Genomic DNA, 41,056 nt, shown 5'->3' with positions numbered 1-41,056 from the left:
CAGGCTCTATTATTAATAGCTTTAATTGCTCAGTACACATTGTATCTTATTGGAAAGGCAGCAGAAATATTAAAATATCATTACCACTTCCAAGCAAACACAATAAAGAAAAGACGAGTATTATCTTATTGTTATTTGGGAAAAAGAATTCTGGTACATAAAAATTATCATATACCAGAATGTATCATTAAAAAGGCTCAAAGAAGCCTCATAAATGAGATTAAATAAAATGGAAAAGATATGGGGAGCCCTAAGGCTAAAGCCCAATCTACAAAAATCTAAGCCAAATTAGCTTAAATTAACTCCGACCCCTTTTTAAAGGAGTGACTTTTGTCTTTGTGAAATGAGTTTATCTTGTATGTTATTCCATTTTACAATGTCTGTATTTTGACCCGTACTTTTCATAAGCTGTATTAAATATGAAAACTTAGCATCTTCGAGTTGTTTATTATTAAGTGCATTCTGGTAGCCGTTGATCATTTTTGCTATTGCAGCTTCATGTTTATCAGGATTAACTAATCGTTTCGCAAGTATTTTTATCTCATCAATACTTGTCGCATAAATACTTTTGGCATAAAAATGCTTGTTAAGCTCACTAGAATGTATGATTTCTTTATATTTTTGCTCTGCAAACAATACCTCCATTAACAAATATATTGATTTAGCTGAATTTTTAGAAATATCATTGACTAATTGATACTGTTTTTTAGCATTAACTAACTTGGCTTTTTTTATATTTATTCTTGCCAACCCCATTAGCGCATCAATATTGTCGGGTTCTATTTTTATAACCGCATCATAATTTTGTTTTGCTTGAGTATGTAAATTTAAACTCAAATACATATCGCCGGAGAGTAACAATGAATTTGTTGAACCAGGGTCTAAAACCTTTAATTTATTTATATTTTTTAAAGCTTTTTTGAATTGATGTGCTTTTATTTGCAGCCTTAAAAGCCCAGTAAGTGCATAAATATTTTCATTCGATAATGACAAGGCTTTATTAAAAAACTCAAATGCCATTGCATCGTTTTGTTGTAACACATAGCTGTTGGCTAAAGCCACATAACCTTTAAATGCATCAGGATAAAGCGAAATTGCCTTATTGGAAAGAGACATAGCAAGCGCGATAGCATCATCATTTTGACTACCTAGACGCATTGCCCGATTCAAAATGGCGGCATAACCTGAAATAATATCCAAACAGCTAGGCGACAACGCATAGGCATTTTTAATTAAAATCACTGCACTTTTATTATCCTTTAAAGAGTTTCGTCTATGGTAATCCATGGCTTTAAGGTAAAAATCGTAAGCTTTAGGGTTTACTAAACTAGGCTCTGCTCTATATTGAATCTGTTGTGTATTATCTGGCAATAAAAACTGCTTAACATCTCGTACAATATCCGATTTTAAAAAATATAATCCTTTTTTAGAAACTTGATAATGATGCGTCCACAATACAATGTTAGAGTGCGTTGAAATTAATTTAATATCAACATTATAACCATTGTTTGCTCGTGTAATATTGCCTTTAATAAGGTTATCAATATGAAGTTTTTCACCAATTTGATTCGTATTTAATTCAGTCAGTTGTGCCCTTGTAAATTTATCATAAGCAATAACTTTAAACGCCCTAACTTGAGCCAAAGAGTTTAAGACTTCAAGGCTAAAACTGTGGGTTAAATAGGTATCGTCTGTACTGATTAAATCACTTGAGCAGAAAGGTAAAACCGTAATTGATTGCCTTAATTCTTTTAACGAAATTACCGGCTCCTGAGCTACTCGTTTTTCGCTGAATTGAAATGCCAAATTCATTAAACCAAAAAGAATTATAAAAACCGCAATATATTTCCAGTTAAACAGCCTACTTTTACGCTCAGTTGTTTTTGTTATTTGAGGTATCTCTTCTGTGATAGTAATAACTTCTTCAGAAAATCGATAACCAATGCCTCTCACCAAAGCAATATATGCAAAATCACATTCATGCGCGTTAAGAGATTGACGTAATAACTTCACTCTTTGATTGAGAGTTGAGTTTTGTACTTGAACTTTTCCCCAAACCAATTCAATTAACTCGTCTTGGCTTTTAGTGTGTGGCCAAGCTTTCATTAAGCTAATAAGTAATCGATAAGACAAAATAGGCAATTTAATTGGCTTTTTTTTGAAGTAAGCTTGCTGTTTTATTAAATTGACACATAAGTCGCCCGACTGCAGAATATATTTCCCGCTGATAGTACTGACTTCTAATTCATTGTTTTTATTCAATCTTCACAAACCTTCATAAATCTTTTTTACAGCTTCAAGAACTATAATACGCAAAACATGACAATGAGAAATCATACATGAATCACACAACTTAATGCAGTAGCTCACGCATATAAATTGTGTAATGAAAAGTTATATAGAGATAAAAAAGGAAGGTTTAAATGATAAAAAAAATACATCCATTCATGATCATGTTATGTTTTTTATTGCAACTAAATTCAATGTCGGTTTTAAGTAATGACGCAGTGCTCAAATCAAAAGGAGGAAATACAGATAGTGAAAAACTGATTAAACTAACCGATAAATACTTAGAAGAAACACTACCAAGATCCCCCTTAAATGCCATGTTTTATGGTGATAATAGATTTAATCATTTATGGCCTAATGATTTAGCACCCGATTTTATTTCTCAAAGCAAAGCAATAGAGAAAAAATATTTAACCGCATTAAATACATTAGGTGAATTAAAACTCACAGAGCAAGATGAGTATACTTATCTTATTTTTAAAGAAAAGTTACAAAATAATATTGCAAGTTATCAATATCATTCTGAATATTTGCCATTAAACCAATTTATTTTCAGCCCGCATAATATGTTTATTCAATTGGGAGCGGGTTTAAGTGGGCAACCTTTTAATACGGTACAAGATTTTGATAATTTTATTCAACGTATGCAAGGTTTTTCAATATGGATGGAGCAAGCTACCGTTAATATGCGCAAAGGCATTAAGGCTGGCATAGTACTCCCCACATCAGTGGTAGAGTCGATGATCCCACAAATGCAGGCTCAAACATTTAAGAATCCGATGCACAGCAGTTTGTTTGCTCCACTCAACAATATTGACAATAAAATACCAAAAAGAGAAAAAACACGATTAATAGCCGAATATAAAAAAATGATTCATAACCAAATAACACCCGCATTTAAACGCATGAATTCATTTTTACAGCAAGAATATTTACCTCATACTCGTAAGACCTATGGCTATGGCGCCTTACCTAAGGGTAAAAAATGGTACCAACATGCCATAATGACCAATACCAGCTTACCTTTATCGGCTCAAGCCATTCACAATACAGGTTTAACAGAAGTAAAACGCATTCACCAAGAAATGAAAAAAGTAGCGCGAGAAGTAGGCTTTAAAGGAAGTTTAAAAGCTTTTTTTAATCATTTGAAAACAGATGAACAATTTTATTATAAGTCACCCAATCAGGTGCTAGAAGCCTATGAAGAAGTTAAACGACGCATTACACCTAAAGTAAATGACTTTTTTAGCGTCGTGCCAAAGTCAGACTACATATTACGCTCTTATCCTGAAGCCCAAGCAAAATCAGCACCTGGTGCATCTTATATTCCCGCTTCATCAGATGGCACTCGCCCCGGGGTATTTTTTGCAAATACATATAATTTAAAAGGACAGCCTAAATATGGGATTGAAAGTTTATCAATTCATGAAGCGGTTCCTGGCCATCACTTTCAGTTAAGTTTACAAAATGAGGTGAAAGGTTTACCAAAAATTAGAACACAAAATTTTTATACTGTGTATGCTGAAGGCTGGGCATTATATGCCGAAAGCTTAGGAAAAGAGCTTGGCATGTTCAGCGATCCTTATCAGTACTATGGCAAGTTAGACGCCGAATTATTTCGCGCAATGCGCTTGGTTGTAGATACAGGTATTCACGATAAAGGCTGGACACAACAACAGGCAATTGACTATATGTTTAATAATTCAACTTTAGCTAAAACAGATATAATTGCAGAGGTTGAGCGTTATATGGTTTGGCCTGGGCAAGCTTTAGCTTATAAAGTAGGACAATTAAAAATTCAATCTTTAAGGTTATTTGCAGAGCAAAGCCTTGGTAGTAAATTTAATATTAAGCAGTTTCATAATCTAATTTTACTCGACGGTCCTCTACCAATGCCTTTACTTGAAAAGAAAATTAAAGACTGGGTAAAACACATATCAGATTTAAAAGTTGAGGTTTAAAATGAGAATAAAAATATTTTTACTCGTTATGTTTTTATGGGCTCAAACGGCCTCATCAACACTGGTATCACAATTATCCTCAGAGCAAAACGATTATAGTTTTAATATCAGTAGTAGATATAACCTTGCTGTTTTTGCACGCTCAGATAAAAACTTTAAAAATGCCACAATATGGCAAACAAAAATAACAAAAAACGCTCATTTTGAGCCCCCTGAAATGGTTGTTTTGGGGCCCCGAGAGTATAGCTATTCAGATCCTATGCTAACAGCCGATGGAGAAACCTTATTATTTGTTTCGGATTTACCTTTAAATTCTCAAGATAAAAGTAACGATTACAATATTTGGCAAGCAAGTTGGCACAAAAGTAAATGGCAAAATATTCAACCCTTACCTGCAAATATTAACTCAGATTCTGATGAATTTGGCCCTGAACTACATAATGGCGTTTTATATTTTTCATCATTTAGAAATGGAAAACTGTCACTTTATCAATCAAACACAATAACAAAAGCAGCACGAGTAACCCCTTATCAATACATTCAGCATAAAAGGTTATCTCAAAGTGATATAACCTTTTCACCAGATTCAAACATCGCACTTTTTTGGCAGCGATCTAAAGATAAAAAAGACACCATATTGATGATGCAGCGCAGAACAAATAAAGTATGGGGAAAACCGATTCAAATGCCTGCGAGTATACAGTCAAAAGGTGAGGAGTTTTCTCCGCAATTTTCACCTGATGGACAATGGTTATATATCAGTAGTAACAGGCAAACAAATCAAGATAAACAATTCAATATACATAAATTTGCGACAAAAAATGTTTTCCCGAGTGCTTGGTATCAAGCGCATTTAGCACAAGTCGATATTTCCATTTTAGCAAACAAAAAGCACATGATGTCGGTTCGCTCTTTTGAATACGACTTAGAAATTGAACAACAAGAAACAAAAGTGAAAGAGCACATTAAAATATCATTTAATCCATTTCAAATATCGAAAATAAAAGAAGGGCATTCATATTGGACCGATGGTAACAGTGGTTATAAACAAAAAACATCAGGGAAAAAAACAACTCTCACTCAAGCTGAAATTATAAGGCTTCAACAAACAGCCCGTTATAACTTTATTTATATGTTTAAGCACAACAAAACAAAGCTTTTTAAACAGTACGCAATAAAAGATGAAACTAACCAACTTTATCGCGTACACGCAGAGGGGTTAAATCCATTCAGCATATTAATTACCCAAAAAAAATCTAACCAAACCAATACAATTAAACAACTTAGATATGACGATTTAGCGATGGGATTAGAGCAAGACTATCAAAAAATAAAAGGGATATATTGGCCTATGAAGTTTGAGTTTTTAGTAAATAATAAAACAATAGCAAAAGGACAATTCTCAAATATAAAAATTGAGTAACTTGTAGTAATTTAACTTTATTAACTCCGATCCCTTTATGCTTATTCAAGCTATAAGGGGCAACTAAAAAACGCGCTCAGGATATATAAATTTTAGTATTAATTGTAAACCCCCTTTACACTAAACCTTAACTATAATTTAGTAATTAACTCAAAAATATATATTCATGAAACCATGAAACGTTTGTTTTTTGCTTTAGAGGTATCTGATTTAAATAAGAATGCTATTGCTCAGTGGGTAGAAATCGCAATACCATGTTTAAAAGCTCCAGTTAAAACAGATAACTTTCATTTAACATTATCTTTTTTAGGCAGTATTACCCCTGAAGTAGAACAAATTTTAATTTCTGAGTTAATCAATTTAAAAACAGAAGTTATTAATTTAGTTTTTAACAATATAGGTTATTTTAAAAAGCCCAAAGTACTGTATTTAAAACCTGAAAAAACACCTCAGGCTTTATATTTATTAGTACAACAGTTTAATAAAATGGTATTGGATGCAGGTTTGTCGATAAACTACTTTAACTACCAGCCTCATATAACAATTGCTCGTAAAGTTACTGAACTACCCACTGTCAAATTCCCACTTGATTTGAAAATTGTATTTACTCATATTGTGCTGTATCAATCGATAAGTTCTAGTTCAGGGGTTAAATATATAAAGTTAAAAAGTTGGCCTTTGTAAATCGTGAATTTTATATATTAAATGAAATATAAGCTTATAAACTAGCCTAGCTGCTTTCTCTATTATCTAGATCACTATTTTACTTACTAAACTTATATCCCACCTTTTAGATCAGTATTTTACTTACTTAGTGTATTTTTTAGCTGAAATAGTCCATTAAATCGCGATTAAACTGTAAAGGGGGTTTACAAAATAACAAATATGACTGATTTGGGTTAGTAAAAAAATGTTTTGCTAATGAGTCTGAGTGATTCAGATCGCTATTTTACTAACTAAATTTAAAATATTGATAACCTTTGTCACATAAAGCTATCTTTTTTTAGATTAACAATTAATAAATCACAAATAAAAACACCCTACATATCAACACGTTAAGATCGAACACTATATTTAACTTTAAATTGAGGCATATTTATTAAGAGAGTTTACATACCTTTAATGGCGCTTTTTATGGAAAAATTAAAAAGCCCTCATTCTTAGTAAAAAAGTGATCCATACTATATTTTAAGGCCCCAAAGGGTGTTTGTCTCTTCTCTTAATTGATTTCTAAAGTCTGGATGAGCAATATCAATTAAAGCATTTGCACGTTTTCGGATGCTTTTACCTCTAAGATTCGCGACACCGTATTCTGTTACTATATACTGAACATGAGCACGGGTTGTTACAACTCCAGCACCAGGAGTTAGCGCTGAAACAATTCGTGAAATATTGCCCTTTCCAGCTGTTGAAGGCAAAGCTATAATCGCCCTCCCCCCTTTAGATAAACTGGCTCCACGCATAAAGTCCATTTGTCCACCAACGCCTGAATAAATACTCGTGCCAATAGAGTCAGCACAAACCTGCCCTGTTATATCAATTTGAAGTGCGCTGTTGATAGCGACAACATAATCATTTCTACGAATAATTGAGGTATCATTTACATATTCAATATCTAAAAAAACAACTTCAGGATTATCGTCAACAAAATCATATAAACGTTTAGAACCGAGCGCAAAGCCCGTGACTATTTTTCCTGGATGTACTTTTTTATGTTTATTGGTAATCGCACCAGATTCAACTAAATCAAGCACACCATCAGAAAACATTTCAGTATGTATGCCCAAGTCTTTTCTATGGCTTAAACATGCAAGTACGGCATCAGGAATCGCTCCAATTCCCATTTGTAGGCAATCACCATCCTTTATGAGTTTGGCAACATTACGCCCAATAATTTGCGTTATGTCGTCTTGTGCAGCCATAGCATGAATTGGTAGCTCATCATCTTGCCAATAAACACTATGGAATCTGTCATAAGCAATAAATGAGTCTCCATGAGTACGTGGCATATTAGGGTTAATATGCGCTATGATTTTTTTTGCTACCTGACAAGCGGCATTAGTTGCTTCAACTGAAACCCCCATAGTACACATGCCATGTTTGTCTGGCGGTGAAACTTGAATAATCGCGGTATCAATTTCTTGCTCGCCACTTCTAAATAACTTTGGCACTTCAGATAAAAATATTGGCACGTAGTCAGCTTGGCCTTTTGCTAATAAGGGCCGAGTTTCAGCACTACTAAAATAACAACGATGACGTAAATGACCGACAAGTTCAAAAGAACTGAGTGCTTCAGCACGCTCAGTATGGAGTTGTAATAAAGTTAAATTCGTTTTGGTTTTAGCATGAACAGCAAGCGCCTTAAAAAGAACTCTAGGCGTAGCGGCCATTGAATGAGTCCAAATATATTCATTGTTTTCGATTACAGATACAGCTTCCAGAGCTGATTGGCAAATACGCACAGTCATAATAGCCTTCATGATAAATGGGTAAACTCATCATTATTTTATAACTTACTATATGCTAGACAATGATTTAGATCATAAAAAAGAACTACTAGATGGGTGTGCTATCGTTGAACTTATCAAAAGGAGTGATAACTAATACACGTGACCTGCTCTCGCATTCCACTCATGTTTAACTACATTTAACTTGCACCACAAAAAAACCTTGTTCACAATTATTTTTGCTTATGAAAACAATTGCTTTTTGAAGTTGATAAATCTACAGGACAAAATTTTACCAAGTGTGTATATTTAGAAAATACAAATACAATAAATTTAAATAAATGACTTTAGGCTTGGAATATGATTATTTTAATTTTGATAAGTTTGGTCAGTATTATAATGTGTAATTACATAGCTAAAGTTCGGGGATTACGACGAGTTTACTGGAGTTTAATAGGAGCTATATTAGGACCTTTTGCGCTTATATTCATCTTTTTTGATCAAAATAAAGTTCAATACAAGAATAATCAGTAAACTTTAAAATAAGTATGTAAGTTAGTAAAAAACAGATTTATACTAACTTACAACACTAACTAAAATAATAAAATAAAGTGATACCAACGCCAATAAATACAGCTGCTATCAAGAAGTTATTAAAGCGGCTACCTTCATTCAACTGCTTTTTCACAGCGGCAGTCTCGGTACAAGCAGCGACCTTATTGACGTAACTATATCCTGAGTTAAGATATTCTTTACATTTTTTTTCTTCTGCTGGTATAGCAGTTAATTTATTGTTTTTTTTAAGGATATAAAAATCCATCAGCACACCACATCACTTTTAGTTTTTATGAATCTAAAATCACACATTCATATTATTTTAAGTACATGTCCCTGTAAAAAGTGTGGCATTTTAATGATAAATTAGGGGTAATATCAACAATAATATGTCAATTTAAGTAAAATAAATTAAAATGACTTGATCTAATGCAAATTGGTGACCTTTCAGCGTTATTTTTTTGTAAACCCCCTTTACAAATTAACGAATAAAAAAAAACTTAAAACAAAAATAACAAAGCTAGATTTTACGATTAAATTTCGTATTTTATATTTAGGTTTATTAATTAGTTTTATCGCTGCAGTTTGATTAATAACAGCAACTTTATCAATGTACTATATCCACGCTTTTCATAAGCTTTAAATAATTGTTCATTTGCAGGGATTGCTGTATATACATTATTTTTTTGTAAAATATAAAAATACATAAAAAACACCTCAAATGAAAACTCAAAATAAGGTTATACCTCATTGACTGAATTAAACCTGAACAAGGTTTGAATGACAGACTATACTGCTGAAAGTGATTTAAATAACAAGCAATGCACAGTGTAAAACTCTTTATTACCGACTCCAGTGAGCTGTAACAAGCAAATAAAATAGTCCTAAATACGAGAGAAGTACCAGGAAGAAACGCACACTCAGTTTTCACCGTAATTTTTTGAGATTTATCGAATATTAATTGCTTTTTATCGCTGACACTGGAAAATGGAGCGGTTAACTAGAAATATAAATTGAATTCAGGATTGTTATGCTTAAAAAACTTTCAATAATTGCAGCTATCATGCTGCCATTAACTTTAAATGTTAATGCATCTGCAATATCACAAACCAAAGGCGACTTTGAAGATAAGTTCCGCCAACTAGGGCAAGCACTCCCTACTCCCAATGTTTATCGTAATGCAGCTGGCGAACCAGGTGCCCAGTACTGGCAACAGCAAGTTGATTATAAAATAAAAGCAAAACTTGATGAAAAAAAACGTCGCATAACGGCAAGTCAGTCCGTCAATTATAAAAATAATTCTCCTGATACTTTAAAATATCTTTGGTTACAACTTGATCAAAATATTTATAAAAGTGATTCTATATCTGAGTTAACATCTACAATCAGTAGCAAGTTACATCCAGGCCCTGATTCAAAGCCAGCTAAAATTAGCTTAGACAAATTACGCCGTCAGCAATTTATGTCTGATAATGAACTAGGTTATACCTTAGCAAAAATCAAAGACAGTTCAGGTAAAGCTTTACAAACAACGGTTGTTGGTACTTTAATGCGCATTGATTTAAATAAGCCATTAAAGCCAGGTAACAGTGTAAAGTTTTCTATGGACTATGCATTTAATATTGTAGAAGAAGATGCTGTAGGCTCACGTTCTGGTTACGAACATTTTGAAAAAGATGGCAATGATATCTTTTTATTAGCGCAGTGGTTTCCACGTTTAGCAGCCTATACAGATTATGAAGCTTGGACTAATAAAGCATTTTTAGGCAGTGGGGAGTTCACTCTAGAATTTGGTAATTATGATGTAGAACTCACAGTTCCAGCCGATCACATCGTTTCAGCTACTGGTGAATTAAGAAATGAAACCAGTGTACTGACAAAAGCGCAACGAGCACGTTTAGTAAGAGCTAAAACGGCAAAACGTCCTGTATTTATAGTGACCGAAGAAGAAGCACTTAGAAATGAAAAAGAAGGGACTAGCGATACAAAAACATGGAAATTTAAAGCTCAGAAAGTGAGAGATTTTGCATGGGCCTCCTCTCGAAAATTCATATGGGATGCGAAAGGTTACCAACAAGGTGGCGATGAACAACCTCTTGTAATGGCGATGTCATTTTTCCCTAAAGAAGGTGGCAAGTTATGGGAAAAATACTCTACCGAATCAATTGTGCATACCATGGAAGTCTATTCTCGATTTTCATTTGATTACCCTTACCCTGTTGCACAATCAGTGAATGGACCTGTTGGTGGCATGGAATATCCAATGATCACTTTTAATGGCCCACGCACAGAGTTGCAAGACGATGGTAGCCGTACGTACTCTCAAGCTGAAAAACGCTTTTTAATTGGCGTTGTGATCCACGAAATTGGTCATATTTACTTCCCCATGATAGTAAACTCTGATGAAAGGCAGTGGACTTGGATGGATGAAGGTTTAAATAGCTTTTTAGATGGCATTGCAGGCAGAGAGTGGGACCCAAGCATTCCTTGGGGCGTTGAAGCACGTGATATTGTAAGTTACATGAAATCAGAAAACCAAGTTCCTGTGATGACACAATCAGACAGTATTTTACAATTTGGTCCCAATGCTTATGCAAAGCCAGCTGTTGCATTAAATATACTTAGAGAAGTTATTTTAGGCCGTGAACTATTTGATTTTGCATTTAAAGAATATGCACAACGATGGAAATATAAGCGCCCTACTCCATCAGATTTTTTCAGAACAATTGAAGAAGCTTCAGGAGTTGATTTAGATTGGTTCTGGCGTGGCTGGTTTTATAGTACAGATCATGTCGATATATCAATTGATAAAGTTTATAAGTTACGTTTAAGTACTAAAAACCCAGACATTGATTATGGCCGTCTTCGTCAGGAAGAATTAGCTAAGCCAAGTTCTCAGTTTGTAGTAAAAAACAAAGCTGAAGGTCGCGAACTATGGGTTGATAAAAACCAAGATATAAGCGATTTTTATGATGATAATGATCGTTTTACTGTTACTAATAAAGAACGTAATGCTTATCAGAAGTTTATAAAAGGTTTAAAACCATGGGAAAAAAGAACCTTAGAGCGTGCAATAAAAGAAGATAAAAATTATTATGTATTAGAGTTTTCAAATTTAGGTGGACTCGTTATGCCAATTTTATTGCAACTAACTTACACCGATGGCACAATCCAAAATCAGTATATTCCAGCCGAAATATGGCGTCGTTCACCAAAAAAAGTACAAAAACTTATCATTACAGATAAAAACAAAGAGCTAAAAGACGTCAGTGTTGATGCCTCATGGTTAACGGCTGATATAGATGTTGAAAATAACTATTATCCTCGTCGTATTATTCCATCACGTATCGAATTATTTAAAGAGAAAAAAGAAAAAGGTAAAGTTCATCGCGATATCATGCAAGATATCAAAACTGAATTTAAAAAAGATGAGAAAGACAATAAGGATGAAAAATGAGTCGATTGATTTTAGGCTTATTTTTAACGATATTGGCGAGCGCTTCAAGCGCTCATCAACTTAAATCGGCTATCACAACAGTATTATTTAATGATAGAACAAATAATATTGAAGTGATGCATAGGTTTTATTTACACGACGCTGAGCACGCTGTAAGCCATTTATTTAAAGATAAAATAGGTAAACAAGTTGATCTCATTGCTGATAAAAATACACAAGAAACATTTAGTTTATATGTTGAAAATCAGTTTAAACTTGCAACATTAAAAAATGAAAAGTTACTATTAAAGTCTGTGGGTCATCAACTTGACGGTCAATTTTTTTGGGTTTATCAAGAAACCAAAATTCAAAAGAATGTAAAAGGATTTCGTATGTCACATGGTGCTTTACGAGATTTATGGCCAGCACAAGTTAATATGGTCAATGTTGAAGGCAAAGGTAAAGTAAAAACACTTACATTTAGTGGTGAAGATACCTGGCTTGAAACCACTTTCGAGAACAAATAAACTTTCAGAAAGCATAAAATATATAAAGCCCCAGTTTATTTGGGGCTTCTTCTAAATGAAAACAATTTCATACAATTTTAATCTTCCATTAAAACAAGTTTCTATTAGAATACGCGACATATTCGGTACTACGGAACCTTGCAGTGAAATCAGTTTTTATTTTTGCCTCTTTTATCATTTCTCCTTTATTCATAAGCCCCTATGCAATCGCTAACTTTCAAACCGAAATAAGCATAGCGATGGCTTTACAAGAATTTGATGAATTTGATGATGTTAAATTTTATGGACTCAATTTTACGCGATTTGATAAAGCATTATTAATCAAAGGTCCGTTAGCTGAAACGGTATATCTAAATAAAAAATCATCTTGGTTTGTGACCTCATACGATACAGATCAAAATACAAAGTTGGAAACAATTATAGGTAGAACCCAATTCATTAATGCCAATACGTATATCGCGATTGATACTAATTTCATTAGTGGAAATAACTTCTCTGATCTAACCTTAAGTTCAGGTCATTATTTGGATGATAAATTATTGATGTCAGCTTCAACTAGTTTTACTCGAGGAAGAGGCTGGGATGAGTATGTTTTGTTCAGCGCCAGAAAACTTTTTTCATTAGACAATAATCACCAAGTTGCTATTGAATATTCATCGGCAATAGAAGATGAAAAATTTCTAGAGTATCAAGCGATGGATTTATCTTATTATCCAGTCAATTTTTTTTCATTATCTATGAATATTAGTCATGATAAAAAAGCGAAGGAAGGTACTTATATTAGTTTTGAGGCCCAATATTTCTTTAATATGCAAACTGAGCTAAGTTTTGGTTATGGTAAGTCAAATCAAAAAGGCGTTGGTAATACTTGGCTAATTTCAGGCAGCTACCGATTTTAATTATAGCTAAAAGTCCAATTTTATATTATGTTAAATTGAGCTTTATAATAATTATTTGTATATCTTACACTTACTTTTTAATTTTTAAATTACACCTAAGACACTTCAGATATGAGTTTGGGTATAGCTCTACACAAAAGTAATTGTTAGAATCTAACTATATAAAAATAGAATTATAGTGAATGGAATGGGTAGAGCATTTGTAGTACGCCAAGTATCAATGGAAAAAACGGCAGCGGCTAAAAGTAAAGTTAATTCTAAATATGGTAAAGCCATTTATGCATGCGCTAAAAGTGGCGGTGCAGATCCCATTGCTAACCTCAGTTTACAACAGTTAATAGATAAAGCTAAAAGAGATCAAGTGCCAGCACATGTTATACAAAAGGCACTTGATAAATCAGTTGGTGCCGCAGGAGAGGATTTTTCACCAGCTCGCTATGAAGGTTTTGGGCCGGGTGGTTTTATGGTTATTGTAGACTGCCTTACAGATAATCCAAAACGTACTATTCAAGATGTGAGAAATGCTTTTACAAAGTCAAAGTCAAAAATTGGTGGCCCTGGTACTGTTGCACATATGTTTGATCACCAGGCCGTATTTGGATTTTCAGGCAACGATGACGAAGTTATTCTCGAAGCACTAATGATGGCTGATGTTGATGTGACAGATGTAGAAGTTGAAGAGGGGAAAGTATCCGTATTTGTGCCTCCTACTGAATATTTCAAAGCAAAAACAGCATTAACGGATGCTTTTTCTAATATTAAATTTGAAGTTGATGAAATCACTTTTATTCCACAAACCGATACTGAAATATCAGGGGATGATGTTATTTTATTTGAAAAATTCATGAATTTATTAGATAACGCAGAAGATGTACAAAATATTTATCATAATGCTGTTATTAAAAGATAAGTGACATATATAAATTGGGTGAGAGTTAAACTGTAAACCCCCTTTACATTAAGCTCTCATTGCGTACAGTTTTACACTTTTGTGAAGCTTCTTCCGCGCAATTAAATAAGTCATCAAGCAAATTATTCATTTTATGTTTATTTTTAGGAAACTCTTCTTTTTCTAATGCACTTTCAAGCTTAGCTGCAAGTTTTGTAATTTTATTTAATTTAAAAACTGCAGATGAGCCATTTAAACGATGAGCATGAAACTGAAGTTCCTGCCAATTTTGTTCAGATAATGCCTTTTTAATTTTGTTAATGTATTGTGGTAACTCATCTAAAAATTCATTTTTTAATGCTATAATTTCATTTCTTGGCATTTCAAACTGCTTGTTATTTGAATTTATATTTAAATACTTATTTATAATATGGGCAAATCTCTCCCTTTGAATGGGTTTTGATAAATGTCCATTGAAACCCGCTTTCATATAATGTTCTACTTCGTGTTTCATAGCGTTAGCAGTTAATGCTATAAAAGGGGAGTTACATCCAGCAGCTTTAATTAAAGTCATAGCCTCAATGCCTCCCATATTTGGCATATGAATATCACTAAAGATAAGGTCGAAATCTTCGATTAATGCAATTTCAACCAACTTTTTACCATCTTCAACTGATGTTACGGCTAAACCAAAATTCTCTAATATGATAGAGAATAGCTTTCTAAGTACCTCATCATCTTCAGCAAGGAGCACTTTGCCATTAAATTGAGTTTTATGTTTAAATGGGTCGCAACTACTTTTTATCGTATTAGTTATATCATCTTCATTTTTTACCCAAACAGAGTTTTTGACTTCATTTAATGCAATACTCACAGTAAAGCAACTTCCAACGCCTTTTTCACTCACAACTTTTATGTTTCCGCCTAATTTTTCAGATAAATATTTAGAAATATTAAGACCTAGGCCAGTCCCCCCTCTATTGCCAGTAATAGAGCGACCAACCTGTGAAAATGCGACAAATAACTTATTAAGATCAGAGTCACAAATGCCAATGCCAGAATCTTTAATTGCAAAAACCAGTAAACCTTCTTTATGACGTACGACTAGTTTTACATAACCTTCTTCGGTAAATTTAACGGCATTATTCACTAAATTTATTAATATTTGTTTTAACCGAGTTGGATCCGTTATGAGTTGAGTAGGTAAGGGCAGTTGATACTCTATACTAAACTTTACATTTTTTTGAGATGCTTTTTCTACTACAAGTACTCTAATTTCTTCAATTAATTGAAATAATTGAATTGGTAAAAATTCAACATCTAATTTATCAGCTTCGATTTTCGAAATATCTAAGATATCGTTAACGAGTGATAATAGATGTTGACCGCTATTATAAATAATAGAAATTGCATTGCTTTTTTCTTGCTCTGCAATTTCTCCAGCTAAAATAGATTCCGCATAACCTATCACGGCAGTAAGCGGGGTTCTTATTTCATGGCTCATATTCGCTAAAAAACGACTCTTAATTTTACTCGCATGTGTAAGTTCAGTAGATAAAGTCTGTAATTCTTTTCTTTGACGCACAATTTCAAGTTGAGTTGCAACTCTTGCCTTAACCACAGCTGAGTTAAAAGGTTTTACAATATAATCTACGGCACCTAAAGTAAGGCCCAATTCTTCTTTATCAGCTGAATTAAGCCCTGTAATGAATATCACCGGAATGTCAGCAATAGACTTTATGGCTTTTAATTTTTTAATCGTTTCAAAGCCATCCATTATTGGCATAATTACATCTAGCAAAATAAGATCTGGGTTTAAGGATATACATTTATCAATTGCTTGCTGGCCACTAATTGCAAGGCATATATTCACATCAGCCTTTAAAAGTTCGCTAAGTACTTTTAAATTAGACTTTTCATCATCAACTAATAATACGGTTGGTTGATCCACTTTCATAATGATGCACTTTTTAGCATAGATTAGTCATCCTTAACGCAATTTTGCCATACAATTTGATTTTTACCATTTACTTTTGCCTGCAATAACATATCATCAGCAAGCTTTAATAATGTATCCTGACAACTTTCAATTATAGGTAAATAGCTCACACCACCAAGGCTCACAGTTAAGTATTCATGATCCATTGATGCTTCATGAGGCAGTTCTAAATCTTCTACAGCTTTTAAGCACATTTGCATAATGTTAAAAGCACAATCAGAGCGCGTATCAGGTAATAAAGCGACAAATTCTTCCCCCCCATATCTAGCAATAAAATCCCTAGGTCGTGTTAAGTTATTTGCAATAGCATTAGCTACTTTTTCAAGAGCTAGATCTCCAGCAGCATGACCATAAAAATCGTTATATTTTTTAAAATCGTCCAAATCAATCACAATCAATGAAAAAATGGTTTGCTCTTTTATCGATCGCGTCCATTCAATATCAAATACTTGATCATATAAACGCCTATTAGCAATTGTCGTTAAAGGATCAATGTTGGCCAGTTTTTCTAATAACTCTCTTTGTTTTGCCATTTTTAAGTGTAGCTTTACACGTGCTTTTAAAATCTCAACATGAAAGGGTTTTTGAATATAATCACAAGCCCCAAGCTCTAGCCCTTTTTCCTCTTGGCGAACGCCCAATTCTCCAGTAACAAAAATAACAGGTATAGCACAAGTTCTCACATCGTTTTTAAGCTTTATTATTACCTCAAAGCCGTCGACTTCAGGCATTATTACATCTAATAAAATAAGATCCGGCTTTAATTCAACTGCTTTACAAAAACCAAGTTCACCATTTTTAGCAAGCATCACTTCAACATCATTTTTTAAAACACCACTCAAAATTTTAAGATTGGCTTTTTCATCATCAATGATCAAAACTCTTTGCTTTCTATTCATACTGCACCACATCAAGATCGTTTAATAACTCAGTTGTTGCTTTTGCTGCATTTTCAAACTCAATATCATCAACACACTGAATAATATATTCAATTACTTTAAAGTATTCAGTATTAGCACACATATCTTTTAACAAACTAAGCTGTTCTTCTACGCTGAAGTCTGATGCTTGTAATAGAAGCATTATTTGCTCTAAATCCTGCTTTAATTTAGCTTCTGAAAATATAGCGTTTGTTTCGCTTGTGGTTTCTTGAGTAAAAATATCCGATAAATCTAATAGCAGTTGTTTTAGCTGTTCTTCAACAGATTTGAGTTCTCCATGTTCCCACAAACCTCTCCCTAATGAACTCTCGAATTTTTCACATAATTGAGATAATTCATAAGCACCTAAGTAAGCGGAATTTGACTTCAATGAATGAATAACTAGGTATATTTCATTTGATTTTTTACCTAAAAACAAAGGCTCAAGTTGTGTAATACATTCTTGTTGTTGTTTAATAAAATCTTTTATCAAACTGAAATATAGCTCTGTTCTACCATTCATATTTCCTAATGCATGGTAAGCGTCTATGCTTTTTATTTTGTCTAGTTTTTGCATCACCAAAGTATTATTTGATGATGCAGTGTTTAATTTTATTTCTTGTACAAAAGTAGGGAAGGGTATTGTAGTAACAATTTCTAAATATTTAGCCAAGGTATTAAACAATAAATCAGGGTCAATGGGTTTGCTAATATGGTCTAACATACCCGCTTTTTTACTGCGTACGATATCTGCAGGCATCGCATGTGCTGTCATTGCAATAACAGGAGGTTTATTTAGCTTTAAACTATTATTTATTTCTTTCATCGCCGTAAGGCCATCCATTACCGGCATTTGAATATCCATCAAAACAAGATCATATTCACATAGTTGAAGTTTCTCTAAGGCTATTTTTCCATTTTCAGCAATATCAATTTTAACATTGGTATCTTGTAAAAACCCCATTGCAACCTGACGATTTATAGCATTATCTTCTACTAATAAGATATGTGATGAAGAGAAATCGGGGATATTTTCTAATTCATTATCAATTTCATTTAGTGAGTCTATTTCATCGACTAATACATTCGTAATTGCGTCAACAAGTGAAGATTGGTTTATTGGTTTTTCTATAAACTCTTTTATAATATCGACATCAAACTCTGCACTTATTTCCTCTCGATCATAAGCCGATACCATTAAAATATGGGGTAGTTGTGCCTGGCAGTTATTATGAATATGTCGTGACGCTTCAATTCCATCCATCCCTGGCATTCTCCAATCCATGAAAACAAGGTCATATGGATTATTTTCATTAACTTTTTGTTTCACCATTTCAATCGAGTCTAAACCGTTATCAACTTGATCTGCCCGGATCCCAAGCTCAGCCAAAAGCTCTACAATAACACTCCTAGCCAGTCCCATATCATCTACCACTAATACTTTTAATTTTGCAATTTTGTCTCTATCTATAGAAAGTATAGCTGCCTTTTGTTCTGATTTTTGAACTTCTACCGTAAAATAAAAAGTAGACCCTTTTTTTAACTCACTTTGTACACCTATATCGCCACCCATCAATTCACATAGCTGCTTACAAATTGATAAACCAAGCCCCGTACCCCCATACTTTCTAGTCACAGACTCATCTGCCTGTGAAAATGTTTGAAACATACGGTTTTGCTGTGTTTCATCCATTCCAATGCCAGTGTCAATCACCGAACAAAATAATGTAATTTTGGAATCTAGAAACGCTTTTAACTCTATTTTAATGCAGATACTGCCTTTTTCTGTAAATTTAACCGCATTGTTAACTAAATTAACGATAATTTGTTGTAGCCTAAGAGGGTCCCCAATTAATACAGGTGGAATATTCGGTGCGATATCTGTAATTAGTTCAAGTCCTTTTCCATGCGCACTAATTGCACTTAAATTGACTGCGCGTCTTAATAGTTTATGTAGCTCAAAAGGCCTATTTTCTATCGCCAATTTACCGGCCTCTATTTTAGAAAAATCTAAAATATCATTTATCAAACCTAATAAAGACTCACCAGAGTCAAGTATTTTTTCAACATAGTCTTTTTGCTGTATTGTTAGAGGTGTTTTTAAAGCCAAACGACTCAATCCTATAACCGCATTCATGGGAGTTCTTATCTCATGACTCATTTTTGCTAAAAAGTCTGATTTTGCATTTGTCGCTTTTTCAGCTTTTAGAGTCGCTTTTTTCAGCTCATTTGTACGTAGTGAAACTTTTTTTTCTAGGTTTTGTGTTAAATCCAAATTCTCAGCATTCGTCACGCGTACTTTTTCAGCCAAAGCAAAAGCGAGTAATAAACTATCAATCGTATTACCTAACAAACCCAGTAAATAAATATTGACGTTAATTCCTGGTAATAACCCAAGATTAATCAAGTTGCCTACCATATTAGGTAAAACTAAGGTTAAAAACGCAAGTGCAAAATATTTAGCAGGCACATAGCCATTTTTCCAAGAAATAATCCCTGCAATCAATCCCATAGTTAGAATGAGTCCAGTGCCAATAGAGGCAAGAATAAGCCCTATCGCAGGAGAGTAAAATGCAAAAGGAACTGAAATAAGAGAGAAAATGGCAATACCATGAAGTGTTTTATTTAATTTCGGGTAATGGTTTTTTAAATTTAAAAAGTCAATTGCAAAGTATGCGGTGAACATGGCCCCAAGTAAAAAAGGTGGCATTAACCAATATGGATATAACTTACCTGAAATGAGCTCTAATACACCAAATACATGCATCCACCCCCACATATAACAGAAGGTCGCAAGCGCATAAAATAAATACATGCGCTCGCCACTACCTATAAAAATAAATAAGTTATAAATACTCAGCGCTAAAGCAACGCCTAAACACAGTAATAAAATAACATTTTCTAATTCTTTATCTGATTTAGCCTGCTGCTCAGGAGATAAGATTAATTTTATAGGGGCGAAAAAAAACTGACTTTCAAACAATACAATAATTGTACTTGTCGTATTTGGTTCAAGTACCACGCTATTGCCATAGTGAAAATTGAGATTATCATTATGGTTATAACCTGTCGTTTCTTTATGATGCATATCACCTTGATAAGAATGAATTTCAATATTTTCGACCACAGAGCCATAAGGGTAAATAAACCAGTTATTTTCTTTTGTATTATTATGAACTGAAAATACAGCGATATATTTGTCACCAAATACATTAGTAGTCCCATGTTTATTTAGTGTTTTTAACCATGGAGAGATATGCGACTTATTAATAGGAAGGCTTTCATTATCAAGTTGGTAATATGCAATTTTTTCACTGATATTAAGGTTTGAAATATCACTCATATAAAATAAGGGTAAATGATCTTCACTAGCCGCATAAAAACTATTAAAGATATTTATTAAACAAAAAATCACAACTTTCAGATTAGATAACTTTTTTAGCAATATTTATCCTATTAAAATTAATTGAAAAATGAAAAGTATTTAAAAAGCATAGCTCACATCTAAACCAAATTGACGCGCGTCACCTTTAAAATCTTGCAACATGCCAAGCAACGCAGTTAAATCAAACTTTAAATTGCTATGCTCTTCATCTGTAATATTTTTACCCCAAAGCGCAATCGTCCAGTCTTCTTGTTCATAAGCGATGCGTGCATTAAATAAAGCATAATCTTGTTGTTTTGCATATGCATTTTGGTTTTGATCAAAGTAAAACTCGGATTGATAATCAAAATTAAGCTGAAATAACAGTTCAGCATTACTTAATGGCTGAACATACTCTATAAATCCATTTACATTCCATTTTGAAGTGAAGGGTAAGCGATTATCAGTAATGGTTTTTCCTTGGGCATCTACAAACGCTTCTAAATTTGCTTCTGGTAAATATCCGATCCCTAATTGCATATTAAAATTAGGCGTTAACTGCCACTTTAGCTCAGCTTCTGCGCCATATAAGTTTGACTCACCTACATTATCTAAAAGTTGAATAGGTGGGGCTGTAGGGGAAACTGCCGCCTGGTTCATAAATACCTGCTGATCTTGATAATCATAATTAAATAAAGCTAAATATAAATAAGCGTTATTATCGTCCCAGTGTATTCGACTTCCTAATTCAAAAGCATCAAGGGTTTCAGATCCATAATCATTTCGCTGTGCTTCTTCTAATGACGTTATAATTGCACCATTATAACCGCCACTTTTATAGCCCCGGGAATAACTGATAAATGCGGTTAAGTTTTGAGATAAAACATGATTTATTGCTAATTTACCAGATACATTGTCATCATTAATTTTACCATTTACATCCCAAGCAGGCCCTGTACCCCCTATTTGATCATTAACTTGAGAAGAAGTATTAACACTTCCTATAGCTCGATACGCTATATTTTCTTTGCTAAAACGCACCCCTGTAGAAAGACTCGTTTTATCATTAAAATCATAATCTAAATTAGCAAACGCGGCCCAAACGTCAGTTTGTATTTTATTATCATAAAAAAACTTAACCGCATTGCCAAATAATGAATCTACAGATCTAAAATCTCTAAATAAATCAATAAAGTTATCTTGTGTTAATGATTCATCTAAATAATATGCACCAAAAATAACATAAGTATCATCAAGGTCTAGGTGGTAACGCAATTCCTGAGAGTAAACATCCGTATATACATCTTGTCCACCTTCAACTAAACCAGCAGGACTGCCATCACTATTAAAAAAGTGTACTCTATCTAAAGTGTTAAAACTGCTGATACTCACAAGGTAGCTATTATTTGACAATTGATAATTGATATTTAAATCAGTTCCCCAACTGTCTGTTTTATGTGGGCTATCATTATTAATATTATTATTAACTGCAACATCATAAAAATCATTGGAACCATCATTAAAGCCAAAAGAGTCTGCACATATGCCTGAAGCAGCTTCACTCGGTGTACATAACACCTTATTACCATTCACGTGTTTATACACACCTATATTACCTACTGGCTGTACTATGCCGTCCCAAGACTCTATATGCACTTTGGCAAAAATTTCTAAATTATCATAATCAGCTAAAACAGAGAGACGCCCATGTGTTTGTTCCATTTTAGCTTTTGGCGCCAAATCAAATAAATTTTTAACTGAGTAATCATACTCTTGGTGATTAATAGCTAAACGCGTATAGATATTTTCATTTACAGGTAAGTTAATAGCACCTTCAAGTTTAAATTGGCTGCGCTGAGCTATACCCGCGGTGACGTAACCTGAAAACTCTTTTGTTGGACGCTTCGTATTAATAAGCACAGCGCCACCTGTCGTATTACGACCAAACAAAGTACCTTGTGGGCCTCTTAATATTTCAATAGAGTCAATATCATATAAATTAACCAACTGAGAATTAGCGGAACCTCCCGCAACATTATCGACATATACACCAACAGGGGAGGTGGTTGAAGTATTATAATCCATGCTCCCAACACCTCGAATATTAATCGCCGGTGGTGTGCCTTCAGCTGCATTTTGAGTAATTTTAAAGTTTACGGCTTGCCCTGATAATGCCGTTGTATCTTTAATATTTTGATCTGAGAGTGACTTACCATCAAGTGCTGTAATGGAAATAGCAACATCATTTATATTTTGTAATCTTTTTTGTGCCTTTACTTCTATGACTTCAATTTCTTTAATATCATCTTTACTCTGAGCTGAAAAAAGAAAATTTGGGAAAATAAAACACGATAGCATTATGAGTGATGTTGTTTTCACGGGATCCCTCGCAATATAAAATGACCGAGGCTAGACCATTTTATTATTTAAATACATTAAGATAAGTTATATGCGATGCATTATTCAAATATCGCATATAACAAATATAGACTTAAAAGTCCTTTTCGCCAGAAATATATTTTGGGTATCCGCAAATAGATTGAGATGTTTGCATACCAGCCATAGTTGCAGCTTCAACACAGCCAATATTCAGGCCTGTTTGTATCCAATCTCCTGTAATATAAAAATTATCGAACCCTGTATTATCTGTTGCAAGTCGGTATTGGCTACTATTTGTAACTGACATGACATATTGCTCAGATGGGTCTATATTTGCTCGCCAAAATTGACTATCAAACCGCTCGATTCCCTGTTGGTTATCTGGATCAATTAAAATTGACCAATCGAACTCACTTGGTTCAGCAACCTTAGTCCATAAATTATAGATAGAGTTTGTTAGATTACCTATCGCATTATTTTTTACGGCTAATTTACATTCTACAGGAAATTGATGGTCCTCCTTAGGTGGAAAAACACTGATAGGCATAGCACTACAAAAATATGCAATGTTTTTAGGTTCAAGTGCAACAGGCCAAGTTTCTTTATCAATTAGTTGATCCATAGAAGCCCAGGTATCAAAGGGTTCAACAAAACCGCTTAAAACAGGTTCTTCACCAGTATCTGGTGTATATTCCCAACCTAACTCATCTAAAGTTTTATCACCCCAAATTTGATATGCCTGAGTGACAACGGTTTTAATTTTATCGCTCATTGTTTTTAAACCTGGGCTGTGTGCTAAAAGATCTGAACAAAGATGTGGTAAAGAACCAACAGAAATGCCAAAAATAACTTTGTCAAAATCAATGCCTTTTTGTAATATTTTTTGCGGTAATGCCTGACCAAAATGATTTTGATATACTTGAGGCCAATTACTCCAAAAAGACTCAAGATTGATATTATTTTGCTGTAACAACTCTGCTTGTTCGGTATTTATTTGTGAATAATTAGGCCGATCAGGCCAACATGCCAATGGTAAGTCATAGCCTTTCACTGGAACGTTTACTAATGGGTCATAATTTGTAATATCCGTTTTAAGCGCCACTTGCTCTGTAATTAATATTTGCTCTACGCTACCTTGTTCAGCTGTAATATTTTCTACTTTATTGAAATATTCAAATTTCACACCTCTGGCTTCAAGCGCTTGATAATATGGTGTGAATATAGTATCTCCCATGCCCGCTTGCATTTTCCACATAATGGCACCTTTATAATTGAGTGCAATGCGCATCATGCTACGGATGATTGTTCCCGCCTCAATATTTGGTTTTTCAAAATCCCCCTGTTCATAGGCAAAAACCAAGTCATAAAAACCCCTTACAGGTGCAGAATTAACGGTATATTTTTCATTTGCACCATTCTTACGTAGCCATTGTTTGTAATCATAATTATTAATGACATTAAAACCATGCTCAAATACATCGTCCTCTAACATGCCTATTAAAATAGTTAAGCCCAAATCGGCCGAAATAAATAACCGCCTTATCTCATCATTTTCATCTAATAACTCATTAAATTCACTAATAATCCAACGTCTTAATCTTTTTAGTAAAAATTTAACGGCATTATGATCTTCTAGATTTCTATCTTGGAGTTTACTCGGAAGCTGTTTAAGAAATGTCTCTAAATGCTCAATAGAATCTTTAACATCATCCACAAGTTCTAAACTTTCAACTTTTATAAAACTGGCAACCTTTTCTAACCAAGAATCATCATCATCGTCGTCATCTTTTTCTAATAACCTATGCTCTGTCGCTTCTTTGCGTAATTCAGATAAAAAATGTTTTATCCACATATAAGCCGTTCGAAATAAGTCCCAAATATCGAGCTCATCACCCATTTGACCTGGAACCAGATCATTTGTTGGAAATTCAATAGGCCAAGTTTGCCATTTATTTTCAATAAATTCTTCCAATGCAATATAGCTATGTGGTTTAAATGCATCTTGCCATGTTTGCAAAGGAGCACCATCTGGTCGTTCTAATAACTGATATGCTTTTTGAATCGTACTAAAGCCATTATCATAAAACCCAAACCAAATATGTAAGCCATGCTCTTCAATGCGTTGTGCATAATCAGGGTTGCGACCACTGGCCCCTTTACCACCAATGCGCCATCCCATTTGATAAACGGTTATATCATATTTATCTTGCCAATCATCTTGATCTGTTAAGTAAAAAGCCGCAGTCATTGCTGAGACACCACCACCTAAAATTGCTATTTTTTCTCGAGTCATTCTATTCGCCTTAACTTTATTAAAGGTTTAATGCCGCTTCTTGATTAAAATCAAATAGCATATTAAAGGGAAGTAGAGGCCTTTGACTGCCAACTTTAATGCCAAACATGTCTGATAAAGGAAACATATCAACTTGATTTAACGTAAATTCAAATTCATGAAAATAAAGACATCCAGAGTGAAATTTTTGGATCACAGATGGCGAATGTAAAACATTTTGATAAACCGCATTTGTAGCATCACCGTTTGGTAACTGTTTAAATAAAAGTTGATCAATTTTAGGATTAATAAAACCACTGAGTAATTGTTTATAAACAGAAAAATCCATATCAAAAAAGTTAACTTCGCTTTCTAACAACTTCATTCCTTCTTTGACTAAATCCACAAAGTTTTCAATTGCACTTTCAGTGTCTTTTGCAACCATTTTGACATTAAATAGCTCACATGACGCCATTTTAGTATCTGGAGAATAGGTTTTAAACGCATCTACCGTCATAGAAAAGTAATCTGGGCTTTGCCCTTTGGCTGGCATAACATAATCACACAAATATTTATTAAATCCCCAGGTTTCTCTACCATTAATTAATGCATAAATATTATTTACACAAATAAAAGCGGGGTACCAATAAATATGTTTAATTTTATCATCTTGCATTTTTGCCACTGGCAACCAAATGATCACATCAGTTTCTTGAAAATAACCTTGACTAGCCCAAGGCTCTGTTGTGGGTTTTATATTTTCAATATCCGTAAAAGTCAGCATGCAATATTGAGATATCGCCTTAAAGTGATACTCTTTTACTAAACCTAAAGTTTCATCTAAATAGTTTTGAATTTTATTAATATCGCCTTTGACAAAAAAGCCGTACATATTGGCATTTAACATTCGACAAGGAGGTTGTGCAATTACGCCGCCCGGAAACTGAGCGTAGGGTGTAAACTCTGATGACATGATACTTATCCTTAGTACTAAAAGTTTTTGCTATTAATTTTAAAGTTATATGCATGTTTTTCTTAAATTAATTATAGTGAAGTTGAATGTTCCCAAGAAGTCAATTTTATATGTTCAGAATGACAAATTTAGATAAATAAAAAGGGGGGAGGGTGAGCTAATTTATTGCACTATAAGTTTAGCCAATGCAAAGCCTCATTAAGAATGAATTTTAAATTTATTGCGAATACTGAGTATATTAAATTTATTTTTTATCTGAATTTAAAACTGTAAATGGGCTTTACAGTTTTAATGCTTTAAATTCATCTTATTGGATTATATTTATTTAGAAAAAATAAATAACTTCAAAGTGTTGGCAAAAACAACTTTAGTCATCTGCTTAAATAGAAAAAAGCGTTCGTAATTTTTACAATTTCAGTTCAAGTTAATAGCCATCTTGAGCACTATATTCAACACTCCCATTTATTACGTTAAAATTTTCATGCTGAGTTACTAAGATCAATTAATACTGAGTAAATTTAAGGTTTATTCATAATAGAGAGTAATAATAAATGAATTTTTAAATGATTAGTCCGAGTTTTTAAGCCTTTAAATAGATAAATTAAGCATAAGCAAAGGGGAGTTAAATATATTGTTAATATTAATCAGTTAAATAAGCCAGCTTCTGCTAAGCGGACGTGAGACAGGGATGTCCCGATTTATACTTACTGCAGTTTCAGGCAGTTACGACCATTTTAGATTAGCTTTAAGTATGACGACTTACAAAATGACTTTGTGTCCTAAAATCACCTTAACCTGTCTTAAAATTATCTATAAGTACTAAAAATTTACTATATTATATTTTTTGCTTTAAACATTAATTTTAATAAGGTAGTAGTATGAAACTTAAGCTAAATAAAAAGAAAATCAAAAATCTTTCACAAGATAAACAGTCTTTGCCTGCAGCGATGACGCCTCAAATTGCCGGTGGCGTAGATACAAATAAGTCTTGGTTTGGCCATTCAGAATGTCGTTGTAAAGATACTTTTCAATAACAATAAAGAGAATGTTTATGTTAAATCATTGGTACGTATAATCAGTATTATATGCTCGAGTTGATTTATAAACTTTTCGACATAAAGCAGGTTTGCCCCTTCACCTGCTTTTAAATGAATCACCATTTCTTAAATCAATCAAATAACTTATTTAGCATTTTGTTAATCACATTCATTTAGTCTATATTTTATAAAGTTAAAAGCTTCTCTTTTCTTTGTTATAGCACTTTAATTTCAACAACAAAATGATGATGTTAAAAACTATTAAATATATCTTCTCAAAATGGAAAGCCCCTTTACACTTGCTTAATATAAAAAAGCCATTGCTAAATTTAGCAATGGCAAACATCGAAGGAATGATATTAAAGTTATCGGCTATAAAGCCATAGACTTTAATTTTAAACGCATTCTATGTAAAACAGGTTCCGTATAACCATTTGGTTGATTCACTCCTTGTAATACAAGCTCCAAAGCAGCTTGAAATGCAATTGAGTTAGTAAAACTTTGTTCCGAATCAGCCATATTAATATAACTTTTATCATTTGAATTTTGCAAGTCAACAACTTTAGCCATGCGTTTCATCGTACTAATAATTTGCACCTCATCACATAAACCATGATGTAACCAATTGGCCATATGCTGTGATGAAATCCTAAGTGTTGCTCTATCTTCCATTAAACCAATATGATTAATATCTGGCACTTTAGAACAACCGACACCTTGATCAATCCAACGTACAACATAACCTAAAATACCTTGTGCATTATTATCTAACTCAGCCTGAATTTGCTTAGAAGTTAAATTAGCATCATCTTGCATTAAAGGCGGTGTTAAAATATCGGATAATGATGCTTTTTGACGTTCAAGTATTAGTTTTTGTACATCAAAGACATTCACTTGATGATAATGTAATGCATGTAAAGTAGCAGCCGTAGGCGAGGGTACCCATGCAGTATTTGCACCTGACTCAAGGTGAGCAATTTTTTGTGTCATCATCGCAGCCATTTCATCTGGCATTGCCCACATACCTTTACCTATTTGCGCTTTTTGACTCAAACCTGTTACTAAACCAATTTCAACATTACTATTTTCATAAGCAGTGATCCAAGGTTGAGACTTAATATCGGCTTTAGGCATAATTAAACCTGCCATCATAGACGTATGTATTTCATCACCAGTTCTATCTAAAAAACCTGTATTGATAAAAACAATGCGTTCTTTAGCCTGGCGAATACATTCTTTAAGATTAACCGTAGTGCGGCGTTCTTCATCCATAATGCCCATTTTTAAAGTATTCTTGGTTAAGTTAAGTGCCATTTCAACTTCACTAAATAACTCACAGGTGAAGGCGACTTCTTCAGGACCATGCATTTTCGGTTTAACGATGTTAATACTTTGAGCTGTTGAGTTTTTAAAAGGAGGACTGCCTTTTATATCGTGTAATGCACACAAAGAAGTTAACATTGCATCCATTATACCTTCATAAACTTCGGCTCCATTTTCGTCTAAAATGGCAGGGTTTGTCATTAAATGACCAACATTACGCACAAACATCAAACTTCGACCTTTTAACAACATGGGTTGATCATTCAAGTTAGTATAATGACGATCTGAATTTAAAGTTCGTTGCATCACTTTGCCCGACTTCTCAAAGCTTTCACTTAAAGTACCTTGCATTAAACCTAGCCAGTTTTGGTAAACTAAAGTTTTATCTTCAGCATCAACGGCAGCAACCGAATCTTCACAATCCATAATGGTTGTTAAAGCCGACTCTAATACCACATCTTTGATACCTGCTTTATCAGAGCTGCCAATGAGGCTTTGCGCATCAATTTGAATATCTATATGTAAACCATTATTTTTCAATAAAATACTGCTTGGGTTTTGTTTTGTTCCCGTGTAGCCAATCAATTGTGCTTTATTTTCTAAGTTCACTTGCACATTGTCTGTAAGTTTAGCCACTAATTCTCCATCTAAGATGGCATAGTTTTCACAATTATGATGAGAGCCACGACTAAGCGGCAATGCAGTATCTAAAAAGTCTTTTGCATATTGAATTACCTTTAAGCCACGTACTTGATTATATTGCGACGTTTTTTCTGCACCATTTTTTTGGGCAATCACATCCGTACCGTATAGGGCGTCATATAAAGAACCCCAACGTGCATTGGCAGCATTAAGTGCAAACCTTGCATTATTAACCGGCACCACCAATTGCGGTCCGGCAAGTTTAGCAATTTCATTATCAACACTCAGCGTCTTAATGATAAAATCACCTTCATCAGGCACCAAATAACCGATACCAGATAAAAACTGCTGATATTTTTCACTATTCCATGCTTTATTATTTTGATGAAACGCATCTATTTGCTTTTGTAACTGCGCTCTTTTATTTAATAGTGCTGTATTTTTAGGTGTTAGTTTTTTTATGATATTTGAAAAAGCCTGCCAAAAATCGTCAGAACTAATGCCTGTATCAGTTAAGGCTTGATGATTTACAAAATCATATAATATTGAGTCAATTTTCAACCCTGAGTGTGAAATTCTATTTGTCATCTTAAGTGGCCTCTGTAAACGCATCATTCTTCTTTTTTACTACTTTACCTTAACTCATTCAAAAAGCGTTAAAGTAATTCACTTTTGCCATTCACCAAAAAAATGTTAGTGATAGAAACTATAAATTAACGAAATCATAACAAATCAGCCTATTGTTGATACCAGAGCTTCAGCATCACCCCAGCATTTGAAGCAATCTCTCACAATCAGCATTAAAAGATACAAATTAAGTATCAAGAAGGAAATTATTATGTCAGGCACTACTTCTAATTACAGACAAGATATCGACCACATAGCGACCTTATGTGAAGTAAAAGGTAATAACTGGCAGGCGATAAACCCTGAATATGCAGCAAGAATGAAAGCGCAAAATCGATTTAAAACAGGGTTAGACATTGCTAAATATACAGCTGATATCATGCGCTCTGATATGGACAATTATGATGCAGATACTTCTAAGTACACACAGTCACTAGGTTGTTGGCATGGATTTATTGGCCAGCAAAAAATGATTTCAATTAAAAAGCATTTTGAAAACACTGATCGTCGCTATTTATATCTGTCAGGTTGGATGGTTGCAGCACTTCGCTCTGAATTTGGCCCTTTACCAGATCAGTCAATGCATGAAAAAACCTCTGTAGCAGGCTTAATTGAAGAGCTATATACATTCTTACGCCAAGCAGATGCAAGAGAGCTCGGCGGATTATTTCGTCAATTAGATGCAGCAAAAGCAGAAAACAACTTAGAAGAAGCAACTAAAGTACAAGATTCAATTGATAATTATGTAACACATGTTGTTCCTATCATTGCTGATATTGATGCTGGATTTGGAAATGCAGAAGCAACATATTTAATGGCTAAACAAATGATTGAAGCTGGCGCATGTTGTATTCAAATTGAAAACCAAGTATCAGATGAAAAACAATGTGGTCACCAAGATGGAAAAGTAACTGTACCTCATGAAGACTTTTTAGCAAAAATAAATGCTGTTCGTTATGCCTTTTTAGAACTAGGTATAGATAATGGTGTGATTGTAGCCCGTACCGATTCACTGGGTGCCGGTTTAACGAAACAGATAGCTGTAACTAAAGAAGCTGGGGATTTAGGTGACCAATATAATGCATTTTTAGACTGCGACGAAGTAACCGAAAATGATTTAGGCAATGGCGATGTTGTAATAAAACAAGATGGCAAGTTAGTACGTCCTAAACGTTTACCGAGTAACTTATACCAGTTTAAGAAAGGCACGGGTGTAGAACGTTGTATTTTAGATTGTATTACCTCATTACAAAATGGCGCTGATTTATTATGGATTGAAACTGAAAAACCACATATAGGTCAAATTGCTGAAATGGTAAATGCCATTCGCGAAGTTGTACCTAATGCAAAATTAGTTTACAACAATTCCCCCTCATTTAACTGGACGCTAAATTTTCGTCAACAAGTATTTGATAGCATGAAAAATGAAGGCAAAGATGTATCCGCTTATGATCGTAACTCACTCATGAATGAACAATACGATACTACTGAGTTATCAAAATTAGCCGATGAAAAAATTCGCAGCTTCCAAGCTGATGCAGCAAAAGAAGCTGGTATTTTCCATCATTTAATTACATTACCTACTTACCATACAGCTGCATTATCTACAGATAACCTCGCTAAGGGTTACTTTGGTGATGAGGGGATGCTGGCTTATGTTCAAGGCGTGCAACGTAAAGAAATTCGCCAAGGTATTGCCTGCGTTAAACATCAAAACATGGCAGGCTCAGATATGGGTGATGATCATAAAGAATACTTTGCAGGCGAAGCGGCGCTTAAAGCTTCAGGTAAAGAGAATACTATGAATCAATTCTAATTTTAATTCCTTCAACACAACTCAGGCTGCTTCTTGCAGCCTTTTTTATTAAAAATGAACCTTATAAAATGCAAACTAATCTCATGTTTCACTTAGTCATAAAACAACCCAAATAATGTTCTGACATTAAATAGAATTTATGCCATATGCGATTTAACAAACATTGCTAAAAACCCCACCTGGCAACTGAGAAAACCAAAACAGCACAAATGAATAGGCAAACTTAAATTAAAAAGCGCTTAGCCTATAAAGAAAGGCCTAATCTCTTAGGTTATTTATTAGAACTGAATATAATCATATTAAAATTCATCTTAAAAACTATGGGCAAAGCCAGCCTGTTGTACCTTATGCAATGCTATTTACAATATGTATTTTTGTATTCCAATAATTTACAAGTAACATACAGCACACTTTAATTGATTGATAAATAAAAACATAAAAATCACAGATCAATTTTTAACTAAGAGTAACAATTTTAGAGATCACTATTTTACCAAGCTAGAATATTCACACTATTTTAGACAATTTAAGAGAAAAACAGTCAAAATAAGGCTTTTATTTACCGAAAAACCAGCAAATAAAGCAATTTCACATAGTTTGAGATCAGTTTTTTACTAAGAAGAGTCAATGAAACACTTTTTCAAATCAATTTTTTACTAAGCCTAAGCACTTTTAAAATTTAAAAACCATTAAAGTTCACATTTATTTAATAAATATGATTAAAAAAACATAAATCCAGCCACATACATTCACTTACTAAATGGCAAAGATAATATTCATGAATTGTCTTTATATTAAAACCAAATTAAATACTACTTATCGAAACACCTTAGTAAAAATATGATCTGACAACTGAAGCGTATTTCAAAGTTTATTATCAATGACCTCCTTTCATCTTATTGAAAACAATCAAACGAAGGGAAGTTCAAGGTTAGGTAGTCCATTAAACGTAACATATTCAGGTTGCACAACAACCCCTGTGTATCTAATAACTCGTTAATTAAAGTTCAGTGTTAAGTCTAAAAATATAAATAAGAGATCTAAATATTTAAAAACATATCAATCAGATGGTTTTTACTTACATCAGTTAAGGTTTTGCATATCAATATTCTAGTGTAAAAAACATCACTATTATTGAAATTTAACCAAAAAAACATAAAGTCCCTTTTACAGGAAACTCTAATGACTCAACATACGTTTTTTTAGAGTGATTTATATCTACTATTTGGAATAGTACACCAATGAAAAAAATTTTATTTTTAAGTATTGCCTTATTAAGTCATTTTAATGTTTCTGCAAAAACAACATTAGAAGAACTTAATGCAAAAGTAGAAGAGCAAAAAGTTCAGTACTATTGGAACTATGGAATTGACCTTAATGAAGAACAAACTTCTCTTTTAAAAGTTAAACTTGTTGCAAAAGATATATTAGAAAATACGAGTAATTTAAGTATACAAGATAAAGTTTTTGACGCGGTTGAAACTTTTGAACTTTATGACCCTAAGCAACAAACAAGTTTATTAATTGAAGTTACTGCTTGTAACGGTTGCGGACTATACCCACAGGAATAAAATTATTTTATAACTTATGCATCATTATTAAAATTATAAAACGCGTGTTATACCTAACTTTATTTTGATTTAAAATGCTTTGCTCTTGTAAGGCATTTTTTATATTTTTTGCCCAGAAAATATAAGTCTTATTTTGGTAACTTAGTCTATGAATCAGTTGAAGTGGACTGATGATAAGTGAGTATGGTTTATCACCTGTAGTACAGATAATTGTAGTCACATATTAACGAGGATTAACTACCAACGCCAATTCAGAGCGACTAGAAATATTTAACTTACGATAAACTTTATAAAGATGATTCGAAACGGTTGATGGTGCAACACCTAATTCTCGAGCAGCCTCTTTAAAGGAAAGTCCACGAGTGATCGCTTGTACAACTTCTTTTTCTCTAATACTTAATCGATCAAAAGGGCTTTCTTCCCAAAGCGAAATACAAAACAAATCACCGAGAGCTTTTTTATCCAAATGCAGCCCCTGTTGAACTAAAACTTCTTTTTTTTCTTGTAAGTCAAAAGGCAAACGTCCCAATGGATCATCCGGATAATATTGTTGTAATATTTCGATAAAACGCGGTTGAGCTTCAAAAAACAAACCATATTTATCACATATTGCTAGAGCGGCTTTATTTGGCGCGTCATTTTGTCTCTCTAGATGTAAAAAGTATGCATGAGAAACAGCATTCACCAAATGATGCATCATACGCTGTAGTATATTTTTATCATCATCACTAAAGTTTTTTTCACGAGCAAAGCGGTATAGACTCACCAAACTGACAATGCCTGTAGATTCATCTTCTAATATCAGCCCCATTACACGCTCAACACCATATCGAGAAAAAAACGTTTGATAAAGTTCACTCTGATAAAAAGTCTCATCATCCATAATCATTGAAAGTTCAACAACACAACCCGGCATTCGCTTTAGCGCATCGTAAAATGGGTTTATCGTTTTATTCTCAGCTAAAGCAATTGGATAACTTTCGTCCACACCAAGTACATCAACACTATGAAAACCGCTAGAATTTAAATGCCCAGTGCCCCAAAGTGCACCGTCAAAATCTATAATTTGTGCTAATTCAGTTAACGCCTGGCGACGATAACCTTCAATGCCTTTTCCAGCCAAATGATAAAGTCGCGTAATGCAGACATCGATGCCATTCATTGTGTTTTTCATAATTTCAAACCAATATTTATTTCCCACTAGGTAAGCATGTCTATATTTAGAGACTTAGTATTGCCACGTCAAAAGCATATTTCAGTGGCGATAGGCTATTTTTACTATTTATATTTTGACTCATACCCAGTCTAATAAATTCATTAATACCAAATACATTAACATGCTAAGGGTAGATCATGGATACTAACTTAAAAATAACAGAGCAATTGCTGCCAAACGAAGACAAATTTAACAATGACTTCTTTAAACGCTTTGATCTTCGCCACCGTGATACACCTTTAGAGTTAAATAATTCAGTTGCTAAAAACTATCGTTTTCCAACTTTTTATGCCGATACCAGTTGCGCAATTGCTATTTTTCATTGTGATTATCAAGCCGCTAAAGCAATGATGCCAGATCCAAGTATGGAACCAGTGAAAATGACTAAAGGTCGATCGCTGGTCATTTTTTCCTGCTATGAGTATCGCCATGTCATGAATGTTGCACCTTATAATGAAATTGCAATGACCATTCCAGTAATAACAGATGGCGGTATGAATATACCCGTGCTAAGCATGTTACTCGGCGATAAAAGTAAAAAGTTTGGCTATTATGTTTTTAATATGCCAGTAACGTCATTAGAAAACCGTATTCGAGGTCGAAAACTATGGGGGTTACCAAAAGATACCGAGCAGGTTGATATAGAACAAGACGGACAATTTTCGACCATAAAAACCTCAGTTAATAGTGAGGAGCCCTATTTTGAGTTAAAAGTGCCGATGAATGGTTCATCACAAAACTTTGATGTTAAATCTAATTTATTTTCTATGTTAGATAATAATAGATTAACGAGCACAACTCAGTTTAAAGGCCAGTTTAGCATCAACAAAAATATAGCCAGTTTGTTAAAAAAAACAACACTAAATAGTACTGACACTATAAAAATTGGCCAAGGACCTAAAGCTGAACAACTTAGAGCATTAAAAATAGAAGGGCAAGCTTTTCAATTTAGATACAGCCCATCAATAAACGCCTGTTTTGATTTAGCCCATGAAAAGGTAGAAAAATGAAACATAAAAAGAGCTATCTCGTTTTTGGTGCAGGGGCTATTGGTACCACAATTGCAGCTTGGTTAAATAATGCTGATATACAAGTAAACCTATTTGATAAACAAAAAGCATGTGATTACATTAACCAATATGGTGTGGCAGTTTATTTAGGAGAACAACCTGAAAAGCACTACCATGCAAAAATAAAAGCATATTCAAATTTAGATGAAGTGCCCACACCCGATGTGATAGTCCTGTGTATTAAAAATTATAGTTTAGCTGGTGTCAGTGAACAACTGGTCAATAAATTTGGTAAAGAAATACCTGTTGTTGCATTACAAAATGGCATTGAAAATCAACAGATTTTACCTCAATACTTTGATAGCGTTATTTATGGCGTGGTATGTTTTAATGCTTGGGTTGATGACTTTGGTAAGGTCGGTTATCAAAAAAAAGGCCCTTTAGCACTTGGTCATAACGGTGGTGTATCAGTCACTGAAATGAATAAGATTATCACCGATTTCAATAAAGGCGTAGAGACATTCAATTATCCAAATTTAAACGATGCGGTTCACTCCAAAATAGTAATAAATCTGACGAACTCCTTAACAACCTTAGTTGCACTGCACAAAAATGATCAATCAAAAAGTACCGCATTTCAAAAGTTACTCACTAGCATGACTTATGAAGGTATTCAGGTAATGAAAGCTGCAGGCTTTAAGGAAAGTAAACTTGGTGGCATGCCAAGTTGGCTATTAATAACGGCAGCCAGAGTTTTACCTTGCTTTATCACGCGAAAACCTTATCTAAAAAACCTGAAAAAAATGGTGATATCAAGTATGGCACAAGACATTATAGTGAATGGGGGTAGCACTAGTGAACTCGACAGTATTAATGGCTACGTATTATCTCTCGCAAAAAAATACGGTATTAAAACACCGATAAATGATGCTATATACAAAATATGCCAAGAAGAGTTTGTTAAGTCTCCATTTGAGCCCGTTACGGTAGACTTTATTTGGCAACGTGTAGAATCAACTTAAAAAACTGATTTTAATAATATTGTGCAACAGCAGTTGTATTATTAGACGTGCTTAATTGTTATGGATATGGCAGATTCAAAACAAAAAACCGCCTAAAGAGGCGGTTCAATTAAAACTAAAATGTATGTTTTACACCTACAGTACTCTTACCTGACATACTTTCCTTATGCTTTTTTATTTCCTTATCAGTATGAGTACGTTTATCTTTTTTCTGAGGTTTTATCACTCCAATTGATGTGTTTTTTGATACCTTCACATCAGTTTTAATTTTATCTTTAGAAAAAGCAGCACCAGATAAACCAAGCATAGTTACTAAAATAGAACCCGATATTACATTTTTAATAGTATTATAATTTTTCATTTGTTTTATTCCTTTTTTTGGTTTGCATACACAATAACCTCTAAAACATGAACTCAAACTGAACAATAAATTAACAAAATATTAACCATTACATTGCGAGTTTAACTTTAACAATTTGAATACATTGACCAATAAAATACTGGGCACTAAAAATAGAGAATAAACACATCATTTGGCCATCTAAGTTCAAACTTTAAACCCTTAAATGACCTCTGCAAAACAATACGATATTGATATTAGAAAAACTTACTTTTACATGAGGGGAGGTTATATATTTTGAGCACATTATTTGTATTAAATTTGAAATTCATTGCGTAAAATCACCAGCAATATGAGCTACATTACGCACTATTATTAAAAGATATTTTAAAGATTCGAATACTTGATAACTTATCTATCTTATTTTTGATATTTTAATTTAACCTATTAAAAACCATAGTAAAAACATATAAAGAAACTTTGCTTAAGGTAAAAGGTCGTATCGTTAATTCGGTCATAAAAGAAGATATATTATATCTTCATATCAAGGCATTAAGTGATAATTCCTTGTGGTCTTTTTCTTTGCACAATAATGAATTCAAAAAAGAAAAAGTACTGCCTAAAGACATCCATGTAATTTGGGATTTAAATGTCAAACATGACATATTATTAATGGAAACAATGTCTATTGAAAAAGATATTATCCAATTAGAAAAAGAGAATAAAACCAAATAACATCGCAATAGTAAATTAGCTTCACCTATATTTCACTACCAGCCTGAGAAAGTATTTAGCAATATTATTATCAGGTTCTTCAAACAACTCTTTTCAGTTAAATTGCTAAAATGAAATCAGGTATCCCTAGCTTAATCACTTTAAATATTAACGAAATAAAACGCCTTAAAGCAATTCTGAAAAACAACTATGACACAAGTTTGTATAATAAAAAAGAGTCAAGTATGATACGCATGTGTAACACAAGTTGCGTCAGTACTAATAATGAGTGACATGAAAAATACCCTCATCAAAATTATTTACCTTGTTGAATTTGTTTTATACATCTTTGCAGGTAATTCAACTTTTGAGAAAGAAATCACAAAACTAACTTTTAATACATAGTGTGTAGACATAAATAAAATTGAGGTATGACAATGATGAATGAGTCAATCAGTATAAAGAAAGATTTAGACTGTAACAATTCAGATAATGGCATTTCATTAGTACAGATCTTTAAAAGATTTAAAAGCCAAATTTCGGTCACCTTTATTCTAGTTCTGATTGAATCGGTTTTGGGGATCCTATTCCCGCTGTTCATTGGTTGGGCGATCAATGACCTTTTGGATAACCAATTGAATGGACTTTATTGGCTTGCAGCTTTGGGATTCTCAAGTCTTATTATTGGAAGTGCAAGACGGCTTTATGATACGCGGACTTACTCAAAAATTTATCAACAAGTTGCCACAGAAAGAGTTGAGAAAGAAAAAACCAAACAACAAACTGTTTCAACGATCTCAGCTCGAACCAGTTTACTAACTGAACTTGTAGAGTTTTTAGAAAATTCAATGCCTGAAGTGATTAATGTTTTTATTGGCATCATAGGTACATTGTTTATCGTGGTAACAATGAATGTTAATGTATTTTATGCGTGTTTTAGCCTGGCATTACTCGTTTCATTTGTTTATCTAATCACGGGTCGGTTTAATTATCAGCTCAATGCCAATTATAATGAAGAGTTAGAGAATCAAGTAAAAACGCTTGAACAAAATGATATGGGTGTTATTAAATTACATTTTAAGAACCTGATGAAATGGAATATTAAACTCAGCGATCTCGAAACAATTAACTACTTCATTATCTGGCTGGGTGTAATCGCTTTGCTTCTTTATACACCAGTGAGTGCAATCGGGATGGGCGTAGTTGACTACGGTTTGGTTTTTTCCTTAATGATTTACGTCTTTCAATATATAGAATTAATTGTAGCCCTCCCACTTTTCATACAACAGTTGATCCGGTTGAAAGAAATTTCCAATCGATTATCACGATAATCCATATTCCGCTTCCGACTATTAAAGCGCGTTATTTTAGCTATCACTGATAAGATAACGCTCCAATTAAGATTATTTACTCTTTACACAGCAGACTATACCGAGTCGAACTTTCCAAGTTTTGATAGGTGCTTAAATGGGTTATTATATAACTTAAAAAATACTGATAAACATCATAAGCAGCAACCAAAATTGAACACCCCCATAAAATACTGACAAGCTCAAAGCAATATTAGGAATGACATGATAAAAAATGAATTATTAAAAGGTATACATCACGCAGCAATTATTTGTTCAGATTATGAGAAGTCAAAGAGTTTTTATCATCAAGTTTTAGGCTTGCCAATAATTGCCGAGCACTACCGAAAAGAACGAGACTCTTATAAGTTAGACCTACAATTACCAGACGGATGCCAGCTTGAAATTTTCTCTTTTACTAATTCACCTCCAAGACCAAGTTACCCCGAAGCGCGAGGTTTAAGACATCTGGCTTTTTCAGTTGAAAATATAGAAGAGGTGGTAACGTATTTAAAGTCAAAAGATATTGACGTTGAAGAAGTTCGGTTAGATGAATACACAGGAAAACACTATACTTTTTTTAGCGATCCAGATAATCTCCCTCTAGAGCTGTACCAAAAGTAGGTAGAAAACCTATGGTAATAAAATCAATTCACTCTATACTTAAATTTACTACAAAAAAGAAAAAGCTCCAAAGGGGCACTAAGGAGCTTAAAACGTAGGGATGTTTCATGATAATCATAAAGCTGAATAGTGTTCTTAAGAACCTGTCCTTCATATGACAAGACCTAATGTACACAGTTCAAACTGAAAAAACATTGTGAAAACATTGTGTTTTTTCTTTATCTCACTGAAAAATCGTTTTTTTTCATTGCTGTAGCCACAACATCAAAATTAAATTTACAAATTTATTCATTTATCACATAAATGAATAAATTATTGAAACCTTGTATTGCAGCTATATTTTTTAAATTAATGCTATATTTTTCACTTTCAGATTGATTAAAAATCAAAACTTAGATATTGTTCCCAATTATTATATAAAGCTCAACTCAGAGCTTGCTATTTAACCAAAGCATTTCATTTTTAAGGGTTTTATGCGAATTTCAGCTGTTTTTAGTTTTTTAGTTCTTATTTTCATGTTTTCTACTGAAAAAGCACAAGCAACACCTATGTATCAAACTGTTAATCCTATTTTGGTTTACAATTTCGACTTTAACGAGGCAATTTCAACTCATAAAAAAAATAAAAATATGATTTATGAAAAGGTTATTGACTTTAATGCAGAAGTCAGGAGTTTTAACTATAGATATCAATTTAAATATCAGGCTATTTTCAGAGATTTTAATCTGTAAATTTTATCAAAGACAGCTAAAGATAGAACAAAAACCTTACGTATCCCAGGTGACAAAGTCACTTTTGATCATAAAATAGGTTTCAGCATTGTCATATCCATAATATTCTCATTCTGCTTTTATAGATGAGGTATTTGAATAACTGAATTTTAGAATAGTTTTAGCTACACCTTTAGTCTGTACATGAGAGTCAATATCGCGAAACAGTACATCTATTTTTGTGTGACTTTTAATTAATATGGGTAGGCAAAAATAACTAACAATAACGTGGCAACAGGATGCTAGACATATATCTTAACTTGTTTTCTGCTTTAAGGTGGCGCTGAAATTATCATCGTTGCAATACCACCTACTTCGTAAACGACTGGGCAAATACACCTAGCCCAGTTTTACATTCCAGGGCAGAATGGCATCCAAGTTTTCAGGAGCATGGATAAGATGCTCAAGGCAATGACTGATGTAGTCATATGGCACCAATCCGTTTGCTTTGGCTGTTTGGACTATGCTGTAAAGTACCGCACTGGCTTGTGCACCATTGCGTGTATTACTGAACATCCAATTCTTTCTCCCGATAACAAATGGTTTAACCGCACGTTCGGCACGATTGTTATCAATATCCAGGTGACCGTTTTCAACATAGCGGATCAGTTTTTCCCATTGATTCAAGGCATAATGGATTGGCTTGCCGACTGCGGTTGTTG

General features: G+C 33.4%; 29 protein-coding genes and 1 pseudogene. 17 read left to right on the top strand and 13 right to left on the bottom strand.

The genetic code is table 11. The features are described 5' to 3' along the window. Positions 1 to 228, top strand: a pseudogene (locus tag BM088_RS28135) (IS4 family transposase); the annotation flags it as partial. 87 nt (positions 229 to 315) lie between these two features. On the opposite strand, the gene BM088_RS21525 reads toward BM088_RS28135, so the two are convergent. Beyond that, on the bottom strand, positions 316 to 2,262 hold the full coding sequence (locus BM088_RS21525; RefSeq protein ID WP_091989696.1) for a winged helix-turn-helix domain-containing protein: 1,947 nt from the start codon (positions 2,260 to 2,262) through the stop codon (positions 316 to 318). Between the two features lie 161 nt (positions 2,263 to 2,423). Between BM088_RS21525 and BM088_RS21520 the strand changes: the two genes are divergently transcribed. The 3 genes from BM088_RS21520 (at position 2,424) to thpR (ending at position 6,357) form a co-directional block, all read left to right on the top strand. Next, positions 2,424 to 4,250 (top strand): DUF885 domain-containing protein, encoded by a 1,827-nt coding sequence (locus BM088_RS21520; RefSeq protein WP_091989693.1) that lies wholly within the window; start codon positions 2,424 to 2,426, stop codon positions 4,248 to 4,250. Between the two features lies 1 nt (position 4,251). Next, the gene (locus BM088_RS21515) at positions 4,252 to 5,673 is read left to right on the top strand and encodes a TolB family protein (protein ID WP_091989690.1); all 1,422 of its coding nucleotides are present in this window, start codon (positions 4,252 to 4,254) and stop codon (positions 5,671 to 5,673) included. A 174-nt stretch (positions 5,674 to 5,847) separates the two neighbouring features. Further along, complete coding sequence (gene thpR / locus BM088_RS21510) at positions 5,848 to 6,357, top strand: RNA 2',3'-cyclic phosphodiesterase (RefSeq protein WP_091989687.1); 510 nt, start codon at positions 5,848 to 5,850, stop codon at positions 6,355 to 6,357. A gap of 497 nt (positions 6,358 to 6,854) precedes the next feature. Here thpR and BM088_RS21505 read toward each other — a convergent pair whose 3' ends face one another. Both BM088_RS21505 and BM088_RS21500 read right to left on the bottom strand, forming a co-directional pair. Further along, positions 6,855 to 8,141, bottom strand: a complete 1,287-nt coding sequence (locus BM088_RS21505; RefSeq protein ID WP_091989685.1) for an acetyl-CoA hydrolase/transferase family protein — start codon at positions 8,139 to 8,141, stop codon at positions 6,855 to 6,857. Positions 8,142 to 8,709: 568 nt separating this feature from the next. Further along, entirely contained in the window at positions 8,710 to 8,940 is a 231-nt protein-coding gene (locus tag BM088_RS21500) for a hypothetical protein (protein ID WP_091989682.1), read from the bottom strand. A gap of 765 nt (positions 8,941 to 9,705) precedes the next feature. Here BM088_RS21500 and BM088_RS21495 point away from each other — a divergent pair. The 4 genes from BM088_RS21495 to BM088_RS21480 all read left to right on the top strand — a co-directional run bounded on the left by BM088_RS21495 (position 9,706) and on the right by BM088_RS21480 (position 14,447). Further along, a complete protein-coding gene (locus tag BM088_RS21495) occupies positions 9,706 to 12,132 on the top strand; it encodes a M1 family metallopeptidase (RefSeq protein WP_091989680.1) in 2,427 nt (808 codons plus the stop codon). Then, positions 12,129 to 12,638, top strand: a complete 510-nt coding sequence (locus BM088_RS21490; protein WP_091989678.1) for a DUF6702 family protein — start codon at positions 12,129 to 12,131, stop codon at positions 12,636 to 12,638. Before BM088_RS21495 ends, BM088_RS21490 begins: the two co-directional genes overlap by 4 nt. Positions 12,639 to 12,781: 143 nt before the next feature. Further along, positions 12,782 to 13,537, top strand: coding sequence for a putative porin (locus tag BM088_RS21485; protein ID WP_091989675.1), 756 nt, complete (start codon positions 12,782 to 12,784; stop codon positions 13,535 to 13,537). A 187-nt stretch (positions 13,538 to 13,724) separates the two neighbouring features. After that, positions 13,725 to 14,447, top strand: coding sequence for a YebC/PmpR family DNA-binding transcriptional regulator (locus BM088_RS21480; protein ID WP_091989672.1), 723 nt, complete (start codon positions 13,725 to 13,727; stop codon positions 14,445 to 14,447). A 43-nt stretch (positions 14,448 to 14,490) separates the two neighbouring features. Here the strand turns inward: BM088_RS21480 and BM088_RS21475 are convergent, their stop codons facing one another. The 6 genes from BM088_RS21475 to BM088_RS21450 all read right to left on the bottom strand — a co-directional run bounded on the left by BM088_RS21475 (position 14,491) and on the right by BM088_RS21450 (position 26,333). Then, positions 14,491 to 16,383, bottom strand: a complete 1,893-nt coding sequence (locus BM088_RS21475; protein ID WP_091989669.1) for a response regulator — start codon at positions 16,381 to 16,383, stop codon at positions 14,491 to 14,493. A 23-nt stretch (positions 16,384 to 16,406) separates the two neighbouring features. Further along, positions 16,407 to 17,324, bottom strand: coding sequence for a diguanylate cyclase domain-containing protein (locus BM088_RS21470; RefSeq protein ID WP_091989666.1), 918 nt, complete (start codon positions 17,322 to 17,324; stop codon positions 16,407 to 16,409). Beyond that, the gene (locus BM088_RS21465; protein WP_091989664.1) at positions 17,317 to 20,790 is read right to left on the bottom strand and encodes a response regulator; all 3,474 of its coding nucleotides are present in this window, start codon (positions 20,788 to 20,790) and stop codon (positions 17,317 to 17,319) included. The genes BM088_RS21470 and BM088_RS21465 overlap by 8 nt, the downstream gene beginning before the upstream one ends. 39 nt (positions 20,791 to 20,829) lie before the next feature. Continuing rightward, positions 20,830 to 23,088 carry a TonB-dependent receptor gene (locus tag BM088_RS21460; RefSeq protein WP_091989661.1) on the bottom strand — a complete coding sequence of 753 codons (2,259 nt, stop codon included), beginning with the start codon at positions 23,086 to 23,088 and terminating at the stop codon, positions 20,830 to 20,832. Positions 23,089 to 23,200: 112 nt separating this feature from the next. Beyond that, entirely contained in the window at positions 23,201 to 25,381 is a 2,181-nt protein-coding gene (locus tag BM088_RS21455; RefSeq protein ID WP_091989658.1) for an NAD(P)-binding protein, read from the bottom strand. 19 nt (positions 25,382 to 25,400) lie between these two features. Further along, a complete protein-coding gene (locus BM088_RS21450) occupies positions 25,401 to 26,333 on the bottom strand; it encodes an acetoacetate decarboxylase family protein (protein WP_091989656.1) in 933 nt (310 codons plus the stop codon). An 878-nt stretch (positions 26,334 to 27,211) separates the two neighbouring features. On the opposite strand from BM088_RS21450, the gene BM088_RS27345 reads away from it, so the two are divergent. Continuing rightward, positions 27,212 to 27,367 carry a hypothetical protein gene (locus tag BM088_RS27345; RefSeq protein WP_177208127.1) on the top strand — a complete coding sequence of 52 codons (156 nt, stop codon included), beginning with the start codon at positions 27,212 to 27,214 and terminating at the stop codon, positions 27,365 to 27,367. A gap of 375 nt (positions 27,368 to 27,742) precedes the next feature. On the opposite strand, the gene BM088_RS21445 is transcribed toward BM088_RS27345, so the two are convergent. Continuing rightward, positions 27,743 to 29,923 (bottom strand): malate synthase G, encoded by a 2,181-nt coding sequence (locus tag BM088_RS21445; RefSeq protein ID WP_091989699.1) that lies wholly within the window; start codon positions 29,921 to 29,923, stop codon positions 27,743 to 27,745. A 250-nt stretch (positions 29,924 to 30,173) separates the two neighbouring features. Here BM088_RS21445 and BM088_RS21440 point away from each other — a divergent pair, with 250 nt between their 5' ends. Continuing rightward, positions 30,174 to 31,778 (top strand): isocitrate lyase, encoded by a 1,605-nt coding sequence (locus BM088_RS21440; protein WP_091989653.1) that lies wholly within the window; start codon positions 30,174 to 30,176, stop codon positions 31,776 to 31,778. Between the two features lie 1,241 nt (positions 31,779 to 33,019). After that, positions 33,020 to 33,349, top strand: a complete 330-nt coding sequence (locus BM088_RS21435) for a hypothetical protein (protein WP_091989651.1) — start codon at positions 33,020 to 33,022, stop codon at positions 33,347 to 33,349. A gap of 223 nt (positions 33,350 to 33,572) precedes the next feature. On the opposite strand, the gene BM088_RS21425 is transcribed toward BM088_RS21435, so the two are convergent. Further along, the gene (locus BM088_RS21425) at positions 33,573 to 34,523 is read right to left on the bottom strand and encodes a helix-turn-helix transcriptional regulator (protein WP_091989645.1); all 951 of its coding nucleotides are present in this window, start codon (positions 34,521 to 34,523) and stop codon (positions 33,573 to 33,575) included. A 179-nt stretch (positions 34,524 to 34,702) separates the two neighbouring features. Between BM088_RS21425 and BM088_RS21420 the strand changes: the two genes are divergently transcribed. Continuing rightward, entirely contained in the window at positions 34,703 to 35,575 is an 873-nt protein-coding gene (locus BM088_RS21420) for an acetoacetate decarboxylase family protein (protein WP_091989642.1), read from the top strand. Beyond that, positions 35,572 to 36,597, top strand: coding sequence for a ketopantoate reductase family protein (locus BM088_RS21415; protein WP_091989639.1), 1,026 nt, complete (start codon positions 35,572 to 35,574; stop codon positions 36,595 to 36,597). The genes BM088_RS21420 and BM088_RS21415 overlap by 4 nt, the downstream gene beginning before the upstream one ends. A gap of 115 nt (positions 36,598 to 36,712) precedes the next feature. Here BM088_RS21415 and BM088_RS21410 read toward each other — a convergent pair whose 3' ends face one another. Continuing rightward, entirely contained in the window at positions 36,713 to 36,958 is a 246-nt protein-coding gene (locus BM088_RS21410) for a hypothetical protein (protein WP_091989636.1), read from the bottom strand. Positions 36,959 to 37,417: 459 nt separating this feature from the next. Here BM088_RS21410 and BM088_RS21405 point away from each other — a divergent pair, with 459 nt between their 5' ends. The 4 genes from BM088_RS21405 (at position 37,418) to BM088_RS21390 (ending at position 40,355) form a co-directional block, all read left to right on the top strand. Then, positions 37,418 to 37,672 (top strand): hypothetical protein, encoded by a 255-nt coding sequence (locus BM088_RS21405; protein ID WP_091989633.1) that lies wholly within the window; start codon positions 37,418 to 37,420, stop codon positions 37,670 to 37,672. A 416-nt stretch (positions 37,673 to 38,088) separates the two neighbouring features. Continuing rightward, positions 38,089 to 38,982, top strand: coding sequence for an ABC transporter six-transmembrane domain-containing protein (locus tag BM088_RS21400; protein WP_177208126.1), 894 nt, complete (start codon positions 38,089 to 38,091; stop codon positions 38,980 to 38,982). Between the two features lie 243 nt (positions 38,983 to 39,225). Further along, positions 39,226 to 39,624, top strand: a complete 399-nt coding sequence (gene gloA2 / locus BM088_RS21395) for an SMU1112c/YaeR family gloxylase I-like metalloprotein (protein WP_091989627.1) — start codon at positions 39,226 to 39,228, stop codon at positions 39,622 to 39,624. 473 nt (positions 39,625 to 40,097) lie between these two features. Further along, a complete protein-coding gene (locus BM088_RS21390; protein ID WP_091989625.1) occupies positions 40,098 to 40,355 on the top strand; it encodes a hypothetical protein in 258 nt (85 codons plus the stop codon). 378 nt (positions 40,356 to 40,733) lie between these two features. On the opposite strand, the gene BM088_RS21385 is transcribed toward BM088_RS21390, so the two are convergent. Next, positions 40,734 to 41,056 (bottom strand): IS66 family transposase (locus BM088_RS21385; protein WP_177207949.1); only part of this gene is annotated, 323 nt, incomplete at its 5' end.

It is taken from the genome of Pseudoalteromonas denitrificans DSM 6059 (assembly GCF_900112265.1).
Classification (GTDB): Bacteria; Pseudomonadota; Gammaproteobacteria; order Enterobacterales; family Alteromonadaceae; genus Pseudoalteromonas; species Pseudoalteromonas denitrificans.
Note: the sequence above shows the minus strand (reverse complement) of the source record. Positions and strands in the feature narration are given on the sequence as shown.

Excerpts from the sequence above, each read along its gene's own strand:
- BM088_RS21520 (WP_091989693.1), top strand. The coding sequence starts at position 2,424 with ATGATAAAAAAAATACATCCATTCATGATCATGTTATGTTTTTTATTG.
- BM088_RS21515 (WP_091989690.1), top strand. The coding sequence starts at position 4,252 with ATGAGAATAAAAATATTTTTACTCGTTATGTTTTTATGGGCTCAAACG.
- thpR (WP_091989687.1), top strand. The coding sequence starts at position 5,848 with ATGAAACGTTTGTTTTTTGCTTTAGAGGTATCTGATTTAAATAAGAAT.
- BM088_RS21505 (WP_091989685.1), bottom strand. The coding sequence starts at position 8,141 with ATGACTGTGCGTATTTGCCAATCAGCTCTGGAAGCTGTATCTGTAATC.
- BM088_RS21500 (WP_091989682.1), bottom strand. The coding sequence starts at position 8,940 with ATGGATTTTTATATCCTTAAAAAAAACAATAAATTAACTGCTATACCA.
- BM088_RS21495 (WP_091989680.1), top strand. The coding sequence starts at position 9,706 with ATGCTTAAAAAACTTTCAATAATTGCAGCTATCATGCTGCCATTAACT.
- BM088_RS21490 (WP_091989678.1), top strand. The coding sequence starts at position 12,129 with ATGAGTCGATTGATTTTAGGCTTATTTTTAACGATATTGGCGAGCGCT.
- BM088_RS21480 (WP_091989672.1), top strand. The coding sequence starts at position 13,725 with ATGGGTAGAGCATTTGTAGTACGCCAAGTATCAATGGAAAAAACGGCA.
- BM088_RS21475 (WP_091989669.1), bottom strand. The coding sequence starts at position 16,383 with ATGAAAGTGGATCAACCAACCGTATTATTAGTTGATGATGAAAAGTCT.
- BM088_RS21470 (WP_091989666.1), bottom strand. The coding sequence starts at position 17,324 with ATGAATAGAAAGCAAAGAGTTTTGATCATTGATGATGAAAAAGCCAAT.
- BM088_RS21455 (WP_091989658.1), bottom strand. The coding sequence starts at position 25,381 with ATGACTCGAGAAAAAATAGCAATTTTAGGTGGTGGTGTCTCAGCAATG.
- BM088_RS21450 (WP_091989656.1), bottom strand. The coding sequence starts at position 26,333 with ATGTCATCAGAGTTTACACCCTACGCTCAGTTTCCGGGCGGCGTAATT.
- BM088_RS27345 (WP_177208127.1), top strand. The coding sequence starts at position 27,212 with ATGAAACTTAAGCTAAATAAAAAGAAAATCAAAAATCTTTCACAAGAT.
- BM088_RS21445 (WP_091989699.1), bottom strand. The coding sequence starts at position 29,923 with ATGACAAATAGAATTTCACACTCAGGGTTGAAAATTGACTCAATATTA.
- BM088_RS21440 (WP_091989653.1), top strand. The coding sequence starts at position 30,174 with ATGTCAGGCACTACTTCTAATTACAGACAAGATATCGACCACATAGCG.
- BM088_RS21435 (WP_091989651.1), top strand. The coding sequence starts at position 33,020 with ATGAAAAAAATTTTATTTTTAAGTATTGCCTTATTAAGTCATTTTAAT.
- BM088_RS21425 (WP_091989645.1), bottom strand. The coding sequence starts at position 34,523 with ATGAAAAACACAATGAATGGCATCGATGTCTGCATTACGCGACTTTAT.
- BM088_RS21420 (WP_091989642.1), top strand. The coding sequence starts at position 34,703 with ATGGATACTAACTTAAAAATAACAGAGCAATTGCTGCCAAACGAAGAC.
- BM088_RS21415 (WP_091989639.1), top strand. The coding sequence starts at position 35,572 with ATGAAACATAAAAAGAGCTATCTCGTTTTTGGTGCAGGGGCTATTGGT.
- BM088_RS21410 (WP_091989636.1), bottom strand. The coding sequence starts at position 36,958 with ATGAAAAATTATAATACTATTAAAAATGTAATATCGGGTTCTATTTTA.
- BM088_RS21400 (WP_177208126.1), top strand. The coding sequence starts at position 38,089 with ATGATGAATGAGTCAATCAGTATAAAGAAAGATTTAGACTGTAACAAT.
- gloA2 (WP_091989627.1), top strand. The coding sequence starts at position 39,226 with ATGATAAAAAATGAATTATTAAAAGGTATACATCACGCAGCAATTATT.
- BM088_RS21390 (WP_091989625.1), top strand. The coding sequence starts at position 40,098 with ATGCGAATTTCAGCTGTTTTTAGTTTTTTAGTTCTTATTTTCATGTTT.